Genomic DNA, 55,516 nt, shown 5'->3' on the forward strand with positions numbered 1-55,516 from the left:
TCCCGAACCCAAGGCTATGAGCAGTTTCGCCGATGTGTCCACTGATGCCTATTATGCAAAGGCGGTTGCATGGGCGGTAGAAAACGGTATCACCACAGGAACGGGTGATGGCAAATTCAGTCCTGACGCCACCTGCACCCGTGCCCAGAGCGTGACTTTCCTGTTCCGTGCCATTGGTAAGCTGGTCGATAGCAAGGCAGAGTTCAGCGATGTTCTTACCGATAGCTACTATGCAAACGCTGTGGCATGGGCGGTGGAGAACGGAGTCACAAACGGCATTGGTGATGGCCTGTTCGGGCCGGACAATAGCTGCACCCGCGCACAAATCGTTACGTTCCTTTTCAGAGCCTATCAGGGCAAGTAAGAACCCAAGCGGCAGGGAGCCTCTATTGAGGCTCCCTGCCTTTCGCTGTATATCATGGAGCACGATAGCAATCAACTATGAACACATCTCCATGCGCACATTTCTCAATCCGCAAAATACTCGGGCCTGCCAATCGAGGTGAAGCCGCTTTTCCCCGTCACCACCACATTATTCTCGCTGCTGGCGCAGTGGATGATGAGCACATTTCCGTTGCCGTCAAATCCGCAGACGATGCCGACATGGCTGTCTCCCGGATAGAACACAAGGTCTCCCGGCTGGGCATCGCTCCATGAAATATCGGTGCAATAGCTGTGCTGACTGGACGCTCCACCGCCATGACCGATGACATAACTGCCGTCTGTGACATTGTAAAATACCCAATCCACCATTCCCGAACAATCCAGTCCGAAGGGCCGCACGGTGCCAGTGGTGGAACTGCCCTCGGCTGTAACTTTCATCGGTATTCCCCAGCGGCTGTCCCAGCCAATAATCAATGACTTTCCTCCCCAGAAATAGTTGACCTTGCCCAAAAGTTGATACGCCGTCAGCACCACCTGTTTGCGCTCCTCGCTGAGATCGGCGGGGAGCTTTTTGATGATCTCTTGGATCTCCTCCGGAGACAGGTCGATATCCTGATAACTGCCGGTGAGCCGCATGAAGAGTTCCTCATACTCCGGCTGCATCAGTTCCTCCAGCAGCTTTTTCTGCTCAGTCGTGAAGTGATATGCCTCCGCCATTTGCAGATGATCTTTCACCGCAACCCGGATGTGCAGGATCACGGTATCCTCCTCATCCTCACCGCCGGAGATCGTCTCCAGCCAATAGGAAATCTCATTCATGTCCCAGAAAATCTGCCGCAGAATATCCAGTTTTTCTTCCGTCAGCGTCGCCACCTCGTCCGGCGACGATGCATCTGTCGTTGTCCGCACAGCATAAACAGCCAGCACATCCCGCCAGTTGGAGATCATGGCGGCGCTGCCAGCGTTGTCCATGTCCAGTGCATCGTAGGGGTTCTCTGCCTTGATCTGCTCGATGCGGTCTGTAAACTCTGTATTCAGCATGGTCACAGCCTCCGGCATCGTATATCCGGTGCCGCTGTCCTCACCGGAAAAGAAAATTCCAAACGGCGACGCGATCAGGAGCCCAATCAGGCAGATGACTAACACCATTGAGAGGACCGTGCTGCCGCCCGCCATCATCGCCGCCGCAAGGCTTCTGGCGGCGGACAGGATGGCCCGCAGCGCCCGTCCTGCCGCCTGGGATGCTTTCTGCGCGGTGGCCTGCGCCGCTTTCGCGGCTTGCTGATACCGCGCTGTCTGCACCGCTGCTTCCCGTGCGGTGCGGGCGCTGCTTTGCAGCATAACCGCCTGCTTCTGTGCGGACTCCAAAGTTTTCGCTGTATCAGCTATCTTCTTAGAACGCGGCGAAACAGAGACGATGTCACGCTCCATCGGCAAGTGCTTTTTCCTCGCTGGTTTGGGCAAGCTGGTTTCAGCCCGTTCTTTGATGTGCGGTATCTGCTCCGAACGCATTCTGTCCGGCATGGCGCTGCCGCCCCTGTCTGAATGTAAGGTTTGCGCCGTCTTGATTCGGCGGCGCGATACGGCTCGCTTTTGCTCTGCCTGCCATCGGGCAGCTTTGCGCCCGCGTTCCTCCATGAATACTCTCTGCCCCTGCCGTTGCGGTTCCGCTGCCACTGTGACCTGTGTCTCTGTCTGTGCGCCGATATAGGTATCTTTTGTCTTGACCTTGGCGGCCTTTTGCGCGGCGTTCTGGCGCGCCTGCTGCCGTCCACGCTCCGCAGCGCTCTGCGGCTGCGGCCCGGCAGAAGTGGTATCTTTTCCCTTGATAGCAGAAGGCTTTTGCTCTGTGGCATCGGCAGCAGGAGCGCCGCCCTTCGGCGGCTGCTCCTGCGGTTTCTTCTTCCGCTGCCGGGTGAGTTCCTTTTCTGCCCGACGCAGGCCGCGGGCGGCGGTATCCTCAATGGTGTCGCCGCCGTACTCGTCTGCCTGCCCGTGCTGGGCCGTATCCCGCAGCTGCGTCCGCAGCCGCTCAGAGCCGTCGTCTAAGCCTTTGCGTAGCAGTTCTCTGGGTGTCGATACCGCCTTTTCCTTGATGCATTCAGAGAGCGTGGGTTTTTCTTTGATTTTTTTCATAGCACATCACGCGATAAGGTCGGAGGGGCGGGTCGTCATCATCTGATACAGCCTGGTGTGGCGGGGAAAGCTGTCCACGAAAGGCACGATGGCACTGCCGCATTTGATGAGCCCACGCCCGGAGTCCACATTGGTGATGTAGGAGAGCTGATTATCCGAGATGTTCAGCAGGCGCGCCAGTTCCTCCCGATCCGTGGCCGCCTGATTCAGCATGATGAGGAATTCACTGTTTGCCAGCATGGTGCGGGCCGTGTGGGACTGCAGCAGGTCCTCGATATTCTGGCTGATCCCCGTGCCGCAAGCCTGGTATTTTCGCATTCGTTTCCACAGGGTGAACAGGAAATTGGCGCTGTACTCATGCTGGAACAGCAGGTAGATCTCATCAATATAGATCCAGGTGTTGCGCTTCAGCCCACGGTTGCGGATGATGCGGTTGAAGATGCTGTCCAGCACCACCAGCATTCCTACCGGCAGAAGCTGCTTGCCAAGGTCCCGGATATCGTAGCAGAGGATACGGGCATTGGTGTCCACATTGGTGGGTTTGGCAAAGGTGTTGAGACTGCCGTCTGTAAACAGCTCAATGGCCAGCGCCACATCCTGCGCTTCCTTTTCCGGCTGGCGGAGCAGCTCCGCGTGGAAGTCCTGCAAGGTGGGGACCGCGCCGTGATAGCCGCTGCGGATATAGTCACGGTACACCTGCGCGGTACAGCGGTCGATGACGGATTTTTCCTTGGCAGACAGCTTGCCTGCCCCAATGAGCTGTTCACAGAGGGAGAGCAGGAACTCGGATTTCAGCACCACGGGGTTCTCTCCGTCCCCATAGCCCTGCTCCATATCCATGGCGTTGATATGGTTGGGTGAGGTGGCGGAGATGTTGATGACCTGGCCGCCCAGTCCTTCGATGAGGGGGCGGTACTCCGATTCCGGATCGATGACGATGATATCGTCCTGCGTGGACAGCGCCAGTGACACCATCTCCTTCTTGGCGCTGAAGGATTTGCCGGAGCCGGAGACGCCCAGAATGAATGCGTTGCCGTTGAGAAGCTGCCTGCGGTCCGCCACGATGAGATTTTTGCTGATGGCGTTCTGCCCGTAGTACACGCCGCCCCGGTCCCAGATCTCCTGGGCCTTAAAGGGCATGAGAACAGCCAGCGCTTCCGTGGTCAGAGTACGCAGAGCATCGATGCGGCGCAGGCCCAGCGGCAGCGCCGTCACCAGCCCGTCCGCCTGCTGCCAGTTCAGTGTCGTGAGCTGACAGAGGTGCTTGCGGGCAATGGACTGGAGCGTTTCCGTATCACTGTCCAGCTCTTCCTTGCTGTCTGCCAGATGCACCAGCGTCACCACGGCAAACATCATCCGCTGGTCGCGGGTGGTGAGATCGTCCAGCATCTCACGGGTCTCCTTGCGCTGCTGCTCCAGATCGTAGGGGACAACGGCAGAAAAGTTATTGTTAGCGTTCTGCCGGCGCTGCCAGTTGGTCACATTGGTCTCCACACCCAGCAGGCGGTTCTGCATCTCTCGTACCGCTTCGTCCGTGGGCACCGGGATGATGTCGATGGACAGCATAAGACTGCGGTTCAGGCTGGTAAGCTCATTGATCATGGAGTCTTTGATATAGCTGGCATACTCCTTCAGAAACAGTACCCGGCCATACTTACCGCCCATGATAAAATGATCCTTTTTGAATTCCATGCTGTCCGGGCAGATGGCGTCCTTGAAGGAACGCCCGTTCTTCATGTTCTCCCGGAGGTCAAAGCGGAACTCGCTTTCCTCACCCACACGGTAGAAATCATGCAGGATGTGGAGGCGGTCTGCCGCATCCATCTCCTCGCAGTGGGAGTCCATGTGGTTCAGACGGGAAGAGGCGTCATGGACCGTGCGGTCAAAAAATGCGCGGGCCTCCTCTACATTTTTCTTGTGGACGGACAGGGTGATGTAGCGCTCCTGCACCACGCTGTTGGATGAGTCCGTCACCTTATCCAGCAGCATGGCGTTGTATTCCTTGCGTCCGCCGTCCAGATCATCTCCCTTGGGCGGGATGAGGATCTCCTGCTCAAAATTGCGCCGGTCCAGGCGCTTATTGTTGATGGTGATCTTCGTGGTAGAGCCGGTGTCCAGCGCGTTCAGCAGCTCGGAATAGCTGAGAAACATGGCTATCTTATCCTCTTTCGAGGCAATGGCATAATTGATGTCGCTAAATCGCAGTGTTTTAGAATACTTGCTGCCAAATTGAAAGACCCCATCCGGCCAGATGCGGCGGATGGGGATGATGTCCTGTACAGATTTCGGAACCGTAAATCTTTCTTTGTCCTGCTTCAGTGTATTTTGCAGAGTTTTAATCAAGTTTGAGAGCCTCCTTTATCGTTGAATTTTCCAGAGCTTTGGCGTATATGTTGTCCGATTTGAACACGAGCCTGCGGGGAAACAGGAATTCCGAGCGGATATACGCGAGCAGAAAGCGTTCCAGCGTCATGCCGTTATACTGAAAAAAGCCGCCCAGGGCAAAGGGAAAGGCTGCAAGCACGCAGACCCAGCCAATCTCCCCATTCCCCAGCACAGGGCGCAGGCCGAAATATACGCCCACTGCCACGGCGACCGCCAGCAGTGCGAACAGCAACTGCCGCAGGGACAGCCCGAAGAATAGACTCTCCTGGTAATTTCGTACTTCTTTGTTGATGCGGACCTCCAATGGATCACCTCCGAGTTTTTTCTGAGTTTTGCTGAACAGACTCTTGTTTTGTCTGTGCAGTCATGGTACTATGCCACAAACCCGATGAAGGAGGTCGTGACATATGATCGCTTTTCTGATGATCGCCGGGCTTGGCGTCCTGGCGCTTCTCTCCCGGCTGGCCGCGCTGACACGGATGACCATCCCGCTTTTGTACACCGTGTCCATGCTGACGGTGTTCCACGGCTGGTATCGCGCCCATACCGTGCTGGCAGACCGCATCCTGTTCGCCCTTGTAGGGCTGGTAGTGCTGTCCTGGCTGCTTTCGCTGATCCGCTTTGTCTGCGATCTTGTTATGCAGGCACGGGATGATGCTGCCGCTATGGAGTATTTCTCCTACCGTGTTCGCAAAGCACGGGAGAACGGCGAAGACACCGTCAGCACAGAGGGCCTGTGGCGCTGAATCAGCCAAGGCCCATCAGCTCTCGGATGATGCGGTCGCTCATCTTGATCGCGCCTACCAGCACCAGCATATTGAAGATCAGCTCACCCACATAGTTCCATACGATGGTGGCTGCCGCCAGCGTATCGTCCGCGATGGCAGGCGGGGACGAGGCAAAGGCAGAGAAGATTACACAGGCCAATACGATGACACAGCCCTCCAGACAGATGGCGGCATAGCTTTTCAAAAAGGCTACGCCGATACTGCTGGAGGGCTGTCCCGCAAAACTGGCCAGCGGGATGGGTGCGATGGCCGTTGCGATATAGAGCTTAAAAAAGCGGCTATATACCGTCAGTATCATGACAAGGGAAAGTACCCAGATAAAGAGCGAGCCCAGCAGCGTCACCGCCCAAAGGGGGATGGAGTCAATAAAGCCCACATCCTCGATGACACTCACCAGTTCATCCGGTAATGTGGTGGCAGACATCGCCGTCAGCCCGGAGGAATCCATGATGGTTGTCACCATGCCCTGGGCAACACGAAACGCGCCGGTCATCAGTTCCATGCCCCAGGTCACTGCCGCCTGCGCCAGCACAAAGCGGATGAAGCATTTGAAGGCCACTTCCGGCTTCTTCATCTCGGTGAAGCTACCGCAGGTCTTGACCACGCCCATTACAAAAAACAGCACCAACAGCGCATATCCCACCGCTTTCAATCCGCCGTTGATGCCGACGATGACATTCCAGATACCGCCGCCCTTGAAATTCTCCGGCGATGTGGTGATGAGCTGCCAGATCTCCTCCAGTCTGCCGTTCCACATCTCCAGCGCAGAGTTCAGGTTGTCAATGATCCAGTTTCCACTTCCCATTCAAAATCACCTCCTACGGGAAGAACAGGGTGAACGGTATCATGCCGTTCACCCTGCCGCGTTTTTCAGCCGGTGATGAGGGAGAGAATCTCCTTGGTGAAGGTAATGACGATGCCGCCTGCCACCGTCAGCATACCGTTGGCGCGCTGGGAGGGGTCATGGCTCTTGAGGGACAGGCCCACCTGCAAAATGCCGAAGCCCAGCAGGATGAGGCCAATGGCGCGGATCAGCGAGAAAATGAAATCAGACAGGTTGTTGACCACCGTCAGCGGGTCATCTGCCGCCAGCGCAGGCACTGCGGTGGCGACCAGAAGCAGAGTAACGCAGGCAAAAACGGAATAGACGCGCTTTGCCTTTCTCTCGAAATTTTTGTTGTTCAAATCATGTTTCATGCTGCAGCATTCTCCTTTTCATTGTCAAAATCAATCTGGAACAGCGGCTCTCCCGTAATAGGAGGCTCCGCCGTCCCGTGGTGGATGTAGGGCGGTCCGCCGCCATCCATCGTATAGCGGATGGCGGGATGCTCCATGAGCTCATACTTTTCGTCCATCACCGGCCGTGTGCCGCGGATGAACAGAATACAATACCGGTTATCCAGCATCCGTACCTCGTCCGGCGTCAGTAGTTCCCGCCCACTGATCTGGAAGTTGGTGGAGTAAGACCCGGACCGCCCTTTGGTCTGCCCGTGGGTCTTGGTGTCGATGGTGGACTTACCCAGTGCCTCGGAAATGTACTTGTGGGTGCTTGCCTCGTTGCCGCCCAGATAGAGCAGCGTGTCCGAGTTGCCGGGGATGGTTTCCCACGAGTCCTTATACAGCTCCTTGATCTGCGCCATGTTCTGGATGATGGTGCTGCAGGAGATGTTGCGTGAGCGCATGGTCGCAAGCTCCCGCGGCAGCCCCGGCAGATTGACCGATGGCGCTTCATCCAAGATGAAATGCACGTGGCAGGGCAAGGCTCCGTGATGGATCTGGTCTGCGCAGTAGTAAAGGGTCTGGAAGATCTGGGAGTACAGAAGACTCACTAAAAAAGTAAAGGTCGTATCATTATCCGGGATGACGGCGTACAGAGCGCACTTTCGCTCTCCCAGCGTGTAGAGATCCATGTCATCATGGTCGGTGACAGCTTTGATCTGCGGCAGATTGAAGGGCGCCAGCCGCACAGCGGCAGACACCAGAATCGATTTTGCCGTCTTGCCCGCCGCCTGCTTGAAAACCTTATATTGCCGCAGGGCAACACTTTCCGGGTTCTCATACTCCATTGCCCGGAACAGCAGATCCAGCGGGGAGACATACTCGTCATCGTCCTCCTTCACTTCGGCATATTCCAGCACACGCAGCACCATTGAAAAATTCTGCTCATATTCCGGCGCTTCCTGGAACAGCATGAGGATGATGGCCTGCAGCAGTGCTGTCTCGGACTTCGACCAGAACGGATCGGACTCGTGACTGCCCTTGGGCGTCGTTGCCTGGATCAGCGTGTTCACCAGTTTCAGCGCGTCCTTTTCATCCCGCAGATAGCGGAACGGGTTATAGCCGTCCGACTGCGACAGATCCACCAGATTCAGCACTCGGATGTCGTATCCCTGCCGTTTCAGATACCCTCCGGTGGCGGTCAGCACCTCCATCTTCGGGTCCGTGATCACATAGTTGCTGTTTGCTTCCAGAATGTTGGGCTTGACATAGCCGCGCGTCTTGGCGGCGCCGCTGCCGCCAATGACCAGCACATTCAGTGAGCGCCGGTGCTTGTGGGTATCCAGCCCCAGCCGCACATGGCGGGTGAGGATCTTGTTCTCCTTTTGACGGAACTGCGCGTTGAGCTGCCGGGGCGAGCCCCATGCGGCGGAGCCGTGTTCCTCTCCGTCCCGTGTCCTGCCCTGTCCGGAAGCATAGAGACACAGCCCCATGAGATATGCGCCGGTGCAGACGAGAATGGACAACAGACTCTTGTCTGTCCATTGGATCTGGAAGGGCTGTTCCAGCGCAGCAGTTAAGTTTGATAGCAGCTCCGGCAGACCGCCGCCAAGGGACTGGGCGATCAGCAGCGCCGCCCATACCACAGGGATATAGAGGAACAGGGCAAGTACCAGATCCGTTGTTTGGGATGTCTTTTTCAGCCGCATCACCTCCTGCATAAAAAAATACGAGGCCGGCAGAGCATTCCACTCTGCCGGCCTTGCTGACGAAACGGCTTTCTTACTTTGTCCTGTCCGGTCGTGCTTTTTGACGGATCTTTTCTCTGGCCGGGGCAGACTTCTGCCGGGTATCCAACTGCGCCTGATACCCTTTCAACCGTTCCAGAACTGAAGTGCGCTCATTCGTCATCGTCCCGGCAGCCGTTTCCCTGCCGCTGGATGAGGTCGATCTGCCTTTGGTATCTGGCAAGTCTGTTCCCGACCGAGATTCTTTTTTTGGCGCCACCTCCTGCCGCTTGCCCACAGGCGGTGTCACAGGCGTTTCCCCCTGCCGGGGGCGTTGCTGCTCGCGCTGCGGCGCCTCCTGTCCCACACGGGCTTCCTGCTCCTTAGAGGGGGCATCCTGCCGCGCCTGCTCCGGCTGCCCGGTATATCGGATGCGCTCAAAGATCATATTGGCGCGGTCGATCTCCGTTACCGGCATGATCACATCCACGACTTTTCCCTTGTTATCCGAATCACGGATGGCAGAGAACAGGATCTTCTGTTTTCCTGCCCGCTGCCTGAATTGCTGATACTGCTCCGGAGACATGGCGAACCGCCGCACATCACGGGTCTCCTTCAGCATCTTTGCCAGATTGACTTTGCCGGAAATGGTCTTGTGTTTTTTCGCCAGCGCCATGGTGAGCGCCAGTACATTTTTAATGGCGGAGCCGCTCAGCCGGACAGCGACCTCGCTGCCGGAGAGCATCATGCGTACCAGCTGGTCCGCCGCTTCACCGCCTCCGATGTTCATGTTCCCGCACCTCCTTCTGGTGTTCTTCTGTTTTCTGGATGTCCTGCTCCATTACAGGCGTCTGCTGGCAGATCTCCCGGCAGAGCTTCAGCTTTTCCCGCTCTGCCCGGATCTTCCGATTCACCTCTGAGAGCTGTTCATACACTTCTGCCTTTTCTTTCTTCAGCACCTCCTGTGGAATGCCGCTGACCTCCAGCAGCTTCACGGCTTTCATGTACTGCTCAAACTCCCGCTCCATGCCGGTGAGCCCTTCCTCGTATAACGCTCTGCTGGGTTCCAGTGCCTCCGCATCTGCCAGCGCCGCGTAGAGCGGCTGGCGTTTCTTCTTCCGCACATTGAGGAGGGTCCGCTGCTTTGTCAATCTGCCCAGCGTTTCCTCTGTGCGATGTTCGAATGCCGCCATGTCAGCAGGCGTTGTGATGTTATTTTCCCGCAGGGACGCGAACTGCGCCTGATACCGCTCGAAGCGCATGACCGCCTGCCGCAGATGCGGCGTCATGCGGGGCGGGTACTGCCGCTTTTCGATCTTGCCCAGCAGATAGAGATAATGGACATAGAGGGCAAGAAAACCGCTGTATCTGGGATGCTTCCGGTACGGCTGATATGCCGGCCGCGCAGGCAAGACAGGCCGCAGTCCCGCTTCGATCTGTTCCAGGTTGCCCTGGATGGCAGCACGGATTCCGTCCTCTGTGAACAACGGATCTCGTCTGCCAGGGTACTGAAATCGCTCCTGCCCCCGCAGGCGGAAGCCGAGCCTGCCGCCATGATGGATCTCATACCCCTTATGCTCCATGAGCAGGAAGAAGTGGCCGAGGTCGTTGGCGTCCCGGATGGCATCCCGCAGATCTGCCTCCAGCAGGGAGCGGAAGGTGGGCTGCCCCCTGAACTGGCGCAGCCACTCAATGTAGCTGACCGATCTGGCAGGCGCGCCCTGCACGATGACGGACAATCCATGCTCCCGGCAGAGCCGGTCTGAAATGGCACGGATCTGCTGGTAGTAGCTTTGCTGCGTGCTGTGATACTTTTCGCCGGTATCTGCATTCACCGAATTAAATACAATATGCGAATGGATATGATGCCGGTCTACATGGGTCCCAATCACAACCTCAAAGCCGTCCAAGTGTTCCTGCGCGAATGCTTTAGCAATTTCTAAAGCAAGTTCAGGTGTGATTTCACCAGGCTTGAACGATTGAATGATGTGATAGCATTGACGCTTATCCAATCGTCCGGTTTCCAGCTTTGTTTTCATCATCTCGCGGTACTCTCTCCCTGGATCGCAATTAAAATGTGCTGTTAAAATATGCCCATCCGTTTTGTCACCGTTCAGAACATAATCAATGGCTTCTTTTAAGCCGCCGTTACGGGGCAGGATTTTCGTAACAGCCATTACTTATTCGCTATCCGGAACATAAGCTCATATACCTGATCCAGAAGATAGAGTCCCCGTTTGGCATCCTCCGGCTTCGCAATTCCGGCATTGACGCTGCGGGCGATCTGGTTGATGTTGTTGCCGATATGATGTATTTCCGTCCGGAGCTCTTTAATTTCTTTTGTTGGGCGGGCTTTGACCGGTCGTCCCTCAATAAGCCGTGCAAGATATGCCCGTTTTGTCAGCCTGCACTCTTTGGCCTGACAGCACAGCAGCTGATACTGCTGTGTTGTCAGTACGATGTGCAGATGGTGTTCTTTCTTGTTCTCATCCACATTTTTCTCCTTCCTGCGGCGTATAGCCGCAAGTTTTTCCGCCAGCAGGCGGCATAGGGGACCGGGGTATCCTCGGCAAGCTGTGCAAATGTACATTTGCGCGATGCTTGCGCCAGCGCCGCCCACGGCGGCGTTGGCTGTTCCCCGCCGTCGGCGGGGCGTTTTTTGAGAGGTAGGTTGATTCCAATACAGGCGGACACAGTCCGCACCTTTTCCAGAAAAAAGAAATGTCTGGCAGCAGCGCCAGACATCCGGTTTCGCAGGGTCCTTCCGCACAGGGTGTCAATGTAACACCCAAAATAGAAACGGCAGGGTGTCATCAAGACACCCTGCCCGTTCAAATATTGAATCAACGCTCGATCTCTTCCGTTTTCTGCCTGCTGTTTCGTGCAGTAGTTCGAGCTGCGTCGAAGGGAAGGACGAATCCTTCTACCTGTTGATAATAGCTCGTCTGTTCCTCTACAAAGAATGCCACAAGAGGCGCATAGCAAGTGCTGTTGCCACACAGCACAGGCTCAGGCGGCGCACGCCAGTTCCTTCCGAATACGTTCCCGTGCCAGCTCCGCATAGGTGTCTGTGACTTCGATGCCGGTGGCGGTATAGCCCTCCTGCACAGCCGCCAGCACCGTGGTGCCGCTGCCGGCAAAGGGGTCCAGAATATGCCCGCCCGGTTCCGTGATCTTCACGATGTCCCGCATAAGCTGCAGCGGCTTCTCCGTCAGATGGATGCGGCTCTGGGGATTGCCGTATTTGAACACCCCCGGCAGACACGGGACCGGGCGGCTGATAGGCATATCGCCGTTGGAGCCCCAGACGATATATTCCGCCTGCTGGCGGAAGCGCCCCTTCTGGGGGCGGCTGTTGCCCTTATCCCAGACAGCGGTACCCCGCCAGATCCAACCGGCCCACTGGAGAGCGTCTGTCGCCGCGGGAAGCTGCCGCCAGTCGATGAACATACATACCGGCGCACCGCTCTTGCATACCTTTCGCGCTTCATACAACCACTCCGCCGCCCAACGGGTCCAGGAGCGCTGGTCCTTGGCATCCCCATCGAAAGGGGGCGGTGCGTTCTCGCCCATGCTGGAATACTTCCTGGCGGTGGATTTGTTTTTTTCCGCCTGGGTGCGCCCACCGGACGCATAGGGCGGATCGGTGATGACAGCGTCAAAGGTGTTGGGGGCAAAGGTCCCCAGCACCTTCAGGGCATCCCCCTGGAGGATGCTCCATTTCTGATTATCGCTCATGCTCATGCTTCTCCTTCTTTTTCGTTCGATTTTCGCGGGGCGGAGACAGCTCCGTCTCCACATATTCGCTGATGATTCCCAGTGCTTCCTCATAGCTGTGGCACGCTCCGCCCATGATGCGGGTCTGCATTTCCTTTGCTTCTGCCGCCATGCCATTCTGCCGAAGAACTCTGGCGGCAATACCCATCAGATGGAAGATGTTGCCGTCCTGCCCCAGCAGAGGGCAGAGAGGGCGGGGGTTCTCCTGCCGGGCGGAGCGAAACCCGCCCAGCCTGTTGGGAACATAGTCAGACAGCCATGTGCCGCCGAATGCGCCGTGGGTCTGCAAACGCCACATCGCCAGCTTCCCCATATCCACCTGAATGTTCTCGAAGGGGAACAGCAGATTGTTGAGTCCATCGTGCTGAAAAACCTTGACCGTCTCAAAGCGGCTGCCATTCTGCAGGATGCCGTCCTGCGTCAGCAGGTCATTGATGCCATCCAGCCACTCCTGCGCCTCTCCGCCGCAGCCCTGCAGCACCAGTCCCTCCTGATGCTCCATATCCCGCAGATCGTCCGCGGTGATCTTTTCAATCGGCATTTATCGCTCCTTTCTGCCGAGGCGTCTTGCAGGCGGTGTCCGGCCAATGGTTTTCTGATCCGTCAACACGGGGATGCCCAGCTCACCGGCTTTATAGATCTCCTGCCACATCCCATCCGTCCAGACCGGACCGTACACATTCATCTGCTGGCAGGATTCCAGCAGGCGCAGTCCCATCGCCCTGGCTTTTTCATCCTGGGCGGGATCGTCGGGATCTGCGACAGGCGGGAACAGCAGGTGCGGACAGATAGGGATATTTCCCTCCGCAAACACCTCCTGCGCTTTCTGCCGCGCAAACTCCACATTGTTTGTCACATCGCCCCGCAGCGGAGCACAGATATAGACCAGCTTGGGGCCGCTCCGTTCCAGCTCCGGCGTGCGCTCCCGGAATGCGGACAGATACTGACCGACGGCATCCCGCAGAGCGGCATAGTCCGCGGCAGTGGGATGATAGGCGTACCATTCCACTTTTCCGTAGTCATCCCACAGGTGGGGAATGACGCCGCTGCGGAAGTTGGGATTGTTCGGCACCTGCTTTTTACCCCAGACATCCTGAAAGCGCAGCAGCGTCCGGTCCACCACGCCCTCCGTGCGGTTGAGCACCGTGAGGCGGATGGCGTCATATTGGCTGGAGATATGGGTAGAGAGAAACTCCGCCCGTACACGCAGGTCCTTTCCGAGATCTCCCACGCACACACGCCCGGAGAATTGAGGCCGATCCACGAGATCGCTGTGTTCAAACAGCTTTCGCAGCTCCTGCTCATACACGGTCATCGCTCCACACCTCGTTTCTTTGGCGTTTTTGTTTTCATGGGACTTACTTCTTTTTGCAGAGGTTTCAAGGTCTCACGCCCGATGCCGCGGATCACGCTGCGGCTCTTGCCGCTCAGGACAAAGGTATCCTTTGTATCGTTGCGGACTTCCTCGCAAGGCAGGATCACGGCAGAACCGGTGATGCGGATATCCCCCTGCACCGTGCCATACACCTTGCAGTTGCCGGACAGGATGGGAGTCCCCATCGTATGGGGATCGTGAATGATCTGCGCGTTTCCGGAAGCCAGCGCTTTTCCGGTCATGGAGGCCCCGCGGAGATAGGCGTTGTCCTCGGCGCGGCTGTGGCCGCTCATCACGCTGCCTTTGGAAACATAGGCGCTGCCACAGGCAATGGCGTCGCCCCGCAGACAGGCATCCCGATCCACATAGGCGTCACCCGCTGCAATGGCATCATCGAAGATCCACGCGCAGTCTCCCGGCTCCGCGGACAGGTTGCTTTCGCTTTCCACGAAGCCACCTATGTCGCCTGCGCAAATCTCACCGCAGATGTCCCGCAGCGCGCGGATGCGGTGCAGGAACGGATATTCCTCATGGGCAATGTCTGTGATCTCATATTTCTGATTGCTGATGGTTCTCATCTCCTTTTCCTTTTTTATGCCGCTTTTTGGCACAGGGCATCTTCTTTTCGGAATGCCGCATCGATGTCGGAAAAGCGCTCCGTGCGGTTGAATTTCTCGGACACCTTTCCCGGCATGGCCTGCAGCTCCAGCATTTTCGCCCACAGCTCCGGATGGTGGTCATAAAGGTGCCGCAGCTCCTTCCGCTTGGCATTCGGGCAGAACCAGCAGCCGCCACGGTCTGTGAACGCATAGACAGGTGAAAGCAGCCCTGCCGTTTGACAGAGCTGCTTTGCATCCTCTTCGGTGTAGTGATATTTTTCCAGCAGGGACACCTGATTTTTCTGCAAGCGGCGCAAGCGCACCGGCTCATCGCTGGCGATGCCCACATACTGCACAGTATCCGGCGTCAGAGTCCTGTTATACCGGCGGATGGGACGGAGCTTACAGTCCCGCTGAACGTAGCAATGCCCGCACAGAGGGAATCCGCGTCGAAGTCCTTTTTTCGGACCGCGGGTAATGACTCCGGCAAACAGGTCCAGATAGGTCTTATCCGAACGCAGCACACGAACCGGGATGCCCAACCGTTCCAGTCTGGGCATCGCAGTCTCATAGATGAATGCCCGATGCTCCGGCACCTCGCCGGAGATCCTTTTATCGAACATCACCTCACAGTAGGCCGCTTCATCCAGCGGTTCCCCGTGCTCCAGCGCCAACAGGATCGAGGCAAGGCTGTCTTTGCCGAAGGAGCAGGACGCAATATGCAGGGTGTTCTTCTTTTCTTTTGAAATCATGATCATCCTCTCTGATTCTGTTTTGCTGGCAGTATTGTCAGCAGGTGGGGAGTCTGCTATAATAGCGCATATCATTTCCAGTCATTTTAGATATGAAGGAGACGAAATACGATGAATAAAACAGAACTGATCACCGCCATGGCGGAAGCCAGCGGCCTGACCAAGAAGGACTGCGACACCGCTCTGAATGCGTTTGTCGACACGCTGCAGACTGCGTTGAAGTCCGGCGACAAGGTACAGTTGCTGGGCTTTGGCACCTTCGAGGTGAAGGAGCGCGCCGCCCGCACCGGCAAAAATCCCGCCACCGGAGCCACCATTGAAATCCCCGCTTCCAAAGCGCCGGCTTTCAAGCCCGGCAAGGCATTCAAGGATTCCGTGCAGTGATAACACGCCCGCGAGAGACCATCTCTCGCGGGCCTTTTCTGTTATCGGTGCGATACGCCCATGTCCTTGGCACGACAGGCACATTCCAGCACCTCTGTCATATCCGTGCGCTCCCAGGGCGCGTCCGCATGGGTGAAGTGTCCGTAATTGCAGAACTTTTGGAACATAGGCTGATCCAGTCCCAGCGTTCCGATCATGCCGTCCGGCGTCAGGTTGAATACCGTGCGGACAGCCTGTTCCAGCACATCATCGGAATAGATGCCGGTATGCTCCGTATCCACTGTCACCGCCACAGGCTGTGCCTTGCCGATGGCATAGGCAAGGCTGATGGTGCAGCGCTTGGCCAGTCCTGCCGCTACGATATTCTTGGCAATGTAACGGGCCATGTACGCGCCGCTGCGGTCCACCTTTGTTCCATCCTTGCCGGACAGCGCGCCGCCGCCATGAGGGGCGAGGCCGCCGTAGGTATCCACCATCAGCTTGCGTCCGGTGAGTCCGGTGTCCGCTTCAAAACCACCCTGGACAAATCGACCGGAGGGATTGACCAGCACTTCGGTATGCTCGTCCAGCGGAAGTTCCTGCATGGCGGGTCGGATCACATGGCGCAGGATGTCCCGGCGCAGTTCCGGCAGGGGCAGTTCCTCCTCATGCTGGCAGGATACCACCACTGCGGCAACGCGGTACGGGACTCCAGAGCGGTATTCCACAGACACCTGCGCCTTGCCGTCCGGACGCAGGCCGGGGATGATGCCCTGCCTGCGGGTATCGGTCAACAGGCGGGTCAGTCGATGGGCCAGCACCACAGGCAGAGGCAGCAGCTCCTTTGTTTCATCGCAGGCAAAGCCGTACAGGATTCCCTGATCTCCTGCGCCGGTCTCCGTGCCGCCACACACAGCTTCCGCAATGTTGGGACTCTGTTCATGGGTGATGACCTCCACCTCATAGTCGCTGCCGCCGTATCCGGCTTCCCGCACCGTCCTGCAAATAATGGCAGGGATATCCGGAATCTTCGCTGCCGTGATCTCGCCTGCGGCGATGATCTTTCCGGCTGTGGCCATGACCTCGCAGGCAACGCGGGCAGCGGCGTCCTGCGTAAGACAGGCATCTACCACCGCGTCCGCGATGGTGTCGCAGAGCTTGTCGGGATGTCCCTCAGTGACTGACTCAGCAGTCAGAATGCAGTTATCTTTCATATTCATGCTTCTCCTTTTTCATCGGTTTCTTATGTGCCTCCGGCTGTTTCGGAACAGAGAGGATCATTTCGTTGCTGTATTTGTCCTTGTACTTTTCGATCTGCTGATCCGTCAGCGAGGCAAAATCATCCTCTTTAAGACCGGCAACAAAAAATGTGCCGCAGACAATGTCATACGGCACACCGTGATCATCGGTCAGGGCGCGGTTCCACGGCAGGCCCAGCAGCTTGCCCTCGTCATTACAGACGAGCGCCACCGGGTCATCGAAGGGGTAAACTGCCTGAATGGTGCCGCCTACCAGTTCCTGCATGGCAGAAAGGGTGTGGTCGATCTCCTGCACCGCAGGCAGTTCCATGGGGCGCACCACAAGGACTTTCATTTTTTCTGTGCTGATATGGGTTCCTCCTTCCCAAAAGAAAAGCGGCAGCAGCAGATTCCTCTGCCGTTGCCGCAAATGGTGATTCTTATTCTTTTTTGGATGCCAGCGTCCGGGTCTTCAGCAGGGCATTTTCCAACGCCCGATGATCTTCATGCTCCTGCCACCATTGGGGGCGCAGGAATCCCAGTGCTGCAGCCGCCCATTCATAATCGGCCCGTTCCAGTGCGCCGCCCAGCAGCCCCTGCCGGAATTTCCGGTGCCGTTCCCGCACGGCCGGGTCCACGCTGTCCCGTTCCAGATACAGTTCCAGAAAGCCGCCGAGGACAGCAGCTTCCTCCGTTGTATAAAACATATCCGCCCCCCTTTCACAAACAGGGGTTATTGTAACACAGACTGTGGAAAATGAACACCTCTTTTTCACTCCGACCGTCTGTTGCGCGGATACCGCGCCTGTGATACACTGTGCTTACGAACAAAAATATGAGGAGGCGGCTGTGATGATATGGTTTTGGGAGCTTTCATGGCTGTGGAAGATGCTTGGCGCCTCGTTACTGGTTTCCGCGGTATGCGTCGCCGCGGCCGCGCTGATCGGCAAGGCGGCAAAAATCCGCCCCGGCAAAAAGGTTTTCCTGCTCGTTGGGATCTTGGCCTTTGTGATCTCTATTCTGGTGCTCTTCTTTCTTGCACAGACGCCGGCGCTGCTCTGAGTTACCGCTCCGGCCCTCTGTTTCGCTCAGGCGCTCTCTTTGGCTTGTCGATCCTGCCGCTCCACACCTCGTCAATGGTCCTGCTCCACGCATCCCGAAGGGAGTCCACCGGCAGGCCGTTGGCTTCAAAGCCTCGCTGGATCACGCGGTAATAATACGGGGACGGCAGTGCAGGCTGGCGGCAATACGGCTCCGCCATGATATAGACCATGACTGGGATCTCTGCACCGGCCGCGTCTTTAACAGTCACGGTTTCTTTCGTGTAGTGGCGGGGATACCCCTCATACCGATCCAGAGACTGTTCACAGTTTGGCGTGATCTTCCACACCAGTCCGTGGACAGTACTGCCTTTTTTCGGTGCAACGGTAGCGAAGCCGCTGCCGCGGAAGCGCAGTTCGTAGTTTTCAAGCCTGACCGGTCCCACGATCTCGGCATCCGGACAGCGCTGCGCCATCTGCTCCAGATCAAGGTTGCTGCCGTAGGCGAAATACAGGTTTTCCTCCACGTCACACCTCCAGCATCGTCAGAGCGCCAAAGCGGTCCAGATGACGGAGCAGGGCTGCCGCCTGTGTCTCCGCATCGCCATCCGGAAGGGGACAGTCCATTCCCGCGGTGCGGATGACATTATTCTGTACAAACCAGATGTAGGTCTCCACATCCGGGAACTCTGTGGGATCAAAGCTGAGATCCTGAAGCTGTTCCATGATCCCGGCTGCGGTCCCTTCGTACACGGTATCTTCAATTTGAATCTTCAAAGGCTTCACCTCTCCATTTCTCTGGATTTTTTCTTCTTTTGATTGACTGTATAGCTGTCCTTATCGAAACGCCACGCCCGATCACCGTCCAGATTTGCCAACAGGTGGTCACGGGTATGCTTGAATTCCTCGCCGTTGAGCCCCAACCGCACCAACCAGACCCGGAAGGTGAACAGTTCATTGTCACTGTGGGTCTTGCGCATGACCGTGCTGCGCTGGGCGATAGCCTGGGCGGAGATGGCAAGGCACAGATTCACATAGGCAGCAACTTTTCCCGCGTGGAGTGTGGAATTGAAACAGCGCCATTCCACCGTCCCCCGGTAAAAGACCGAATGCAGATTCAGTGCGTAATAGCGGGTCCAGTTATAATGGTCTGCGCTGCCGTTATCTCCCTCATACCAGATATTCTCCAGCTGCGTCAGATCCCTTGTCTCATCCGACGAGAGCCTGCGTGCCTGCTTCAGCATGGGTTCCCGCACCTTCTGACACCAGCGGGACGCCCGGCTTTCATTGACCTGCAGCGATTTGAACAGGATATCCTCCTTGGAGTACATGATGCCGATGAGATTTTTCAGACTCTGCCTGTTATGATTGGCTGCGTCCACATGGACATGGATGCCGCAGGAGCTGTTGGCCTTGGCTCCTGCGTGGCGTACCTGCCGGACACACTCCTGCAGCTTGGGCAGTTCCGCATAGGTGAGCTTTGGCGTTACCATCTCCACGCGGTATCTGTAGTCACCCGTTGCACGATAGCCGCTGCCGATCTTCTGCTCCCCGTGGATGCTGGAGTCACTCATGACCGTCCACTCTTTGCCGTCCCGATCCGTCACACACCATTTATCGTAAGCGCCGCCCACATAGCGGGCGTCCGTTGCAAAATACGCGGCCAGCGCTGTTGCCGCCTGCTCACGGGTGATGCCGGTCATTTCAACTTCCACGCCGAAGCACTGGTCCTTCAGCCCGATCATGCGGCAGCACCGGCTTTCAGTTCCGCATCCACCTCCCGGATACGGCGTCCGATGGCTTCAATGACATTGGCGGTGACGCTGTTGCCTGCCTGCTTATACGCCTGTGCATCAGACTGGATGGCGAGGATGCGGTCGATCTGCCACTCATCGAAGCCCTGCAGCCGCAGACACTCCCGCGGCATCAGACGCCGGATGCGTCCGCCACGTTCCACGATGCCCTGGATGCAGCTCGTCTCCAATGTATGGGCGATATCCTGTCCCACACGACCACGGCGGGTATTGCTCCCGGAAAAGCCGAGATCGACACTGTCACCGGGATTCGCCTCTTTATAGCCTTTTTTCGTGGCTTCCTTGATGAGCAGAACGCCGGAACGTTCTGCTCTATGATTGGACAGCGTTGTCTGTCCATAACGGGCAGTGAGGCAGCGGGCAGCCTCCGTTTGTCTCGCCTCCCCGGCACATAGATCCACAAAGGGTCTGTCCTGCGGAATGATATACAATCCTGTTTTGCCGCCCACACCTCCAGCGCCGGCAGTCTGCGTGCAGGCTATTCCGTCTGCGTCGTAGACACGGGAGCCTTGCGAGCCTCCGAGGACTTGTATAAGAGCTTTTCCACCTGTGCCGAAGACAGGAAATATTTTTCCGGCGCATCGGGGATCAAGATAGCAGATAAGGAACAGCCGCCTTCTGGATTGCGGGACTCCAAAATGTTTGCTGTTAAGCACCATCCATTCCACGCGGTACCCCAGGTCATTAAGCGTGGCGAGGATGACAGAAAACGTCCGGCCTTTGTCATGCGACAGCAGTCCCGGAACGTTTTCGAGCAGAAGATACGAAGGTCGTTTGGATTGAGCCAATCGGGCAATTTCAAAGAAGAGAGTGCCGCGGGTGTCGTCAAAGCCCTTTCTTCTGCCAGCGATTGAAAATGTCTGACAAGGGAATCCTCCGCACAGAAGGTCAAAGTCCGGCAGGTCTGCGGGGTCGATTTTTGTGGCATCGTGATAATATCGTTCCTCCTTTCCCGGCTCATAAATGGCCTCATAGCTGGCATTGGCGTATTTGTCGATCTCGCAGTGTCCTACACACCGGAAACCGCCCGCGCGGGTCAATCCCGTGCGGAAGCCGCCGATGCCGGCGAACATATCAAAATATCGGATCAGGTCATCTCATCTCCTTCCTGCAGGGCAAGCAAAAAGCCGAGGACGCTTTCATCTACATCCCCGGCTCTGACGCTATCCTGCGCTTCTTCTTTGGTGAGCTGCACTCCCCGCAGTTCCTGCCGGATGGTCTGGCGAACGGCATCCAGCAATTCCTGCTGCCCTTTATACTCACAGACCATGCGGCAGACCGCGGCGGTACGCTGTCCTGCGGGGATCTCCGTCAGCTTCTTCCACGCCCTGCGCTGTATGGGCGAGGACATGGAAAAGGACAGATTGATCCGCTTTTTGTTACTGCTCATCGTTCTTTGTGAGCCGCTCTGCCAGCCGCTCATAGCCTTTGGCGTTGAGGGACACATCGTCAAGGATGACTGGACGGCAAAGGCCGTCTGCGGCGGATACATTCCGCTTCAGCATCGCCGCACCACCGCCCAGAAAAACAGCAGGCATGGCACGGGTATCCAGTCCGCTCTCCGTAATGGCGGAGAGCAGGCGATGGACATAGGCGTCTGCCTGCCGGTCAATAATTTTTCTGGCATCCTCGTTGATATGGACAGCATCGCCGCGCAGCACGCTTTCCATCTGTGCCGCCGTCATAGACAGGCCCAGCGTGCGGCGGATCTGCTCACCGATCTCATCCAGACAGCGGATCATGCCAAGTTCCAGACTGCGGCAGGTCGATGCATTGGGAATACGGTTGTCCAGGCGCATCAGATCCACCGTCCAGCCACCGATATCCGCCACGATCACAGAAGGCTCATCCAGCAGGATGCTCTGGGTCAAGACTGCGGCATAGCCCTGCGGGAACAGGGACACCTTGCGGATGGCGATGGAGTATTCCTGTCCCTCATAGCGGAAATTTACCGTTTTCCCATCCCGGAGCAGATAGTCCCGGAATGCATTTTTCTCCCGTCCAAAGCTGGTGAGGGGCAGTCCGGCCGCCAGATGGATCTCGGCCGCAGGCTCCGCATGACGGAAGGAGAGCTCCTTTGCGATGGCTGCCAGCGTAAGGAGGTAGTAGTCCTCTGTCTGCGTTTTGTTCTTCTGAAGCGCCTGACGCCCGCTGCCCACCACATAGAATTTTCCGCCGTATTCCAGCACGTCCTTCAGCGTATATGGCTCATGCTCATACGCCACCAGACCGGAGGGAAAAGAGAAATGGGACGTTTTCATAGCGGCATAGCCGTGGTCCACGCCGATAATCATGGACTCGCTCATCTTGCTTCACCTCCACGGCTGCGTTTCTTCTTATTTGATGTCTGGTGCCGGTCATAGTCCTTTCCGGCATGGATCAGATCCCGGATCTCCTTCAGCTGCAGATTCCAGCGCGTTTGACCGTCCCACTCCGGATGCTTCGCGCAGAGCCGGGGCAGATATTTCTTCAGATCCGCACCCTCTCTGGGAAACTCGATGCCGTCCTTATAGACGATATCCTGTTCCAGCTTCATCAAAAGCGCTTCATATGCGCTCCAATCTGTCTGATCATAGGCGCTTTTCCCAGTGAGCTGCTCGTAGGCATAGTCCCCGACATAGCTCAACTGCTCAAAGCAGCAATCGCCGTAGGGAACGACATCCGCAAGGCTGTCCGGTTCTGTCAACGCGGCAAAATAGGCTTCGCGCCCCTGTGCGATGAGCCAGGCGCGAAAATCGATAAAACCGTCATCGCTGCAGCCGTATTCCTTCATGATCCCTGCCGCGTCCCACAAGCCGAACTTGTCCGCGAGATCTTCATAGGCGTGGATGATGTCGTGAAAATTCTGCGCCTGCGTGGGGCCCATAGAAACCAGCCGGTCTTTCAGATAGGCCAGCATAGCGTCCATATCCTGCCCGCAGGCGTTTTTTGCCTCATGGATCAGTTCCCAGAAGGATTCTTTGTTGATCTCTGAGATCGGTTCCTTCACATTCTGTGTCTCCTTCCCAATACGTTTTTTGATGTGCGCTGCCGCACCCGCGCAGATCTTTTGATAAAACGCGCGATACTCCGGTGAGGTCTTATCCACTTCACCGAGAATCGCCCGCTCATAGGGCGTGCCGGGGACGATCTCCCATGTAACGGTCCCAAAGTATGCCGCTTCCAGATACCGCAGCAGCGTGTGTCCGTCTGCCAGCTCAAACATTCCCCGGTTATCCTCATAGGGAAATTCTTCATAGACCTTGAGCCCGGTGACTTCTTCCGCGGCGGCATACAGCGAGAATCCGTCTGCGTCCAGCGTCGGCGCAAGCTGCGCGTACTGTTCCTCCGGGGACAGCATTTTGTCATGCTGCTCCATCTGACCGCTCCTTTCTTACCCAGCCCGCAAAACGCTCTAAAAAGTGAACGCGCCCATGCACCTTCCCGGCAGACACATCCAGCCCATTCATCTGCGCCTGAATGCGGCGCTGGATGGCTTTCAACTTCTGCGGGTCATTGCAGCAGTCTACGATGACATACTCGCCGCCGCTGGTGGAGAGGATTTCCCGCTTGCCGTTCTCGTCCCGGATGCCGGACAGGAGACGCTGTCCCAGCCGTTTCCGGTAGGCGTCCTGGAGCGCGTCCATATCTCCGCAGACATCATGCTTTTTCAAGATCTCCGCGATCTCACAGGAAGTGATCTTCGTCTCGGCGGACAGCTTTTGCAAAATCTCCGCCTGCGCGTCAGGCGGGATTCCCGTCCGGCTGGGCATCGTTTTCTTCGCTTTCTGCATCGGCACACCTCCAATCCGCGGGCAGGATATTCTGCTCGATGATATCCGCAATCGTCCGGAACACCTCCGCCAGCTTGCGGGATTCCTTCACGGTATCCCGCATTTCCTCCGGGGTCATCCGCGTCCCGTCCGTCCAGCAGCGGATATTTTCTTCGGACGGCGTCAGCAGGACGGCTTTTTCATACGCTTTGCAGAAAAGCGCCGCGATCTTTCCTTTCCGGTCGATCTCGGCATCCTGCTTTTTCAGTTCTTTTTTCGCTTTTTCGTATTCCAGCGCTTCGGCGGCCGCCTGCTCCCGCTGCTCTTCCGGAAGGTCCTGAAGCTGCCGGGTCAGGTCATAGCCCTTGTTGATGGACAGTTCCTTTTTGTCCAGCGCCTCCTTGATGACCTCCGGGGCATTCTCATCGATCTGCATGACCTTGCCCATGGTGACCTCACCGATACCAACAGCATCCGCCAGTTCTTTACGGGTATTGACAGCAGTTTCTACTGAAGGAAGGTTTGACAATGTTGTCAAACCTTCCTTCGGACGATAATTCTGCCCACCGGCTACCATATTTGCCCTGGCTTTCGCCTCGATCTCCGGCTTCAGCTTCAGCGCGATCTTGCCCAGCTCCCACTTTTCCAGATTGCGACGACCTTTCTGGGTATCCAGCGCCCACTGCTTGGCTTCCAGCAGATCCTCGAAGGAGAATACCGCCATCGTATAGGGCAGGCCATGCTTTTCGCACAGTGCCTGACGGTTATGCCCGTCCACGATCACCATGTCCTCATTGACGATGATAGGGGAGTAACAGCCGTTTCGCAGCAGATCCTCTTCCAGAGCGGCAGACTGCTCCGCGCTCAAAGGCGGGAGCAGTTCGGCCATCTCCGGCAGGATCACAGGACTGCGCTCTGCGCTGGTGTATGTGATCCCGGTGTTTTTCATCAGGCGGCGTCCTCACTGGCGGACATATCCTCCACCGCCTGTGCCGCGTCCGCCGCCTTGCGGGGAGACAGGAATTCCACATCGCTGGCTTTGATGAGGAAACCGGGCTGGCGCTGGGGATCGTCCGCAAAGGTGATGGTCTCGAAATCGCCGGTGGCTGCCAGCTTGCAGCCCTTCCACGCAAACGCCGCACAGCGCTCCGCCAGAGGGCCGCGCACCTTGATGGAGATAAAATCGGTGAGCTTGTTGCCGTCCTTATCCTTATAGCGGCGGTCCGAAGCGATGCGCAGGATAGCGTAGGGCTTGCCGGTGGCCTCGTTCATCTTCAGTTCCACATCGTGGGTCAGATTGCCAATGGCAGTGATTTTCAGCATATTCAGTGCTCCTTTTTTTAATGGTTAGGTTTAGTTAAAAAGTGCGGGTGGTCTGCTCTCAGACCACCCGCAGGGGGATACAATTTACTTGCTCCAGCTTTCGCTCTCGCCCAGAACGGCGGTGTGGGCGTTGGCAGCTTCCATGACGGCGTAATACGCCCAATGCTTGCGGCTGACATCCGGGAAGGTGTTGAGCTTGCGGAGATTGTCCGCGATGTAGTCCTCATCCGCTTCGCGGCCCAGCAGGCGGTTGACAATGGTGACGACCTCGGCGCGGTTGATCTCGCGCTCTGCGTGGAACGAGCCGTCCCCGTAGCCGTTGATCCAGCCGTGGAGCGCGGCGTACTTGATGTATTCTGCCGCCCAATAGCCGGAGGAAACATCGTTGAAACCGCCGAACTGCTCCATGATCTCGGCGTCGCCATCACCGTACACATCAAAGAAACGGACAGCCATCGTGGTAAACTCAGCACGGGTAATGGCATCGTTGGGGGCAAAGATGGTCTTGCTCTTACCGTAGGTAATGCCGTTGTTGCTCAGATACTTCACATAGCCGCTATACCAGGCATGGGCGGGAATATCCGCAAATTTGGTATTTGCCGCCGTGGAAATGGTATCGCCGTTCTTCTCCGCCAGCAGACGGGCGAAGATAGCGGCGGCTTCCGCGCGGGTCATGCTGCGGCTGGGGCCGAAGGTGCCGTCCGTGTAGCCGACGATGTAAACGCCGTGGCGCTCGGTCTGCTCCACTTCGGGGACGGTCAGCTCGCCATTTTTGTCGGTCTTGCCTGCGGCAGACTGGCCGAGATCACCCTTGACCGTAACATTTTTGCCCTGCTGGGGAGCCTTCTTGTGGTCGGTCACGATGACCGTCACCTGATGCTTGGCGTCCAGATCCGTGCCGTCCGGCAGCTTCACTGTGATATTGCCGGTCTTGCCGATGGACACTGCACTGCCGGAGATGGGACGCTTCGTGTCCGTGCGGATGACCTTGACGGTCAGCGTCCAGCGATCGCCGTCCGCATCCTCATGGCCAGTAGTGACCTTGCCGTCCTCGTTGGTCTTACCGCTGCCGGTGGGGACGGTGATCTGACCTGCCTTGTCGGTCTTGCCTGCGGCATAATTGTCATTCTTATCTGCGACGGAAATACCCATATCGGGGACTGCGGACTTGTCCTTGACAAGCTGCACGGTCACGGTCGTCTGGTCTGCGTAGTCCAGCAGGCGGCTATTCGGCAGGCGGATGGAGATGCTGTTGTCCTTATGGAGCGCCACGGCAGCATTGGCAATAGGATTCTTGGTGTCGGTATCGGTGACGGTCACAAGGTAGCCGCCTACAATGGCCTCACCCTTGCTGTCCGTGGTGGCGCTGTTGTAGATCTTTTCAATGGGCTGCGTCTCCAGCTTTTCACCGCACACGGTACACTCCTTGTGCTTGCTGCCCTCGGAATCGGTGGTAGGCTCCTTGTCGATGATCCAGTCGCCGGGTTTATGACCGGCAGGCTCGGTATAGTCGGTCTTGGTAGTGTCGCCACAGCGGGCGCAGGTGTTGGTGGTGTAACCCATCTCGGTGCAGGTGGGTGCGGTCACTTCGGACTTGTAATCGTGTCCCAGGGCCTTTTCCAGCACAGCGCCGCAGCGGGTGCAGAGCTGGGGTTCCGTGCAGGTAGCAGGAGCGCCGGGGATGTGGCCATCCGCGGGGTCGGCATCCAGACGGTGGTAGCCACAGCGGGTGCAGCGGTATTCCATGACGCCCTCGCCGGTGCAGGTGGCGTTGGTGACGAGGGTTCCCTCATCCCAGCTATGACCGAGCGCATCGGTGTAGTCTGTGACGAAGCTGCTGCCGCAGCCATCGCAGCGGTGGATGGTCTTGCCGCCGCCCTCACAGGTCGCGGCGATTACATGGGATTCGTAGTTATGGGGCAGAACGGAAGTGATGTCCTCAATGTGACGATCGCCACAAACGGAGCACTCGCGGACGGTATAACCGGGGCTGGTACAGGTGGCGGCCACGGTATAGACCTCATAGCTGTGTTCGCCCTTGGGCGTGGCGGTCTGCTTCATCTGTCCGCAGCGGGAGCAGAGCTCCAGCAACTTGCCATCCGTTTCGCAGGTAGCGTCGCGGATGACGATGCTCTGCCATGCGTGACCGAGTGAGTCCACATAGTCGCGCTTTTCGATTTTGCCGCACTCCATACAGAGGTAGCGGTCATAGCCAAGGGTGGTGCAGCCAGCCTTGGTGCTGTCCAGCAGAATATACTTGTGATTTTCACCACAGCCCTTGTCGGTGCAGCAATTTCCATTGCAATTCTTGTTCTGGCAGCCGCAGTTGGGATCGCCGCAGCCGCAGGCACAAGAGCCGTCATCCTTGGTGGATTCGTCACGGAGCCATACCTTCGCCACGCCGTTCTCGGTCATTTCCTTGCCCTTGTAGGTGTAGGTGATCTCATAGTAAACCATGTACTGACCTTCCTCTGTGTAGTTGGGCGCGGAGGTCATGGTACAGCTATCCGCACTGTTGCCGTAGCGGATAGAGGTGCGGACACCGGCTTCGGAGAGATCGCTGACCGTGATGGTGTGGGGCTTGCCGTCCACCACGCCGTAATAGTCTGCAATGACCGCCTTTGCCGCCGTGTAGTCATAACGGGCGTAGTCGCACAGGCTGCATTTCTCTACCGTAGCGAAGCGTCCGTTTGCCGGCTGGGGCAGGACTTCCGTCACCATGCTGTGGCGCTCCAGCTTGCGGCTGACCGTATGATTGGTACCGTAGCAGAATGCGCAGTAGGTGCCGCCCTTGGTGGTGACAGTGTGATAGGTATCATCCGTATACTCGTAGGAAACGGTTTCGTCCAGTTCCTGCGTAAATGCGGCGGCACAGTCATACAGCCAGTAGACATTTTTCAGATAGCCGTACTCGCTTTTGCTCATATTTGTGTTGATGCCGCCGCAGGTTTCACAGACGGCTTTGGTGTAGTGATATCCGGTATAGGTGGCGTCCTTGCCGGGGATGCCGTCCATGGTATCACCTTTGCCGACGCCATCTACCATCGTGCCGTCCGAATATTTCACATTGCGGCTGAGTGCCGGCTGGCCATTGCGGGTATATTCGGGAACGCGGAACACCTCAAAAGATGTGGCTTTGCCGCACTCACCGCACTTGAAGGTCTCGCGGGTCACAACACTGTTGGCGTCCAGCTCATTGGTACGGCCGGATGCCTGCATCCAGTGCTCGGCGGGGTCGTGGTAACTGTTCTGCTGGGCGGCAAAAGCGGTGGGGATCATGCCCACGCACATGACCAGCGTCAGCAGCAGTGCCAGCGCCCTGCGGGAATAATGGTTCTTTTTCAGATTCATAGGTCCTCCTTATATTTTTTGTTTTTTATCCGCGTTGAAAACGATGTTCTTTTGGCTATCGCCCCCTTTCCCGGCTGCAAATCTTTCTTTGCAGATACTCGTTCCAATCCTTGCCGCAGCGCGGTTTCTCCACGGTAACGGCATACCCCTGTAACTGATACTTTTCCTGTAATTGCTGGGCGGCTTTCTGCCCAGGCTCGTCCGCGTCCAGACACAGCGCAATACGGCGGATCTCCGGATGCGCCTGCAAATAGGTCTGCAGTGCGCCGTCATAGAGTCCGCACAGAGCAACGGCGTTGGTTGTGTCTCTGTGGAGCGTGAGGTAACTCATCAGATCGATGGGTGCCTCAAAGACAAGCACCAGATCTGACTGCGGATCGCGCGGGAGGGAGAAGCCTGTGTTTTTGTCGCTGCCAGGAGCGTCTCCCTTGAAGCCGGGACCGTTCAGATCATAGGTGCCGCGCAGGCCTGCGTATTTTGCCTGCCCCGCGCTGTTCTTTCCGACGAAGACGCAGTTATGATGTACCGCATCCTCATACAGCAGACCGGCATTCAGAAATTGTCGGATCACCTGGGCAGCGATACCTCGCTTACGGAGATAGGCGAAAACCCTGCGGTCATCCGCATTGCGGGGCGGCAGGGAAAACTCCTGTTTCTGGCTGATCGGCTTTGGCTGCGGAATGGGCGCGTCTCTGGCTTTCCCATGGAAGGTCAGCAGGTACTCCACAGCCTCTGGAAAGCTCTTGCCGCAGAATTGCTGCAAAAAGGTAATGGCATCCCCGCCGGTATTCTGGGAATACCGGAACCAGGTATGCCGGTCCTTGATCCGCAGGCTGTCCATCTCCGCGGTAGTATGGAAGCGTCCCACGCGCTTGACCTGATAGCCGAGGTGGGAGAGCAGCTCCGGCAGGTCCGTTTCTCTGGCGATCTGCATTTCTGTGTCTGTGAAGCGATTTCTGATTTCGCTTGCCATAATGTGTGCCTCCTTTCTGATGAAACGCAAAAAGCCACCCAGGGCATCCGATATATTCGGATGCCCTGGGTGGCTTTCCCTAAATCATGTTCTTTTGTTTTGGCTTTTGTGCGGGCTTACACGGCGTTATCTTCGTCGGGGGTGTCCGTGTTCGCTGGAGCGGTCACGTCGGCCACACGGGGCGCGACAGGGGGCTCAGTGGGGGTGTTCTGCTCTGCGGCGTTCTCAGCGTCCGCTTCGTCCAGTGCCTGCGTGATCAGGTTCAGCACGAAGTCTCGCTGGGTGAGCTTTTTGCCGCTGCGGAGCGTCTCGCGCTCCAAGTGACGCTTGATGCGCTGGAAGAGTTCTTCGGGAATCTGGAATGCCATCGTTCTGCCTTTTTCAGTCATTTGAATGCCGCCTTTCTGATTTTCCATCATGTTGTAATAGTCTTGGATGAGGTTGACGATGTACTCGCTGGTGGTCAGGCCCAGCCGTTCTCGTTCTTCACTGACCCGCTCATGTAGGTCGATGGGAATCTGAGCACACAAGTTTTTAGTGGTTGCCATTCTCGGATACCTCCTCGTTTTTTGTAACGCAAGCATACCCGAAAGGTTCAGTAAAAGCTATTACCAACACCACCAAGGAATGATAGACAAACGAAGCGAAAGCAACATAAGCACCTATGAGTCGAAAAAGGCCGCCGTCCGCTCCCACATAGGGAGCCGAACGGCGGCCTGCCTTCTTATTCTTTATTCTTTTTTAAGCCTCGGTGTTCGAACCACACCAGACCACAAATCTGGCAGGGCGCATCTTCAAAATGTCGCCTCTCGCTGGGCAAAACTGAAATTTTGAAAAATCGAGTTTTTGCAACTTTTTCATTCTAAAAGTGGCACATTATATGTGAAAACGCCGCACTTTCGTGCGGCGTTTTCGGCGTTGCATCTTTCATCAACACATTTTGGTCCGAGTGACTGGATTCGAACCAGCGGCCTCTTGAACCCCATTCAAGCGCGATACCAAACTTCGCCACACCCGGATTTAGTTGTCTCGTCAGACGACTTGTATACTATATCACAGATTATTTTATAATGCAAGTGTTTTTTGCATTTTTATCAAAAATTTTTAAAAAGCGTTTTCTGGCGTGGTCCTATCAAAAAAACGGAAACTGACTCTTTTGAAATGTGCAGGACGCGGTATCATAGAACAAAAGAGGAGGGAAAGCGCGTATGAAAACCAAGTCACAGAACATAAACCTCAAATATATCGTGGTATCCGGGCTTTTTGCAGCCTGCATTACCATGACGACCGCGTATCTGTTCCACATTCCCTTTCCGGGGGGATACATCCATCTGGGCGATGTGCTGATCTATATGGTCGCCTGTCTGCTCCCGACGCCCTACGCGGCGGCGGCTGCCGCCATTGGAGCGGGGCTGGCGGATCTCCTCACGTATCCGGCCTGGTGCCTGCCAACACTGGTAATCAAGAGCTGCCTGGTGTTCTTTTTTACATCCCGTGCGTCCACCTTCCTGTGTAAGCGCAACTATGTAGGGCTGGTCCTTGCCTCGGTCTTTTCGCCGGCTGCGTACGGCCTGTGTGCAGTGGTTCTCTATGGAAGCATACAGAGCTTCTGGCCGCAGTTTGCCGGGACTGCGATCCAGTCTCTGGGAAACGGCGTCATCTTTTTGATCGTGGCCAGAGCAGTCGATATGACACATCTAAAGCAGCAGATGGAAAAGCACGTGCTCACCTGACGAAAGGCATCCCGGCTGGGATGCCTTAGGCATATCCGCGTCTCCCCAGGCATACTGTTAGGACAAACAGAATGCAACCTGAGTGGAAAGGGGGGACCGCGGTATGGAGAACACGACCTATCAGGAATGGGTCAGAAGAAGGGCCGGGCGGTCCGGAAGTATATCGTCGCATCCATCGGCGCGGCAGAAGAAGCGCCGTGGGGTGGAGTTGGGCGCAAAGGAGCGGCGGAGGCTGATCCAACTGGCCGTCTGTACCATGGCATTTGTGGTCATACTGGTGGGGAAGGGTGTCTTCCCGGAGCGTCTGGTTTCCATGCGGGAGGAACTGGCCCAAATGCTCCATGCGGACACCGATTTTACCGCGGCTTTTTCCAATCTGGGAAGGGCGATTGCGGAGGGGGAGACTGTGACGGAGACCCTGGGAGATTTCTGTACCGAAGTCTTTGGAACCTCTTCTGAGGTGCGCGTGAGCACGTCCTCCACGGCGGTGGATGGGATGTTCTGTACCGCGGAGATCCAGCGGCTGGCGGCGGGGGAGAAGCGCCCTCCGGGCGTCTATCTGGGGGTAGAGGAGGCGCAGACAGCCGCCGATCCGCCGGCTCCCTTTGTCTTTACGGCTGCACAGCAGGCCGAACCGGTCCAGCCGGAACCCACACCGGAGGCGGAGCCGGCGGTGGTGCACATGGAGTACAGCGGACCGACTCTGCCCGATAACGCCACGATGGACAAGTACCGGCTGGACATCGGAGAGACTGCGACACCGGTCCTCGGCTGGGTCTCATCCCCCTTTGGCTGGCGGGAGCATCCGGTGGACGGCGGAGAGAAATTCCACAACGGGGTGGATCTGGCGGTCAATCTGGACACGCCGGTCCTGGCCTTTGCAGCCGGAACCATTGACTATATCGGGGAGAGCTCTATTTACGGTCTGTATCTTCAGATCAACCATGGGAACGGCGTCACCAGCTTCTACGCCCACTGTGACCGGCTGGATGTCCAGCAGAGACAGCAGGTCAAGGCGGGGGAGCAGGTGGCGTTGTCCGGGCAGAGCGGGAATGCCACAGGGCCGCACCTGCATTTTGAGGTGAAGCGGAACCAGGTCCGCCTCAACCCACTGTACTATATTCAGACGCAGAGCTCTTGATCCATGAGATGGGGCTGTCTGGAGGTGAGCGGGGGATTTCTCCTGCTGGCCGCATTCCTTTATTATATGGATACCCAGGGCGTGGTGCTCTGGGGCGCTGCCGCCTGCGCCCTCCATGAAGGGGGGCACTATCTGGCCATCCGCCTGCTGGGCGGACGGGTCACCGGGCTCCGTCTGACCTGTGTGGGGGCGGAGATGCGCCTCTCCGCCAGCGCCCCTAACGGGCGCGTGTTCCGCATCCTGACCGCACTGGCCGGCCCGGCCGCCAATCTGGCCGCGGCGGCGGCCATCACCCGCTGGGGCGAGGGCATGGGGGAGGAGCGGTATCTGTTGATCGGGCTGAATCTGAGTTTGGGGCTCTTTAACCTTCTGCCCATCGCAGGCCTGGACGGAGGACGCATCCTGCGCACTCTGCTGGAGGGCGGCGCCTGGAAGAGAAGCTGGGGACAGGGGATCTCCCTGGCCCTGGCGCTGGCCCTCGGAGGGGCCGGGATCTGGCTTTTGCTTCAGCGGGGGAATCCGACGCTGCTCCTGACCGCTGGATGGCTCGGCATCCTCTCTCTGCCTGAGCCGGAGCGGGGCGGCGGGAGAGGGAGATTGCGCAGAAAACCCTTGCAATCCCCAAAGAAGTGTGATATACTTCCAAAGTCTGAATAAAGGGTGTTCCTCTGCTGGCGCGGGACGAAGAAAGAGCCTGCGGCAACAACCCGGCAAGAACACCTATAAATGAGGAGGAAATATCCATGGATCTGATGAAGGCTTTTACCGAGAAGCAGATGAAGGCCGAGGCCCCTGTGGCCAATGTGGGCGACACCGTCCGCGTGCACGTTCACATCAAGGAAGGCAACCGCGAGCGTATCCAGGTGTTCGAGGGCACCGTCATTGCCAAGAAGCATGGCGGCATTGAGGAGAGCATCACCGTCCGCCGTATCTCCTACGGTGTTGGCGTGGAGAAGGTGTTCCCCCTGCACGCTCCCTCTGTGGAGAAGATCGAGCTGGTCCGCAAGGGTAAGGTTCGTCGTGCCAAGCTGTACTACCTGCGTGACCGCGTGGGCAAGGCTGCCAAGGTCAAGGAGCGCATCTAATTTTCAGGCATATTTCAGGAGCGAGCTCCTGGAAATTGGGAAAACAGGACGGGAAACCGTCCTGTTTTTTCGTTTTTCGTGAAAAATTGCCGGTTCTGTCGAAGGGTTCAAAATGGATTTCTGAAATAAAAGTCTTTTTTTCTGACGCTATCTTGTGTATAATGATAGAATCGTGATTATGCAAATATACAAAGGGGCTGAACGCCATGAACATACAGTGGTATCCGGGACATATGACGAAAACGCGGCGTATGATCGCGGAGCATCTGAAATATGTGGATCTGGTGGCCGAGGTGGTGGACGCCCGCATTCCAGTCTCCAGCCGCAACCCGGACATTGACGAGCTGGTGGGGAGCAAGCCGCGCATCATCATCCTCAACCGGGCCGACCAGGCCGACCCCGCCCAGAACCGGGCCTGGGGGGATTGGTTCCGTGCCCAGGGCTTCACCGTGCTGGAGACCAGCGCCAAGGACGGGAAGGGCGTCAATCAGTTTTCCGCCGCCGCCCGCGCTGCACTGAAGGACAAGCTGGAGCAGTGGAAGGCCAAGGGGCAGGTGGGGCGTCCCATCCGCGCTATGATCGTTGGGGTGCCCAACGTGGGCAAGTCCACCTTCATCAACCAGGTGGCCAAGCGCAAATCGGCCAAGGCGGGGGACCGGCCCGGCGTCACCCGGGGCAAGCAGTGGGTGTCGGTGGACGCCTCTCTGGATCTGCTGGACACGCCCGGCATCCTCTGGCCCAAGTTTGAGGACCAGTCCATCGGGCTGAATCTGGCCTTTACCGGCGCGGTGAAGGATGAGATCATGGATGTGGAGACACTGGCCTGCCATTTCATGGACCTGCTCAACCGCCGCTATCCGGAGGCACTGGGACGGTATAAGATCGAGGCCGATCCCGAAGCCCAGGGGTGGGAGCTGCTGGAGCGGGCCGCCCGCAAGCGCGGCTTCCTCATCTCCGGCGGAGAGCCGGACACGGAGCGGATGTCCAAGATCCTGCTGGACGAGTACCGGGGCGGTAAGCTGGGGCGTTTTACCCTGGAGACGCCGGAGGATGTCCGGCGGGAGGAGACCGAAACGGAGGCGCCCCGTGGAGAAGATTGATTTCTGGCAGTATGAGCGGGAGGCGTGGGCGGAAGGCTATGCCGCGGTGTGCGGCTGCGACGAGGCCGGCGCGGGACCGCTGGCCGGTCCGGTCTACGCGGCGGCGGTGATCCTGCCTCCGGGCGTGGAGCTGGACGGGCTCAACGACTCCAAAAAGCTCACGCCGAAAAAGCGGGACATCCTCTTTGATGCGATCCGGGAGCAGGCATCGGCCTGGGCGGTGGCCTGGGTGGATGCCTCGGAGATCGACGAGACCGATATTCTGAGCGCCCGGATGAAGGCCATGCAGATGGCCATTGACCGCCTGGACAGGGCGGCGGACTTTGCCCTCATCGACGGCAACCGGGACAAGGGGAAGAGCGCCGCCATCACCACCCCCCATCGGACCATCGTCCAGGGGGACGGACACAGCGCCAGTATCGCTGCGGCCTCCATTCTGGCCAAGGTCAGCCGGGACCGCTGGATGGAAGAGGCGGCCAAGACCTATCCCCAGTACGAGTTTGAGCGCCACAAGGGGTACGGCACCAAGCGGCACTATGAGCTGCTGCGGCTGTATGGACCCAGTCCCATCCACCGCCGGACCTTTCTGAAGCGCCTGTGAGCGGCAGAAGGGCAGAGGAACGGGGGCGCTGGGGCGAGGAACAGGTGGAGCGGGAGCTGCAGCGGCGCGGATATATCATCCGGGCGCGGCGTTACCGCAGCCGGTATGGGGAGATCGATCTCATCGCGGAGAACGAGGCCTTCCTGGCCTTTGTGGAGGTCAAGTTCCGAAGCTCTTGTGCATATGGCTCCGGTCTGGAGGCGGTGGACGCGCGCAAGCAGTGCCGCCTGCGCCAGACGGCAGAGCTCTACCTGAGCGCCAACCCCGCCGAAAAGCAGCCCCGCTTTGATGTGGCGGAGGTTTGCCCGGCGGAGGAAGCGGGCAGGGTGACCATTACATACATCGAAAATGCGTTTTAAGCGGGGGAACCGCTGAGAGAAGGAGGTAAGCAGAATGGATCTGTTTGACGGACACTGCGATACCATGACCCGGTGCTACCGTTACGGATACGGCATTCGGGAGAATTTTGGAAATCAGGACCTGAAGCGGGCGGAGTATATCGGGAAGTGGGGACAGTTTTTTGCCCTCTTTGCCGATGAAGTCCTCAAGCCGGGGGTCACCCGACGGGACGTGTTCCGGGCCGAGTACGCCATTTTCCAGCGGGAGATGGAGCTCAATCAGGATGTGATCGTCCAGTGCCGGACCGGGGAAGAGGCCAAGGCGGCATTTGCCGCGGGCAAGCGGGCGGCCTTCCTCTCCATCGAGGGGGCGGATCTCATCGACTGCACCCTGGAGGGCCTCCAGGAGGCCTGGGAGATGGGCGTGCGGGCCATCAACCCCGTGTGGAATGCGGCCAACATCCTGTGCGGCACCACCGAGGACGAGACCGACAAGGGGCTCACCCCTGAGGGCAAGGCCTTTGTCAAGCGGATGACCGAGCTGCACATGCTGGTGGATGTGTCCCACATGTCCGATCCGGGCTTCTGGGATGTGGCCGAGATCGTGGAGGGGCCCTTTATGGCCAGCCATTCCTGCGCCCGCGCCCTGTGCGACCAGCCCCGCAACCTCACCGACGACATGTTCCGGGAGATCATGCGGCACAACGGCGTAGCCGGAATCAATATGTACCGCACCTTCCTGGGCGAGCCCACCACCGTGGATACCGTGGTGGAGCACATCGAGCATTTCCTCTCTCTGGGTGGCGAGAAGAACATCTGCATGGGCGGAGATCTGGACGGCTGCTATGACGAGATGCCCGACGGGATCGACGGCATCCAGGACATGGGCAAGATCTATGACCGGATGCTTCAGCGCAACTATAAAGAAGAACTGGTACATGCCATCTTCTTTGACAATATGATGAGGGTCGTGAACGAAGTATGTACTATGTAAGCACACGAAACAAAGGAATGAAAAAGCTGGCCGCAGAGGCCATTGCCCAGGGCCTGTCCCGGGACGGAGGCCTCTTCACCCCGGAGGTCTTCCCCAAGCTCTCGCCCAACGCGCTGGAGACCATGCGGGAGATGTCCTACCAGCAGCGGGCTGTCTATGTGATGAAGCCCTTCCTGGACGACTTCACCGTCTCGGAGCTGACGGCCTATGCCAAGCGGGCCTATGGGGACAATAAGTTCGACGTCAAGGAGGTCGCCCCGGTCCGGCAGGTGGACGACACCACCTACTGCCTGGAGCTGTGGCACGGCCCCACCTGCGCCTTCAAGGACATGGCGCTTCAGATGCTGCCCCACCTGCTCACCGGCTCTCTGAGCAAGAACGCGGAGGACAAGACGGCCTGCATCCTGGTGGCCACCTCGGGCGACACCGGAAAGGCCGCGCTGGAGGGCTTCCGGGATGTGGACAAGACCCGCATCCTGGTGTTCTATCCTAAGGACGGCGTGTCCGACATCCAGGAGCTCCAGATGCTCACCCAGCAGGGAGAGAACGTGGGGATCTGCGCGGTGGAGGGCAACTTTGACGATGCCCAGAGCGGCGTCAAGCGCCTCTTCTCCGATGAGAAGTTGCGGGATGTCCTGGCGGAGCGGGGCTATTTCTTCTCCTCGGCCAACTCCATCAACTGGGGCCGGGTCCTGCCTCAGATCGTCTACTATGTGTCGGCCTACTGCGACCTGCTGCGGGACGAGAAGATCCAGCGGGGGGAGAAGGTCAACGTCTGCGTGCCCACCGGCAACTTCGGCGACATCCTGGCCGCCTACTACGCCCGGGAGATGGGCGTGCCCATCGGCAAGCTGATCTGCGCCTCCAACCAGAACAAGGTGCTCACCGACTTCATCCGCACCGGCATCTATGACCGGAACCGGACCTTCTACAATACCATCTCGCCCTCCATGGACATCCTGATCTCCTCTAATCTGGAGCGGATGATCTTTGAGTTTGCCGAGCGCAGCGACGGGGAAGTGCGCAGCTATATGACCCAGCTGGCCAACCAGGGCCGTTACGAGGTCAGCGACTCGGTCCGCGCCCGGTTCCAGCAGAATTTCGCGGCCGGGTTCTGCGATGACACCCAGACCAAGGAGACCATCGCCAAGCTGTGGAACGAGAACCACTACCTGGTGGATCCCCACAGCGCCGTGGCCTTCCACGTGCTGGAGGAGTACCGCCGTGAGAGCGGGGATGAGACCCCCACCATCGTGGTCTCCACCGCCAGCCCCTTCAAGTTCTGCGCCGATGTGCTGGAAGCTCTGGGGGAGAAGGAGATCGCCCAGGGTATCGCGGTCATCGACCAGCTGACCGAGAAGACGGGCGTTCCGGCCCCTGCGCCTCTGGCTGCCCTGAAGCACTTCAAGCCCCGGGACGCCAAGGTCACGGCCAAGGAGGCCATGGAGACGGCGGTACTGGATTTTCTGAAATAATGCGCCACGGAGCGCTGGAAGGTTGGTGTGCGCGTGGCGCTGTATGCACTGGGAGACACCCATCTGTCTCTCGCTGTCAATAAGCCCATGGACGTATTCGGCGGTGCGTGGAGCGGCTATGTGGAGAAGCTCCGGGAGGGGCTGAGCGTTCTGACGAGCCAGGATACCCTGGTCCTGTGCGGCGATATCTCCTGGGGGATGAGTCTGGAGCAGGCGGAGCGGGACTTTGCCTTTCTGGAGTCCTACCCGGGCCGCAAGCTGATCCTCAAGGGCAACCACGACTACTGGTGGAACACCGCCTCAAAGATGGAGCGGTTCTGGGCCGAGCGGGGATTTCAAAGCCTGCACGTCCTTCACAATAACTGCTACGAGTACGGGCCCTATGCCCTGTGCGGGACCCGGGGATGGTTCTATGAGGAGGACGAGGGAGGACACAACGACAAGGTGTTCCGGCGGGAGCTGATCCGGCTGGAGGCCTCCCTAAAGGCGGCCGGAGAGCGGAAAAAGCTGTGTTTTCTGCACTATCCGCCCCGGTATCATGGCTATCTGTGCGCGGAGATCATCGCCCTTCTGGAGCAGTACGGCGTGGAACAGTGCTTCTACGGGCACCTCCACGGCGGGAGCCACCGACTGGCCATTGAGGGGCCCAGCGGGGGCGTAGACTACCATCTGGTGGCGGCGGATTATCTGCAATTTCGGCCCTACCGCATCTGCGACTGAGATCGATTTGGCGTGAGACGGAAATATTTTTGTAAAAAGTCTGGAAATCCATCTGGTTTTCTGGTACAATTACACGGATAATGCAACAAAGGCTACCGGCGGCCGGTTGATCGGGCCGTTCGGAACCGATAGGAGGAAGTAAACAACATGAATGTCAAGAGCGTTGAAAAGCAGGAAAAGAGCATTGTCGAGCTGGTCATCGAGGTGAGCGGCGAGGAGTTTGAGGCCGCCATCGAGAAGGTCTACAAGAAGCAGCGCAGCAAGATCAGCGTGCCCGGCTTCCGGAAGGGCAAGGCCCCCCGTAAGATCATCGAGGGTATGTACGGCTCCGGCGTGTTCTATGAAGATGCCATCAACGAGATCTATCCCGAGGCTTACAGCCAGGCTGTGGAGCAGGAGAAGCTGGACGTCGTGGCCTGGCCCCAGGTCGAGATCCAGGAAGTGGGCAAGGACGGCTTCACCTTCAAGGCGAAGGTCACCGTGCGTCCCGAGGTCAAGCTGGGCGAGTACAAGGGCCTGACCGCTGAGCGGGAAGAGGTCACTGTCACCGACGAGGACCTGGACAACGAGCTCAAGCCCTACATCAACCGCGCCACCCGCGCCGTGACCGTGGAGCGCGAGGCCAAGCTGGGCGACACCGTGGTCATCGACTTCGAGGGCTTCAAGGACGACGTGGCCTTTGAGGGCGGCAAGGCTGAGGGCTTCAGCCTGGAGCTGGGCTCCGGCACCTTCATCCCCGGCTTCGAGGATCAGCTGGTGGGCACCAAGGCCGGCGACGAGAAGGATCTGAACGTGACCTTCCCCGAGGATTATCAGGCCGAGGAGCTGGCCGGCGCCCCCGTGGTGTTCAAGGTCAAGGTCCACGAGGTCAAGGAGAAGCAGCTCCCCACCGTGGACGACGAGTTCGCCAAGGATGTGTCCGAGTTTGAGACCCTGGCCGATCTGAAGAAGGACCTGGGCGACAAGCTGAAGGCCCGCCGTGAGGATGCCGCTCAGCACGCCTTTGAGAACGCCCTGATCGAGCAGGTCGTGGAGAACATGGAGGTCGAGATCCCCGAGGCCATGGTGGACGCCGAGGCCGAGAAGCTGGTCAACAACTATGCCCAGCGCGTGACCTCTCAGGGCATCCCCTTCGACCAGTACCTGGCCATGATGGGCATGACCATGGAGCAGATGAAGGAGCAGGCTAAGGAGAGCGCCCTCAAGCAGGTCCAGAGCGATCTGGCCCTGGGCGCCATCGTGGACGCTGAGAAGATCGAGGTCACCGACGAGGAGGTCGAGGCCGAGATCAAGCGTCTGGCTGAGCAGTACAACATGACCGAGGAGCAGCTCAAGAAGGTCCTGATCGTGGAGGACCTCAAGCGCGATCTGTGCCGCCAGAAGGCCGCTCATGTCGTGTTCGACAGCGCCAAGACCGGCAAGGCTCCCGCCAAGAAGAAGACCACCAAGAAGAAGGCGGACGCGGAGACCGAGGGCGAGGAGAAGCCCAAGCGTACCCGCAAGACCACCAAGAAGGACGAGGAGAAGTCTGAGGAGAAGACCGAGGGCTAATTCGCTCCGTTCGGGACTCAGGAGGCGGCAGGTTCCGCCTCCTGAACTGCCCCGTTTTTGGTATAATCCGCCAGCGCGCGGGTATACTCTGTGTGTGAGTGCCCGCCGGCCGCGGAGAGGATGGTCGGGCGCGCCCCGACTTGAACAAAAAAGGAGTACCAAAACATGAGTTTAGTTCCCTATGTAGTGGAGCAGACCAACCGTGGCGAGCGGTCGTATGATATTTTTTCCCGTTTGCTGAACGACCGCATCATTTTCCTGGGCGAGGAAGTCAACGCCACAACGGCCAGCCTGGTCGTGGCCCAGATGCTCTATCTGGAGGCCCAGGACCCGGACAAGGATATCCAGTTTTACATCAACAGCCCCGGCGGCTCGGTCACCGACGGCATGGCGATCTATGACACGATGCAGTATGTCAAGTGCGACGTGTCCACCATCTGCATCGGCATGGCCGCCAGCATGGGAGCGTTCCTGCTCTCCTCCGGGGCCAAGGGCAAGCGCTTTGCCCTGCCCAATGCGGAGATCATGATCCACCAGCCTCTCGGCGGCGCCAAGGGGCAGGCTTCGGACATCAAGATCCACGCCGACTGGATCCTGAAGACCCGCGACAAGCTCAACCAGATCCTGGCCCGCAACACGGGCAAGAGTGTGGAGGAGATCGCGCGGGATACCGAGCGGGATAACTTTATGTCTGCCGACGAGGCTCTGGCCTACGGTCTGGTGGACAAAGTGATTACCAACGGCAACAAGTAACGCGGGGGAGCGGGAGATCAAGTCGCCCGCTCCTCTTTCCACATCTTTGAATCGGGCAGAGTTGCCTGTGACTGAGGTAACATTATGGCAAAAAACGACGAACACAAGTCGGTACGCTGTTCCTTCTGCGGCAAGCATCAGGAGCAGGTCAACCGTATTATCGCGGGCCCGGGCGCTTATATCTGCAATGAGTGCGTGCATCTGTGCATGAGTATTCTGGATGACGCCTACGACCCCGAGGAATCCCAGGACGAACAGCTGGATATTCCCGACGTCATTCCCACGCCCCGGGAGATCCGGACGGTCCTGGACCAGTATATCATCGGTCAGGAGGCCGCCAAGGTGGCCCTCTCGGTGGCGGTCTACAACCACTATAAGCGCATCTACTTCGGCGGCGGGGAGGACGTGGAGCTCCAGAAGAGCAACATCCTTCTGATCGGTCCCACCGGCAGCGGCAAGACCCTTTTTGCCCAGACCCTGGCCCGCATCCTGAAGGTGCCCTTCGCCATCGCGGACGCCACCACCCTCACGGAGGCCGGCTATGTGGGCGACGACGTGGAGAACATCCTCCTGCGCCTGGTGCAGGCGGCCGATTTCGACATCGAGCTGGCCGAGCGGGGCATCATCTACGTGGATGAGATCGACAAGATCGCCCGCAAGAGCGAGAACACCTCCATCACCCGGGATGTGTCGGGCGAGGGTGTGCAGCAGGCGCTGCTGAAGATCCTGGAGGGCACGGTGGCCAATGTTCCTCCCCAGGGCGGACGCAAGCACCCCCATCAGGAGTTCATCCAGATCAACACCAAGAACATTCTCTTTATCTGCGGCGGCGCGTTCGACGGCATCGAGAAGATCATCGAGCAGCGGCTGGATAAGAAGAGCATTGGCTTCGGCGCCAAGATCGAGAGCAAGAAGGAGCGGGATACCTCCGCGATCTACAAGGAGATCCAGCCCCACGATCTGCTCAAATTCGGTATCATTCCGGAGTTGGTGGGCCGTCTGCCGGTCATCACGGCGCTCCAGGCCCTGAACAAGGAGCAGCTGGTACAAATCCTGACCGAGCCCAAAAACGCTCTGGTCAAGCAGTATCAGAAGCTGCTGGAGTATGATATGGTGGACCTGGAGTTCCAGCCGGAAGCGCTGGAGGCGGCGGCGGACAAGGCCATTGCCCGCGGCATCGGCGCCCGCGGCCTGCGTGCGGTGCTGGAGGAGGTCATGACCCAGGTCATGTACGACGTGCCGTCCGACCCCACCATCGCAAAGGTGACCATCACCGCCGAGAGTGTGCGGGACCATGTCCCGCCTGCGGTGGAGCATGACCCCGAGCGGACGGAGCGTCCCCGGCTGGGCAGCGCGGAGCTCCGGGCGGAGCAGGGAGGCGCCCCCGCCCACGGAAATGTTTCTTAAACAGACGGACAGCGGGGCGAGGGAGATTCTCTCGCCCCGTTATGCATATTGCTGTCTTCCAGAAAGGAAGTGAATGATCATGAGTGAACAGGAGAAAGAGATTCAGACCGTGACGCTGCCGGCGCTGGCGCTGCGCGGCATGACGGTATTTCCCAATATGATGCTGCACTTTGACGTGGGACGTGAGATCTCCGTCAAGGCGCTGGACGAGTCGATGACCAGCGGAACGCCCATCTTCCTGGTGGCCCAGCGGGACATCGCGGTGGAGTCCCCCAAGGAGAAGGACTTGTGCCGGATTGGCACCATCTGCAATGTCCGGCAGATCCTCCGCCTGCCGGGCGACAACGTCCGTGTCATGGTGGAGGGCGCAGCCCGGGGCCGGATGCACCGGCTGACCCAGCTGACCCCCTATCTGGCCGCGGAGGTGGAGGAGATCGTACCGGAGGAGCCGGTGCGTGGTTCCGCCAAGACCGAGGCCCTGATCCGGCAGACCTATGAGCTCTTCGAGCGCTATGTGGAGCTGGCCCCCAAAATGACCCCCGATCTGCTGCTCAACCTGATCTCCAGCGAGGACCCGGGCTACATCGCCGACTACATCGCACAGAACATCGTCATGCGTACCGGGGACAAGCAGTCCATCCTGGAGGAGCTACGGCCGGTCCGCCGGCTGGAGAAGCTCTTCCGGCAGCTGCGCCAGGAGCTGGAGGTGCTGGAGCTGGAGCTGGACATGCAGAACCGGGTCCGGGAGGGCATGAACCGCAACCAGAGAGACTACTACCTGCGGGAGCAGCTCAAGGTCATCCAGCAGGAGCTGGGCGAGGGCGAGGCCGGAGGAGACAGCGAGATCGCCGAGTACCGCCAGGCCATCGAGAAGGCAAAGCTGCCGGAAGAGGTGAGTCAGAAGCTCCTGAAAGAGGTCAGCCGGCTGGAAAAGCAGCCCTTTGGCTCGGCAGAGGCCACCGTCCTGCGGAACTATCTGGACGTGTGCCTGGAGCTTCCCTGGAACAAAAAGACCAAGGAGCGGGCCGATGTGGAGGCCGTGCGCAAGGCGCTGGACAATGACCACTACGGCCTGGAGAAGGTCAAGGAGCGCATCCTGGAGTTTGTGGCCGTCAAGCAGCTGGCCCCCGATCTGAAAGGGCAGATCATCTGCCTGGTGGGCCCGCCCGGCGTAGGCAAGACCTCCATCGCCATGTCCATGGCCAAGGCTATGAACCGGAAGCTGGCCCGGATCTCTCTGGGCGGCGTCCACGATGAGGCCGAGATCCGGGGACACCGGAAGACGTACATCGGCGCCATGCCCGGGCGCATCATCGCCGGCATCCGGCAGGCGGGCAGCTCCAATCCGCTGCTGCTGCTGGATGAGATCGACAAGCTGGGCTCCGACCACCGGGGTGACCCGGCCGACGCTCTGCTGGAGGTGCTGGACGGGGAGCAGAACAGCACCTTCCGGGACCATTTCCTGGAGGTGCCCTACGACCTGTCCGACGTCCTCTTCATCACCACGGCCAACACACTGGACACCATCCCGCGGCCCCTGCTGGACCGGATGGAAGTGATCGAGCTGTCCAGCTACACCGACGAGGAGAAGCTCCAGATCGCCAAGCGCCACCTGCTGCCCAAGGAGCTCAAGCGCCACGGCCTGAAGAAGAGCCAGCTCAAGCTCACCGACGGCGCCCTGCGGGAGATCATTACCGGCTATACCAAGGAGTCGGGCGTGCGTATCCTGGAGCGGAAGCTGGGCGCTGTGTGCCGAAAGGTCGCAATGCGTGTGGTGTCAGACGGTGTAAAGTCTGTTAGCATTACAGGTGATAACGTGGAGGAGTTCCTGGGTATCCGCCGCTATCACCCGGAGCGCCTGCCCAGAACCGAGCAGGTGGGCGTGGTCAACGGCCTGGCCTGGACCAGTGTGGGCGGCGAGCTGCTGGAGGTGGAGGTCAATGTGGTCCCCGGCTCCGGCAAGCTGGAACTGACCGGCAACCTGGGCGACGTGATGAAGGAGTCGGCCCACGCGGCCTACTCCTACATCCGCAGCCGGGCGGACCGCCTGGGCATCGAGGCCGACTTCTACCAGAAGAAGGACATCCATGTCCACTTCCCGGAGGGGGCGGTACCCAAGGACGGCCCCTCGGCGGGCATTGCCATTACCACTGCTATGGTCTCGGCCCTGACCAACACACCGGTGCGGCGGGAGCTGGCTATGACCGGCGAGGTGACGCTGCGGGGCCGGGTGCTGGCCATCGGCGGCCTGAAGGAGAAGACCATGGCCGCTCTGCGCAACGGCATCCGTACGGTGATCCTGCCGGCGGAGAACGAGAAGGATCTGGAGGAGATCGACCAGACCGTGCGCGCCGCGCTGCACTTCCTGCCGGTCGAGCAGGTGGATGCGGTGCTGGCCTACGCCCTGGGGCTGGACGTCACACAGGGGGCCGGGCAGCTGCCGGAGGCCCCGGCGGAGGCGTCCCCGGCCGCGGGTGGAATCTCCATCCATCAGTAAACAGACGGTTCCCCGCCGGAGCATGCTCCGGCGGGGAACACGAGAAAGGGGCGCGCTATGCCGCTGAATCTGAACAACGCGGAGTTTATCCGCTCGGCCGCAAAGGCGGCTGATTTTCCCCGGGACATGCTGCCCCAGGTGGTATTTGCGGGGCGATCCAATGTAGGGAAGTCCTCGGTGATCAACAAGCTGCTCAATCGCAAGAACTTTGCGCGGGTGGGCTCCGCACCGGGCAAGACCACCCATATCAACTACTTCCTCATCGATAAGAAGCTCTATCTGGTGGACCTGCCCGGCTACGGCTATGCCAAGGTCTCCCAGGCGGAGAAGGCCCGCTGGGGCCGCCTGATTGAGAGCTGGTTTGCCGACCAGACTCTGATGACCCTCGGGGTCCTGATCGTGGACTCCCGCCACAAGCCCACCGCGGATGACTGCGTGATGGCCGACTGGTTCAAGCAGAGCGGCCGCCCCTTCGTGGTGGTGGCAAACAAGCTGGATAAGCTGAAAAAGAGTGAGATCGAGCCCAATCTCCAGCGGGTCCGGGAGACTCTGGAACTGGACGAATCTGTAAAGGTAATTCCCTTTTCGGCTGAGAAGGGAGAAGGGCGGACGGCTCTGCTGGATGCCATTCTGGACCACCAGGAGGGCATGTAAGTGAAGTATGTGCGCATTGACCGCGCCGGGACTCCGGTCTGGGGCGTGCTCCAGGGAGAACTGGTCCGCACGCTGACCGGCGCGCCCTATGAGGGCATCTGCTACGATGGAGAGAGCCTTCCGCTGGCGGACTGCCGCCTGCTGGCCCCCTGCGAACCCACCAAGATCGTGTGCATTGGCAAGAACTACTATGATCATGCCATCGAGATGGGGGAGGGCGTGCCGGAGCGGCCCATCCTGTTCCTGAAAGCGCCCAATACTCTCAATCGCCCGGAGGGGCCCCTCCACGCGCCCGATTTTGTGCAGCGCCTGGAATATGAGGGAGAGCTGGCCGTCGTGATCGGCCGCCGTGCAAAGGATGTAAAGGAAGAAGACTTTGCAGATTATATCCTGGGTTACACCTGTCTGAACGACGTGACCGCCCGGGATATCCAGAAGGGCGACGGGCAGTGGACCCGGGGAAAGAGCATGGACGGCTTTGCTCCGGTGGGCCCCATCGTCACGGACGAGGTGGACGGGAGCGACCTGGCCATCCAGACCCGGCTCAACGGCCGGGTCGTGCAGCAGGGCCGGACTGCCCAGTTCATGCACAAGATTCCGGAGCTGCTGGCTTTCATCACGGCCTCTATGACCCTGGAGCCGGGGGATGTGGTGACCACTGGAACCCCGGCCGGCGTGGGTACCATGCACCCGGGCGATGTGGTGGAGGTCGAGATCGAAGGGATCGGAGTCCTGCGCAACCACGTGGTATAACGCTGCGGGAGCACCGTGCTCCGCAGGAAAACGAGGGGGAGTCTGCCCGAAGAGACGGGCGGGCTCCCCCTTTTGGCGGAGCAGAGGGGCCGCCTTGTGTTTTGCAGGGGGATTTGGTATAATGAGGTCTACGAGACGGTCCGTTCTCCCCACCGGGGGGAAGACAGGACCGGATAGCTGCAGGAGGGCGGATCAGTGGTAAGTTTTTCGGATTTCTTTCATCATCTGGACTGGCAGGGAATGCTGTGGATGCTGGTGCAGATCCTGGCCGTGCTCCTGTGTCTCACCGTCCATGAGACCTGCCACGGACTGGCCGCCTATCTGCTGGGGGACCCCACCGCCAAGCAGATGCACCGGCTGTCCTTCAATCCGCTGCGCCACATCGACCCCTTCGGCGCGCTGATGATGCTGGTGGCCGGATTCGGCTGGGCCAAGCCGGTCCCGGTGGACATGCGCTATTTCAAGCACCCCAAGAGCGGCATGGCCCTGACCGCCCTGGCGGGGCCGGTCTCCAACTTTGTATTGGCCTATCTGGCCCTGTGCCTGCGGGCGCTTCTGATCACGGTGGGATACCAGGTCGAGGCGGAGAGTGTGCTCTTGATCTGGGTCATTGATTTTCTGGCCACCGTCGCCATCCTGAGCGTCGGCCTGGGCCTCTTCAATCTGATTCCTGTTCCGCCGCTGGACGGTTCCAAGGTGCTGGGAGCGCTGCTGCCGGATCGGATCTACTATACCATCCTCCGCTATGAGCGGATTGGAATGCTGCTCCTGGTGGTAGTCCTGTGGAGCGGGGCGCTGGACGGAGGCCTGGTGTGGGCCCGCGACGGGGTGCTGGACTGGCTGGCCCGGGCGGCCAGCGCGCCCTTCCGGATGCTGCTGGGTTAGGGGGCGGACGGCGTGGACAGCCCCATTTACCACCTGGAGGGGGTGGTGAAGTCCCGCTCGGAGGAGCGGGAGGACTTTACCGGCCCTCTGGACCTGATTCTCCATCTGTTGAGCAAGAACCGCATGGAGATCCGGGATATTCAGATCTCCCTCATTCTGGAACAATACCTGGAGTGGATGGAGCGGCGGAAAGAGCTGGATCTGGAGATCGCCAGTGAGTTTGTCCAGATGGCGGCCCAGCTCATTTTCATCAAGACCAGGATGCTCCTTTCCATCCAGGACGAGGAGGCCCTGTCCGAGATGGAGGCGCTGATGGCCTCCCTGGAGGAGCACCAGAGCCATGAGAACTATGCCCGCATCAAAGCAGTCCTGCCCCAGCTGGAGCAAGGGTGGAAGGTGGGGCAGGATTACATGACCAAGCCTCCGGAGCGTCTTCCGGAGGATCGGATGTATCATTACTCCCATAAGAAGGAAGAATTATACCGTGCCCTTCTCCCGGTGCTGAGCCGGAGCGAGCAGAAGCGGACGCCGCCCATGGCGGCCTTTGAGGGCATTGTGGGGCGGGAGCCCTACCCGGTGGCCGACAAGGCCGGAGAATTGCTGCGCCGTCTTCTGCACAGCGGGGTGACCCATTTTCTCGCCCTGTTCCGGGGAAGCCGGAGCCGTTCGGAGGTGGTGGCCACCTTCCTGGCCGTGCTGGAGCTGTGCAAGGCCCGCCGCCTGCTGCTCACCGGGACGGACCGGCGCTGTACCGTCGCCCCCGTCCTGTCCGCGCCCGGGGAAGAAGAAACAAAGGCGCAGCAGGAGCCGTAAACCAAGGAGGTGGCCATGGAACGAAAGGAACTGGAAGCGGCGGTGGAGGCCATCCTCTTTGCCGCCGGAGAGCCGGTGCCGGCGGAGCGGCTCTGTCTGGCTCTGGAGATGAGCCGGGAGCAGATCGACGCCCTGTGCGGAGCGCTGGCCGACCGCTACCGGTATGACCGCTGCGGCCTGCGCCTGGTGCAGCTGGGGGAGAGCTATCAGCTCTGCTCGGCGCCCGAGCATGCGCCGGTCATCCGAAAAGCGCTGGAGGGACGGCGGCCGCCCAAGCTGTCCCAGACGGCCCTGGAGGTGCTCTCCATTGTGGCCTATTTTCAGCCCATCACCCGGGCCTATATCGACCAGATCCGGGGGGTGGACAGCGCCTATACGGTCAGCCAGCTGGCCGACCGGGACCTGATCGAGCCCTGCGGACGTCTGGCCGTTCCCGGGCGTCCCATTCAGTACCGGACGACCCAGACCTTCCTGCGCTCCTTTGGGCTTTCCACGCTGGAGGATCTGCCTGAGCTGCCCCAGGTCTCCACGGAAGAGGGCCAGGCGGCCCGTGCCTTGCAGGAACGGCTTGCGCTTCTGCGCACGCAGGCGGAGAGTGGGGCGATGGAGGATTGAATGGTCTTTGGATCACCGGGGCGGTCGTGTTGGCCCTTTTCCTCCTGGGACAGCTGCGCCTGGGCGGGGAGGTCCGCTATCATCCCGGAGAGGTGGGGATATGGCTGCGTGTGAGCGGCGTGCCCATTCGTCTCTATCCCCGGAAAAAGAAGAAAGAGCCCGACCGGGTTTCGAAAAAAGAACGGAAGGCCCGGCCGAAGAAACCGAAAAAACCGAAGGAGCCCGGGCCGCCCTGGACCGCGGAGCGGGTACTGGATCTGGTAAAGCGGGTGCTGCCCCTCATCGGGGAGGCGGCCGGAAAGCTGCGCCGGCGGATCCGCATCGATGTATTTCATCTGGATGTGCTTCTGGGCGGCGAGGATCCGGGCGATACGGCCATGGCATTTGGACGAGTGAACGCAAGCTGTGGGATAATCCTGCCGGTTTTGGAGCAAAATTTCCGGTGTAAGGACAATCGAGTCCGCACAGCGGTGGACTTTGAGCGGGAGAACACAGAGGTACGGCTGACGCTGGCCCTGTCCATGACCCTGGGCCAGCTGATCGGGTTTGGCCTCTGGTGTGGGTATGCGGCTTGGAAAGTCTGGAAGGAAACAACGGGCGGTTTGATGTCAAACAAGGGCCCTCAACAGAAAGAGGCGGTAAAGTATGGAAACTAAGATCAGCGATTTCATGGGGCAGACCATGCAGAAGATCAAGGAGATGGTGGATGCCAACACCGTGATCGGCACCCCCATTCAGGCGGATGGCGTGACCATCATCCCTGTTTCCCGTATCAGCGTGGGCTTTGCCTCGGGCGGCAGTGAATTTGCCACCAAGCATCAAAAGCCGGAGGGGGAGAATGCCTTCGGGGGCGGCGGCGGTGCCAGCGTCAAGGTGACGCCGGTCTCCTTCCTGATTCTGAAGGGGGACATGGTCAAGCTCCTGCCGGTGGATCCGCCGGCCTCCAACACCGCCGACCGTGTGGTGGAGCTGGTGCCTGAGCTGGTGGACCGTGTCACCACCTTTATTGACCAGCAGAAGGAGAAGAAGGCGGCCGAGCAGGAGACCTTCTAAGGGCCAAGCGGGCACGTATAATGCCCGGACGCGGAGGGCATACTGCCATCATCGATTCAGATGCGAGGTGATGGCAGATATGAAACGGGTCTGGGCGCTGGTATTGTGGCTTGCGGTTTTGGCCGGAGTCTGCCCGGCGGGTGCTGCGACGCCCACACTCTCCGCAAAATCCGCTATATTGATGGATGCGGAATCGGGGCGGATCCTCTATGCCTACCAGGCGGAGGAGGAGCGGCCCATTGCCAGCACCACCAAGCTGATGACCGCGCTGGTGGCGCTGGAGTCCACGCCGGATCTGGAGACCGTGATCAAAGTGCAGCCGGAGTGGACCACTGCGGGAGGTTCTTCCATGTATCTCCGGGCCGGGGAGGAGCTCACCCTGCGGGAGCTGCTCTACGGCCTGATGCTCTCCTCGGGCAACGACGCCGCGCTGGCCGTTGCGGGGGGCTGCGCCGGGGACGTGGAGACCTTTGTGGAGTGGATGAACCGGAGGGCCCGGGATCTGGGCATGGAACATACTCATTTCTCCAACCCAAACGGGCTGGAGGACGAGGGAAACTACTCCACCGCCCGGGATATGGCGCGGCTGGCCCAGGTGTGCCTTGCCAATGAGAAGCTGCGGGAGATCGTCTCCACCAAGACCATCACGGTGGGGGAGCGGAGCCTGGTCAACCACAACAAGCTCCTCTGGCGCTATGAGGGCTGCATCGGCCTGAAAACGGGATATACCGATCTGGCCGGACGAACGCTGGTGTCCGCGGCCGAGCGGGACGGACAGACCCTCATCGCGGTGACCCTCTTTGACCGCAATGACTGGGAGGACCACGCGGCCCTCTTCGACTATGGATTTGAGACCTATCCGAGACAACTTCTGGCCCGCGCGGGCAAGGAGTTTACCCGTATCCCGGTGGAGGGGAGCCTGAAGCGGTATGTGCCGGTGGTGACCTATGGTGAGGTCTCCTACCCGCTGACCCAGGCCGAGCGGGTCAAGGTCCGTATCGTGCTCCCGGACACGGTGGAGGCGCCGGTAGAGCAGGGGGCCATTGCCGGAGAGCTCTGCTTCTCCCTGGACGGGGAGCCCATTGGAAGCACCTATCTGGTCTATGGCCAGAGCGTGGAGGACGATCGGGCGGGAAGCGGAGGTCTCTTCTCCCGCCTTCAGGATCTGTGGAAGGGGGAGACGGCCTCGGCGCCCATTCCCGAGCCGGAGATCTGGATGGAGCGGGTACTCTTTTAAAGTGTACCCCTCCTGTGGGTCCCGCAGGCATCTGCCTGCGGGACCGTCCTTTGCACAAATGCAACAGAGAACAGGGGATGAGTGAGTTTGGAAGAACGCCTGCAAAAGATCCTGTCCGCCTCCGGAGTGGTATCCCGGCGGGGGGCGGAGGCATACATACAGGCCGGACGGGTGACCGTGAACGGCAGAAAAGCACAGCTGGGGGAGAAGGCCGACCCGGAGCGGGATGACATCCGCGTGGACGGGCGTCCCCTGCGCGCGCCGGAGGAGCGGACCTATCTGATGCTGTACAAGCCCCGGGGATTTGTGACCACCCTGTCGGACGAGAAGGGGCGCAGGACGGTGGCCGATCTGGTCAAGGGGTGCGGGGCCCGGGTTTGGCCCGTGGGCCGACTGGATCTGGATTCGGAGGGGCTGCTGCTTCTGACGGATGACGGCGCGCTCACCCATCAGCTCCTGCATCCCAGCCATGAGGTGGAAAAAGAGTACCACGTCTGGGTGACGGGGGATGTGGAGCGGGGGATCCCGGTACTGCGGGGCCCGCTGGAGCTGGACGGGGTGCCCCTCCATCCGGCCCAGGTGCGGTTCCTCCGCCGGGAAAAGGAGGAGAGTGTGCTCTCCGTGACCATCCACGAGGGGCGCAACCGGCAGGTGCGGCGGATGTGCGCCCTGGCCGGGCTGGAAGTGCGCCGCCTCTGCCGGGTACGGGAGGGAGAGGTACTCCTGGGCGACCTGCTCCCGGGCCGGTGGAGAAAGCTGACCCCCGGCGAGCTGGATGCGCTGCGCCGCGGCGGAGCGGATTTGCAAGAATGAAGTGAAAACTTGCAGAACGGGTCTTGCAATTCCAGAGACTTCCCGGTATGATTATAGGATAAAAGGAAACGCAGCCCCCGCCTGGGCGGCAGATCGGGAGGATACGCTCTCATGTCAAAAGATATCTTGTCCATCATCCAGACAAATATGAATACCTTCTCCAAGGGCCAGAAGCTGATCGGGCGCTTTATTCTGGACTCCTATGACAAAGCGGCTTTCATGACGGCCAGCAAGCTGGGAAAGACGGTCAACGTCAGTGAGTCCACGGTGGTCCGCTTTGCCGCCGAGCTGGGCTATGACGGTTATCCCGCCATGCAGAAGGCTCTTCAGGAGATGATCCGCAATAAACTTACCTCCATCCAGCGCATCGAGGTGTCCAACGACCGCATCGGAAACCAGGACATCCTCTCCATGGTCATGCAGTCCGATGTGGAGAAGATCCGCATGACGCTGGAGGAGGTGGACCGGGACAGCTTTGACCGGGCAGTGGACGCCATTGTGTCCGCACGGCGCATCTACATCCTCGGCGTCCGCTCGGCGTCGGCCATTGCCAGCTTCCTGGCCTTCTACTTCAACCTGATCTTCGAGGACGTGGTCCATATCCACAGTACCTCGGTCAGTGAGGTCTTTGAGCAGCTGCTGCGCATCGGGCCCCGGGATGTGATCATCGGGATCAGCTTCCCCCGCTACTCCAGACGCACCGTCAAGGCCATGGAATTTGCCCGGGACCGGGGGGCCCAGGTGGTGACCATCACGGACAGCGAGACCTCGCCCCTCACCGCCATTGCGACCCACACCCTGATGGCCAAGAGCGATATGGCCTCCTTTGTAGACTCGCTGGTGGCCCCCCTGAGTCTGGTCAACGCCCTCATCGTGGCGCTGGGCCGGAGAAAGAACAGCGATCTCTCGGAGACCTTTGGAGTCCTGGAGAAGATCTGGGACGAGTACGAGGTATATGAAAAGGTGGAGGATTCCTTTTGACCAGTGATATGATTGTAATCGGCGGCGGCGCGGCAGGCATGATGGCCGCGCTGGCCGCCGCGGACCGAGGGTGTTCCGTGCTCCTGCTGGAGCGCAACGCCAAAGTCGGCCGCAAGCTGTACATCACCGGGAAGGGGCGGTGCAACGTAGCCAATGACTGCTCGGTCCCGGAGGTTCTTCAGCACGTGCCCCGCAATCCCAAATTTCTCATGAGCGCCGTCACACGCTTCCCGCCGGAGGCCGTGAAGGCGTTTTTTGAGGGATTGGGCGTCCCGCTCAAGACCGAGCGGGGGAACCGGATCTTTCCCCAGAGCGACCGGGCCGCAGACATCATCGACGCGCTCTTTCAGGCGCTGCGGCGGAAGCGGGTGAGCCTGGTGGAGGACCGGGCCGTCCGCCTGCTGACCGATGAGGAAGGACGGATCTCCGGGGTCAAGGGGGAGCACGGATCCTACTCCGCCCGGGCGGTGATTCTGGCCACCGGGGGAGCCTCCTATCCGCTCACCGGTTCCAGCGGGGACGGCTATGAGATGGCCGCAGCGGTGGGGCACACCATCGTGCCGCCCAAGCCCTCGCTGGTCCCGCTGGTGGCGGAGGGGGAGGACTGCCGCCGGATGCAGGGCCTCTCCCTGCGCAATGTGGCGGTCAAGGTCAAAAACCAGAAGAAAAAAGTGATCTATGCCGAGCAGGGGGAGCTGCTGTTCACCCACTTCGGGCTCTCCGGCCCGCTGATCCTCAGCGCAAGCGCCCATATGCGGGACTTTGAAAAGGACCACTACCAGGTGATTATCGACCTCAAGCCGGCCCTGGACGAGGAAAAGCTGGAGCAGCGGCTGCTGCGGGATTTCACCGAGCGGGCCAATCAGGACTTTCACAATGTTCTGGAGGGGCTGCTGCCCCGCCTGATGGTGCCGGTGATGGTGGAGCGGTCCGGGATCCCCGGCGACACCAAGGCCCACTCCATCACGAAGGCCCAGCGCCGGCGGCTGCTGGAGGAGCTCAAGGGCTTCCGGATCGACATTGCCGGGCCGCGGCCGCTGGCGGAGGCCATCATCACCTCCGGCGGCGTGAAGGTGTCGGAGGTGGACCCCCACACCATGGCCTCCAAACGCCTGCCGGGCCTCTACCTGGCGGGGGAGCTGCTGGATGTGGACGCCTACACGGGCGGCTTCAACCTTCAAATCGCCTGGTCTACCGGTCGAGCCGCGGGAGAAGGGGCGGCTCAGTTTTTGGAAGAAGGAGCAGAATAAGTATGGGATACAAAAGCATTGCCATCGACGGTCCCTCCGGTGCGGGAAAGAGCACCCTGGCCCGGCGGTTGGCTGAGGCCATGGGCTATCTCTATGTGGATACCGGGGCAATCTACCGCACGCTGGGGCTGGCGGCCCTGCGCCATGGCGTGGATGCCGAGGACAGCAGCGGCGTGATCGCGCTGCTGGGGCAGGTCGCCATCGACCTGCGGCACGGGGAGGACGGCTTACAGCACATGTACCTGGACGGGGAGGATGTGAGCTCGGCCATCCGAGAGCCTAGCGTCTCCCGGTATGCCTCGGGCGTGTCCGCCATCCCGGAGGTGCGGGCCTTCCTGATGGACATGCAGCGGGATCTGGCCCGCCGTCAGAATGTGATCATGGACGGACGGGATATCGGTACCGTGGTGCTGCCCGACGCGGACGTGAAGATCTTCCTCACCGCCACGGCGGAGGACCGCGCCCGGCGGCGGTATGCCGAGCTGACTGAGCGGGGGACCGACACCGACTTTGACACCGTGCTGCGGGACATCATCGCCCGGGACGAAAAAGACACCCAGCGTGCGGCGGCTCCTCTGCGCCAGGCGGAGGACGCCATTGCGGTGGATACCACTGGCAACACCCTGGAGGAGAGCTTCCGGCAGCTCCTGGGCGTGGTGAGAGCGGGGGTGGGTCTGTGAGAGGCTGGTATACCTTTCTCTATTGTCTCGTCTATCCCGTATTCAATCTGGTCCACCCCGGAAAGGTGATCGGACGGGAGAACATCCCCGACGGCGCGGTTATGATCTGCTGCAATCACACCAGTGACAGTGATCCGCTCTTCCTCTGCTACGCTTTCCGTCTCAAGCACCAGATCCGGGCCATGGCAAAGATCGAGCTGATCCGGATCCCCGTGATCGGATGGCTGCTGAGCAAGGCGGGCATCTTCGGCGTGGACCGGGGAAAGAGCGACATCGGTGCCATCAAGCAGGCCATGAAGTATCTGCGGGAGGGCGAGAAGGTACTGATTTTCCCCGAGGGAACCCGGGTCCGCTCCAGCCGGGGCGACGTGAGCCAGCCCAAGGCGGGCGCCGCCATGCTGGCGGTGCGGTGCGGCGTTCCCATCCTGCCGGTCTACGTGCCGGAGCACAAGCGCTGGTTCCGCCGCACGCCGGTGGTGATCGGGGAGGCCTTCACGCCCACCGTCGCCACCCGCAAGGGAACCCAGGAGGAGTATGAGGCCATCACCGCCGATCTGATGGCGCGGATCCGTGCGCTGGAGGCGCAGGCCAGATGAGCCGGCTGACACTGGCCCGCTCCGCGGGCTTCTGCTATGGCGTGCGCCGGGCGGTGACCATGGCGGAGGAGGCTGCCCAGTCGGGCCGCCCCTGCGTGATGCTGGGCCATATCATCCACAACGGAAGCGTGATCGAGCAGCTGGAGAAGGCCGGCGTGCAGGTCGTCCACAGCGTAGAGGAGGTGCCCACGGGCGCGGCCGTCATCATCCGCTCCCACGGGGAGGGCCGGGCGGTCTATGAACGCTTGCAGGAGCGGGGGGCAGAGATTATTGATACCACCTGCCCCAACGTCTCCCACATCCACCGCCTGGTCTCCCAGGCAGAGGAGGAGGGGCGCATCCCGGTCATCATCGGCACGCCCACCCATCCGGAGGTGGAGGCCATCGCCGGCTGGTGCCGCAATCCGGTGGTGCTCTCCGGTCCGGACGCGCTGGAAAACTGGCTGAGGGAGCATCCGGAGCTGCGTACGCAGCCCATCACCATGGTTTCCCAGACCACCTCGACCCAAAAGAAGTGGAATTTGTGCGTAGAAAAAGCAAAAAAAGAGTGTACAAATTTAAAAATTTTTGATACAATATGTAATGCTACGTGCAAACGGCAGAGTGAGGCCCAGGAGTTGGCGGCCCAAAATGACGCGATGATCGTCATCGGCGGCCGCGATAGCTCCAACACCAGGCGCCTCACGGAGCTTTGTGCGGCACTCTGCCCGACGGTCTGCTGGATCGAGCGGGCGGAGGAACTGGAACCTTCCAACCTGTACGGGAAGGCTTCTATAGGAATCACCGCGGGCGCGTC

62 protein-coding genes and 1 tRNA gene (1 of these 63 only partly in view) are annotated in these 55,516 nt (G+C 59.3%); 32 read left to right on the top strand and 31 right to left on the bottom strand.

Translation table 11 applies throughout. The features are described 5' to 3' along the window. Window positions 1–364 (top strand): S-layer homology domain-containing protein (locus tag GPK94_RS09300; RefSeq protein ID WP_215655629.1); only part of this gene is annotated, 364 nt, incomplete at its 5' end. Between the two features lie 104 nt (window positions 365–468). Here GPK94_RS09300 and GPK94_RS16060 read toward each other — a convergent pair. Genes GPK94_RS16060 through GPK94_RS09315 form a run of 3 tightly spaced genes read right to left on the bottom strand, consistent with a single transcriptional unit; the run spans window position 469 to window position 5,209 of the window. Then, window positions 469–2,520, bottom strand: a complete 2,052-nt coding sequence (locus GPK94_RS16060) for an NlpC/P60 family protein (protein ID WP_252192557.1) — start codon at window positions 2,518–2,520, stop codon at window positions 469–471. A gap of 6 nt (window positions 2,521–2,526) precedes the next feature. Further along, window positions 2,527–4,863, bottom strand: a complete 2,337-nt coding sequence (locus GPK94_RS09310; protein WP_215655630.1) for a DUF87 domain-containing protein — start codon at window positions 4,861–4,863, stop codon at window positions 2,527–2,529. Beyond that, window positions 4,856–5,209, bottom strand: a complete 354-nt coding sequence (locus GPK94_RS09315; protein WP_075704031.1) for a PrgI family protein — start codon at window positions 5,207–5,209, stop codon at window positions 4,856–4,858. The genes GPK94_RS09310 and GPK94_RS09315 overlap by 8 nt, the downstream gene beginning before the upstream one ends. A gap of 103 nt (window positions 5,210–5,312) precedes the next feature. Between GPK94_RS09315 and GPK94_RS09320 the strand changes: the two genes are divergently transcribed. Next, the gene (locus GPK94_RS09320; RefSeq protein WP_215655631.1) at window positions 5,313–5,651 is read left to right on the top strand and encodes a hypothetical protein; all 339 of its coding nucleotides are present in this window, start codon (window positions 5,313–5,315) and stop codon (window positions 5,649–5,651) included. A 1-nt stretch (window position 5,652) separates the two neighbouring features. Here GPK94_RS09320 and GPK94_RS09325 read toward each other — a convergent pair whose 3' ends face one another. The 11 genes from GPK94_RS09325 to GPK94_RS09375 all read right to left on the bottom strand — a co-directional run bounded on the left by GPK94_RS09325 (window position 5,653) and on the right by GPK94_RS09375 (window position 15,141). Beyond that, complete coding sequence (locus GPK94_RS09325) at window positions 5,653–6,498, bottom strand: hypothetical protein (protein ID WP_215655632.1); 846 nt, start codon at window positions 6,496–6,498, stop codon at window positions 5,653–5,655. Window positions 6,499–6,563: 65 nt separating this feature from the next. Further along, entirely contained in the window at window positions 6,564–6,890 is a 327-nt protein-coding gene (locus GPK94_RS09330) for a formate hydrogenlyase (RefSeq protein ID WP_130849862.1), read from the bottom strand. Further along, window positions 6,887–8,620: a type IV secretory system conjugative DNA transfer family protein gene (locus GPK94_RS09335; RefSeq protein ID WP_252192558.1), complete on the bottom strand. Its 1,734-nt coding sequence runs from the start codon at window positions 8,618–8,620 to the stop codon at window positions 6,887–6,889. Before GPK94_RS09335 ends, GPK94_RS09330 begins: the two co-directional genes overlap by 4 nt. 73 nt (window positions 8,621–8,693) lie before the next feature. After that, window positions 8,694–9,428: a DUF3801 domain-containing protein gene (locus GPK94_RS09340; protein WP_215655633.1), complete on the bottom strand. Its 735-nt coding sequence runs from the start codon at window positions 9,426–9,428 to the stop codon at window positions 8,694–8,696. Continuing rightward, window positions 9,409–10,815 (bottom strand): relaxase/mobilization nuclease domain-containing protein, encoded by a 1,407-nt coding sequence (locus GPK94_RS09345; protein ID WP_215655634.1) that lies wholly within the window; start codon window positions 10,813–10,815, stop codon window positions 9,409–9,411. The genes GPK94_RS09340 and GPK94_RS09345 overlap by 20 nt, the downstream gene beginning before the upstream one ends. Then, entirely contained in the window at window positions 10,815–11,132 is a 318-nt protein-coding gene (mobC, locus tag GPK94_RS09350; protein WP_253099298.1) for a plasmid mobilization relaxosome protein MobC, read from the bottom strand. Before mobC ends, GPK94_RS09345 begins: the two co-directional genes overlap by 1 nt. Before the next feature lie 515 nt (window positions 11,133–11,647). Beyond that, window positions 11,648–12,376: a DNA methyltransferase gene (locus GPK94_RS09355; protein ID WP_215655635.1), complete on the bottom strand. Its 729-nt coding sequence runs from the start codon at window positions 12,374–12,376 to the stop codon at window positions 11,648–11,650. Further along, the gene (locus GPK94_RS09360) at window positions 12,366–12,956 is read right to left on the bottom strand and encodes a hypothetical protein (RefSeq protein ID WP_215655636.1); all 591 of its coding nucleotides are present in this window, start codon (window positions 12,954–12,956) and stop codon (window positions 12,366–12,368) included. The genes GPK94_RS09355 and GPK94_RS09360 overlap by 11 nt, the downstream gene beginning before the upstream one ends. Next, the gene (locus GPK94_RS09365; RefSeq protein ID WP_215655637.1) at window positions 12,957–13,730 is read right to left on the bottom strand and encodes a DUF4406 domain-containing protein; all 774 of its coding nucleotides are present in this window, start codon (window positions 13,728–13,730) and stop codon (window positions 12,957–12,959) included. Then, on the bottom strand, window positions 13,727–14,368 hold the full coding sequence (locus GPK94_RS09370; protein ID WP_215655638.1) for a hypothetical protein: 642 nt from the start codon (window positions 14,366–14,368) through the stop codon (window positions 13,727–13,729). The genes GPK94_RS09365 and GPK94_RS09370 overlap by 4 nt, the downstream gene beginning before the upstream one ends. A gap of 14 nt (window positions 14,369–14,382) precedes the next feature. Beyond that, complete coding sequence (locus tag GPK94_RS09375) at window positions 14,383–15,141, bottom strand: phosphoadenosine phosphosulfate reductase (protein ID WP_215655639.1); 759 nt, start codon at window positions 15,139–15,141, stop codon at window positions 14,383–14,385. A gap of 111 nt (window positions 15,142–15,252) precedes the next feature. Here GPK94_RS09375 and GPK94_RS09380 point away from each other — a divergent pair, with 111 nt between their 5' ends. Further along, on the top strand, window positions 15,253–15,525 hold the full coding sequence (locus GPK94_RS09380; RefSeq protein ID WP_116722047.1) for an HU family DNA-binding protein: 273 nt from the start codon (window positions 15,253–15,255) through the stop codon (window positions 15,523–15,525). 41 nt (window positions 15,526–15,566) lie between these two features. Here GPK94_RS09380 and metK read toward each other — a convergent pair whose 3' ends face one another. From metK to GPK94_RS09395, 3 genes are read right to left on the bottom strand one after another with little or no spacing between them, the layout of a single operon-like run. After that, on the bottom strand, window positions 15,567–16,718 hold the full coding sequence (gene metK / locus GPK94_RS09385) for a methionine adenosyltransferase (protein WP_215655640.1): 1,152 nt from the start codon (window positions 16,716–16,718) through the stop codon (window positions 15,567–15,569). Beyond that, window positions 16,708–17,172 (bottom strand): DUF3846 domain-containing protein, encoded by a 465-nt coding sequence (locus tag GPK94_RS09390; RefSeq protein WP_346728009.1) that lies wholly within the window; start codon window positions 17,170–17,172, stop codon window positions 16,708–16,710. The genes metK and GPK94_RS09390 overlap by 11 nt, the downstream gene beginning before the upstream one ends. Window positions 17,173–17,182: 10 nt before the next feature. Further along, on the bottom strand, window positions 17,183–17,449 hold the full coding sequence (locus GPK94_RS09395; protein ID WP_215655641.1) for a hypothetical protein: 267 nt from the start codon (window positions 17,447–17,449) through the stop codon (window positions 17,183–17,185). 145 nt (window positions 17,450–17,594) lie between these two features. On the opposite strand from GPK94_RS09395, the gene GPK94_RS09400 reads away from it, so the two are divergent. After that, a complete protein-coding gene (locus GPK94_RS09400) occupies window positions 17,595–17,804 on the top strand; it encodes a hypothetical protein (RefSeq protein ID WP_215655642.1) in 210 nt (69 codons plus the stop codon). 1 nt (window position 17,805) lies between these two features. Here the strand turns inward: GPK94_RS09400 and GPK94_RS09405 are convergent, their stop codons facing one another. From GPK94_RS09405 to GPK94_RS09470, 14 genes are all read right to left on the bottom strand, one after another. Next, entirely contained in the window at window positions 17,806–18,309 is a 504-nt protein-coding gene (locus GPK94_RS09405) for a gamma-glutamylcyclotransferase family protein (protein WP_215655643.1), read from the bottom strand. A gap of 1 nt (window position 18,310) precedes the next feature. Further along, a complete protein-coding gene (locus GPK94_RS09410) occupies window positions 18,311–18,559 on the bottom strand; it encodes a hypothetical protein (RefSeq protein WP_215655644.1) in 249 nt (82 codons plus the stop codon). Window positions 18,560–18,564: 5 nt separating this feature from the next. Beyond that, the gene (locus tag GPK94_RS09415; protein ID WP_215655645.1) at window positions 18,565–19,527 is read right to left on the bottom strand and encodes an amidoligase family protein; all 963 of its coding nucleotides are present in this window, start codon (window positions 19,525–19,527) and stop codon (window positions 18,565–18,567) included. Continuing rightward, a complete protein-coding gene (gene dcm, locus GPK94_RS09420; protein ID WP_172697362.1) occupies window positions 19,524–20,669 on the bottom strand; it encodes a DNA (cytosine-5-)-methyltransferase in 1,146 nt (381 codons plus the stop codon). The genes GPK94_RS09415 and dcm overlap by 4 nt, the downstream gene beginning before the upstream one ends. Window positions 20,670–20,683: 14 nt before the next feature. Beyond that, the gene (locus tag GPK94_RS16065) at window positions 20,684–20,986 is read right to left on the bottom strand and encodes a hypothetical protein (RefSeq protein WP_235254762.1); all 303 of its coding nucleotides are present in this window, start codon (window positions 20,984–20,986) and stop codon (window positions 20,684–20,686) included. Beyond that, window positions 20,976–21,902: a ParM/StbA family protein gene (locus GPK94_RS09430; RefSeq protein ID WP_215655646.1), complete on the bottom strand. Its 927-nt coding sequence runs from the start codon at window positions 21,900–21,902 to the stop codon at window positions 20,976–20,978. The genes GPK94_RS16065 and GPK94_RS09430 overlap by 11 nt, the downstream gene beginning before the upstream one ends. Then, window positions 21,899–22,954, bottom strand: coding sequence for a DUF4240 domain-containing protein (locus GPK94_RS09435; protein ID WP_252192559.1), 1,056 nt, complete (start codon window positions 22,952–22,954; stop codon window positions 21,899–21,901). The genes GPK94_RS09430 and GPK94_RS09435 overlap by 4 nt, the downstream gene beginning before the upstream one ends. Further along, on the bottom strand, window positions 22,941–23,369 hold the full coding sequence (locus GPK94_RS09440; RefSeq protein ID WP_215655647.1) for a synapsin-1 (Synapsin I): 429 nt from the start codon (window positions 23,367–23,369) through the stop codon (window positions 22,941–22,943). The genes GPK94_RS09435 and GPK94_RS09440 overlap by 14 nt, the downstream gene beginning before the upstream one ends. Next, a complete protein-coding gene (locus tag GPK94_RS09445) occupies window positions 23,320–24,297 on the bottom strand; it encodes a hypothetical protein (protein ID WP_252192560.1) in 978 nt (325 codons plus the stop codon). The genes GPK94_RS09440 and GPK94_RS09445 overlap by 50 nt, the downstream gene beginning before the upstream one ends. Continuing rightward, the gene (locus GPK94_RS09450) at window positions 24,297–24,671 is read right to left on the bottom strand and encodes a single-stranded DNA-binding protein (RefSeq protein WP_215655648.1); all 375 of its coding nucleotides are present in this window, start codon (window positions 24,669–24,671) and stop codon (window positions 24,297–24,299) included. The genes GPK94_RS09445 and GPK94_RS09450 overlap by 1 nt, the downstream gene beginning before the upstream one ends. A gap of 84 nt (window positions 24,672–24,755) precedes the next feature. Beyond that, entirely contained in the window at window positions 24,756–28,022 is a 3,267-nt protein-coding gene (locus GPK94_RS09455) for an S-layer homology domain-containing protein (protein ID WP_215655649.1), read from the bottom strand. 55 nt (window positions 28,023–28,077) lie between these two features. Beyond that, the gene (locus tag GPK94_RS09460) at window positions 28,078–28,995 is read right to left on the bottom strand and encodes a toprim domain-containing protein (RefSeq protein ID WP_252192561.1); all 918 of its coding nucleotides are present in this window, start codon (window positions 28,993–28,995) and stop codon (window positions 28,078–28,080) included. A gap of 116 nt (window positions 28,996–29,111) precedes the next feature. Then, on the bottom strand, window positions 29,112–29,543 hold the full coding sequence (locus GPK94_RS09465) for a translation initiation factor 2 (protein WP_215655650.1): 432 nt from the start codon (window positions 29,541–29,543) through the stop codon (window positions 29,112–29,114). A 393-nt stretch (window positions 29,544–29,936) separates the two neighbouring features. Next, a tRNA-Pro gene (locus GPK94_RS09470) sits at window positions 29,937–30,013 on the bottom strand. A gap of 190 nt (window positions 30,014–30,203) precedes the next feature. Between GPK94_RS09470 and GPK94_RS09475 the strand changes: the two genes are divergently transcribed. The 28 genes from GPK94_RS09475 to GPK94_RS09610 form a co-directional block, all read left to right on the top strand. Further along, the gene (locus GPK94_RS09475; protein WP_215655651.1) at window positions 30,204–30,728 is read left to right on the top strand and encodes a TIGR04002 family protein; all 525 of its coding nucleotides are present in this window, start codon (window positions 30,204–30,206) and stop codon (window positions 30,726–30,728) included. A 103-nt stretch (window positions 30,729–30,831) separates the two neighbouring features. Further along, window positions 30,832–31,869 (top strand): M23 family metallopeptidase, encoded by a 1,038-nt coding sequence (locus GPK94_RS09480; RefSeq protein WP_215655652.1) that lies wholly within the window; start codon window positions 30,832–30,834, stop codon window positions 31,867–31,869. A gap of 3 nt (window positions 31,870–31,872) precedes the next feature. Continuing rightward, window positions 31,873–32,526 (top strand): site-2 protease family protein, encoded by a 654-nt coding sequence (locus GPK94_RS09485; RefSeq protein ID WP_215655653.1) that lies wholly within the window; start codon window positions 31,873–31,875, stop codon window positions 32,524–32,526. 86 nt (window positions 32,527–32,612) lie between these two features. After that, window positions 32,613–32,954 carry a 50S ribosomal protein L19 gene (gene rplS, locus GPK94_RS09490; protein ID WP_101693155.1) on the top strand — a complete coding sequence of 114 codons (342 nt, stop codon included), beginning with the start codon at window positions 32,613–32,615 and terminating at the stop codon, window positions 32,952–32,954. Between the two features lie 206 nt (window positions 32,955–33,160). Continuing rightward, window positions 33,161–34,054, top strand: coding sequence for a ribosome biogenesis GTPase YlqF (ylqF, locus tag GPK94_RS09495; RefSeq protein WP_101693154.1), 894 nt, complete (start codon window positions 33,161–33,163; stop codon window positions 34,052–34,054). Continuing rightward, window positions 34,041–34,655, top strand: a complete 615-nt coding sequence (locus GPK94_RS09500) for a ribonuclease HII (RefSeq protein WP_101693153.1) — start codon at window positions 34,041–34,043, stop codon at window positions 34,653–34,655. Before ylqF ends, GPK94_RS09500 begins: the two co-directional genes overlap by 14 nt. Beyond that, the gene (locus tag GPK94_RS09505; RefSeq protein WP_101693152.1) at window positions 34,652–35,014 is read left to right on the top strand and encodes a YraN family protein; all 363 of its coding nucleotides are present in this window, start codon (window positions 34,652–34,654) and stop codon (window positions 35,012–35,014) included. The genes GPK94_RS09500 and GPK94_RS09505 overlap by 4 nt, the downstream gene beginning before the upstream one ends. Before the next feature lie 34 nt (window positions 35,015–35,048). Further along, the gene (locus tag GPK94_RS09510; protein WP_101693151.1) at window positions 35,049–35,987 is read left to right on the top strand and encodes a membrane dipeptidase; all 939 of its coding nucleotides are present in this window, start codon (window positions 35,049–35,051) and stop codon (window positions 35,985–35,987) included. Next, window positions 35,975–37,462, top strand: coding sequence for a threonine synthase (thrC, locus tag GPK94_RS09515; protein ID WP_215655654.1), 1,488 nt, complete (start codon window positions 35,975–35,977; stop codon window positions 37,460–37,462). Before GPK94_RS09510 ends, thrC begins: the two co-directional genes overlap by 13 nt. 33 nt (window positions 37,463–37,495) lie before the next feature. After that, window positions 37,496–38,182: a metallophosphoesterase gene (locus tag GPK94_RS09520; protein WP_101693986.1), complete on the top strand. Its 687-nt coding sequence runs from the start codon at window positions 37,496–37,498 to the stop codon at window positions 38,180–38,182. A 147-nt stretch (window positions 38,183–38,329) separates the two neighbouring features. Continuing rightward, window positions 38,330–39,733 (top strand): trigger factor, encoded by a 1,404-nt coding sequence (gene tig / locus GPK94_RS09525; RefSeq protein ID WP_101693149.1) that lies wholly within the window; start codon window positions 38,330–38,332, stop codon window positions 39,731–39,733. A gap of 165 nt (window positions 39,734–39,898) precedes the next feature. Continuing rightward, on the top strand, window positions 39,899–40,486 hold the full coding sequence (gene clpP / locus GPK94_RS09530; RefSeq protein WP_186963808.1) for an ATP-dependent Clp endopeptidase proteolytic subunit ClpP: 588 nt from the start codon (window positions 39,899–39,901) through the stop codon (window positions 40,484–40,486). Window positions 40,487–40,570: 84 nt separating this feature from the next. After that, window positions 40,571–41,893, top strand: coding sequence for an ATP-dependent Clp protease ATP-binding subunit ClpX (gene clpX / locus GPK94_RS09535; protein WP_186963809.1), 1,323 nt, complete (start codon window positions 40,571–40,573; stop codon window positions 41,891–41,893). 79 nt (window positions 41,894–41,972) lie between these two features. Beyond that, window positions 41,973–44,390 (top strand): endopeptidase La, encoded by a 2,418-nt coding sequence (gene lon / locus GPK94_RS09540; RefSeq protein ID WP_193536803.1) that lies wholly within the window; start codon window positions 41,973–41,975, stop codon window positions 44,388–44,390. A gap of 57 nt (window positions 44,391–44,447) precedes the next feature. Next, window positions 44,448–45,044, top strand: coding sequence for a ribosome biogenesis GTP-binding protein YihA/YsxC (gene yihA / locus GPK94_RS09545; protein WP_101693145.1), 597 nt, complete (start codon window positions 44,448–44,450; stop codon window positions 45,042–45,044). Further along, a complete protein-coding gene (locus GPK94_RS09550; RefSeq protein ID WP_101693144.1) occupies window positions 45,045–45,797 on the top strand; it encodes a fumarylacetoacetate hydrolase family protein in 753 nt (250 codons plus the stop codon). A 195-nt stretch (window positions 45,798–45,992) separates the two neighbouring features. After that, window positions 45,993–46,682, top strand: a complete 690-nt coding sequence (locus GPK94_RS09555; protein ID WP_346728010.1) for a site-2 protease family protein — start codon at window positions 45,993–45,995, stop codon at window positions 46,680–46,682. Window positions 46,683–46,694: 12 nt separating this feature from the next. Beyond that, window positions 46,695–47,495: a segregation/condensation protein A gene (locus GPK94_RS09560; protein ID WP_328821030.1), complete on the top strand. Its 801-nt coding sequence runs from the start codon at window positions 46,695–46,697 to the stop codon at window positions 47,493–47,495. Between the two features lie 15 nt (window positions 47,496–47,510). After that, complete coding sequence (scpB, locus tag GPK94_RS09565) at window positions 47,511–48,110, top strand: SMC-Scp complex subunit ScpB (RefSeq protein WP_193536801.1); 600 nt, start codon at window positions 47,511–47,513, stop codon at window positions 48,108–48,110. Beyond that, window positions 48,107–48,766, top strand: a complete 660-nt coding sequence (locus tag GPK94_RS09570) for a DUF2953 domain-containing protein (protein WP_215655655.1) — start codon at window positions 48,107–48,109, stop codon at window positions 48,764–48,766. Before scpB ends, GPK94_RS09570 begins: the two co-directional genes overlap by 4 nt. Beyond that, the gene (ytfJ, locus tag GPK94_RS09575; RefSeq protein WP_101693141.1) at window positions 48,756–49,163 is read left to right on the top strand and encodes a GerW family sporulation protein; all 408 of its coding nucleotides are present in this window, start codon (window positions 48,756–48,758) and stop codon (window positions 49,161–49,163) included. The genes GPK94_RS09570 and ytfJ overlap by 11 nt, the downstream gene beginning before the upstream one ends. A 79-nt stretch (window positions 49,164–49,242) precedes the next feature. Beyond that, on the top strand, window positions 49,243–50,400 hold the full coding sequence (locus tag GPK94_RS09580; protein WP_215655656.1) for a D-alanyl-D-alanine carboxypeptidase family protein: 1,158 nt from the start codon (window positions 49,243–49,245) through the stop codon (window positions 50,398–50,400). Between the two features lie 87 nt (window positions 50,401–50,487). Continuing rightward, the gene (locus GPK94_RS09585; RefSeq protein ID WP_193536793.1) at window positions 50,488–51,213 is read left to right on the top strand and encodes a pseudouridine synthase; all 726 of its coding nucleotides are present in this window, start codon (window positions 50,488–50,490) and stop codon (window positions 51,211–51,213) included. Between the two features lie 111 nt (window positions 51,214–51,324). Next, on the top strand, window positions 51,325–52,194 hold the full coding sequence (locus GPK94_RS09590; protein ID WP_195278595.1) for a MurR/RpiR family transcriptional regulator: 870 nt from the start codon (window positions 51,325–51,327) through the stop codon (window positions 52,192–52,194). Window positions 52,195–52,202: 8 nt separating this feature from the next. Beyond that, window positions 52,203–53,444 (top strand): NAD(P)/FAD-dependent oxidoreductase, encoded by a 1,242-nt coding sequence (locus GPK94_RS09595; protein WP_195278733.1) that lies wholly within the window; start codon window positions 52,203–52,205, stop codon window positions 53,442–53,444. 2 nt (window positions 53,445–53,446) lie between these two features. Further along, window positions 53,447–54,124 carry a (d)CMP kinase gene (cmk, locus tag GPK94_RS09600; RefSeq protein WP_215655657.1) on the top strand — a complete coding sequence of 226 codons (678 nt, stop codon included), beginning with the start codon at window positions 53,447–53,449 and terminating at the stop codon, window positions 54,122–54,124. Beyond that, complete coding sequence (locus tag GPK94_RS09605; protein WP_101693136.1) at window positions 54,121–54,720, top strand: lysophospholipid acyltransferase family protein; 600 nt, start codon at window positions 54,121–54,123, stop codon at window positions 54,718–54,720. Before cmk ends, GPK94_RS09605 begins: the two co-directional genes overlap by 4 nt. Continuing rightward, window positions 54,717–55,516, top strand: the start of a protein-coding gene (locus tag GPK94_RS09610) for a bifunctional 4-hydroxy-3-methylbut-2-enyl diphosphate reductase/30S ribosomal protein S1 (RefSeq protein WP_101693135.1). Its footprint extends 1,156 nt past the window's final position; only the first 800 of its 1,956 coding nucleotides appear in the window; it begins with the start codon at window positions 54,717–54,719; its stop codon lies beyond the right edge, outside the window. The genes GPK94_RS09605 and GPK94_RS09610 overlap by 4 nt, the downstream gene beginning before the upstream one ends.

Origin of the sequence: Pseudoflavonifractor sp. MCC625, assembly GCF_018784545.1 — a bacterium.
In the GTDB taxonomy this organism is placed as follows: Bacteria; Bacillota; Clostridia; order Oscillospirales; family Oscillospiraceae; genus Pseudoflavonifractor_A; species Pseudoflavonifractor_A gallinarum.

What these genes read in the sequence shown, in the direction of transcription:
- GPK94_RS09510 (WP_101693151.1), top strand. Translation starts at nt 35,049, where the DNA reads ATGGATCTGTTTGACGGACACTGCGATACCATGACCCGGTGCTACCGT.
- GPK94_RS09320 (WP_215655631.1), top strand. Translation starts at nt 5,313, where the DNA reads ATGATCGCTTTTCTGATGATCGCCGGGCTTGGCGTCCTGGCGCTTCTC.
- GPK94_RS09445 (WP_252192560.1), bottom strand. Translation starts at nt 24,297, where the DNA reads ATGAAAAACACCGGGATCACATACACCAGCGCAGAGCGCAGTCCTGTG.
- tig (WP_101693149.1), top strand. Translation starts at nt 38,330, where the DNA reads ATGAATGTCAAGAGCGTTGAAAAGCAGGAAAAGAGCATTGTCGAGCTG.
- GPK94_RS09335 (WP_252192558.1), bottom strand. Translation starts at nt 8,620, where the DNA reads ATGCGGCTGAAAAAGACATCCCAAACAACGGATCTGGTACTTGCCCTG.
- dcm (WP_172697362.1), bottom strand. Translation starts at nt 20,669, where the DNA reads ATGTTCGCCGGCATCGGCGGCTTCCGCACGGGATTGACCCGCGCGGGC.
- GPK94_RS09435 (WP_252192559.1), bottom strand. Translation starts at nt 22,954, where the DNA reads ATGGAGCAGCATGACAAAATGCTGTCCCCGGAGGAACAGTACGCGCAG.
- lon (WP_193536803.1), top strand. Translation starts at nt 41,973, where the DNA reads ATGAGTGAACAGGAGAAAGAGATTCAGACCGTGACGCTGCCGGCGCTG.
- cmk (WP_215655657.1), top strand. Translation starts at nt 53,447, where the DNA reads ATGGGATACAAAAGCATTGCCATCGACGGTCCCTCCGGTGCGGGAAAG.
- GPK94_RS09460 (WP_252192561.1), bottom strand. Translation starts at nt 28,995, where the DNA reads ATGGCAAGCGAAATCAGAAATCGCTTCACAGACACAGAAATGCAGATC.
- scpB (WP_193536801.1), top strand. Translation starts at nt 47,511, where the DNA reads ATGGAACGAAAGGAACTGGAAGCGGCGGTGGAGGCCATCCTCTTTGCC.
- GPK94_RS09395 (WP_215655641.1), bottom strand. Translation starts at nt 17,449, where the DNA reads ATGTTTTATACAACGGAGGAAGCTGCTGTCCTCGGCGGCTTTCTGGAA.
- GPK94_RS09580 (WP_215655656.1), top strand. Translation starts at nt 49,243, where the DNA reads ATGAAACGGGTCTGGGCGCTGGTATTGTGGCTTGCGGTTTTGGCCGGA.
- clpP (WP_186963808.1), top strand. Translation starts at nt 39,899, where the DNA reads ATGAGTTTAGTTCCCTATGTAGTGGAGCAGACCAACCGTGGCGAGCGG.
- GPK94_RS09345 (WP_215655634.1), bottom strand. Translation starts at nt 10,815, where the DNA reads ATGGCTGTTACGAAAATCCTGCCCCGTAACGGCGGCTTAAAAGAAGCC.
- GPK94_RS09450 (WP_215655648.1), bottom strand. Translation starts at nt 24,671, where the DNA reads ATGCTGAAAATCACTGCCATTGGCAATCTGACCCACGATGTGGAACTG.
- GPK94_RS09485 (WP_215655653.1), top strand. Translation starts at nt 31,873, where the DNA reads ATGAGATGGGGCTGTCTGGAGGTGAGCGGGGGATTTCTCCTGCTGGCC.
- GPK94_RS09365 (WP_215655637.1), bottom strand. Translation starts at nt 13,730, where the DNA reads ATGACCGTGTATGAGCAGGAGCTGCGAAAGCTGTTTGAACACAGCGAT.
- yihA (WP_101693145.1), top strand. Translation starts at nt 44,448, where the DNA reads ATGCCGCTGAATCTGAACAACGCGGAGTTTATCCGCTCGGCCGCAAAG.
- GPK94_RS09400 (WP_215655642.1), top strand. Translation starts at nt 17,595, where the DNA reads ATGATATGGTTTTGGGAGCTTTCATGGCTGTGGAAGATGCTTGGCGCC.
- GPK94_RS09415 (WP_215655645.1), bottom strand. Translation starts at nt 19,527, where the DNA reads ATGATCGGGCTGAAGGACCAGTGCTTCGGCGTGGAAGTTGAAATGACC.
- GPK94_RS09430 (WP_215655646.1), bottom strand. Translation starts at nt 21,902, where the DNA reads ATGAGCGAGTCCATGATTATCGGCGTGGACCACGGCTATGCCGCTATG.
- GPK94_RS09375 (WP_215655639.1), bottom strand. Translation starts at nt 15,141, where the DNA reads ATGATTTCAAAAGAAAAGAAGAACACCCTGCATATTGCGTCCTGCTCC.
- metK (WP_215655640.1), bottom strand. Translation starts at nt 16,718, where the DNA reads ATGAAAGATAACTGCATTCTGACTGCTGAGTCAGTCACTGAGGGACAT.
- GPK94_RS09340 (WP_215655633.1), bottom strand. Translation starts at nt 9,428, where the DNA reads ATGAACATCGGAGGCGGTGAAGCGGCGGACCAGCTGGTACGCATGATG.
- GPK94_RS09360 (WP_215655636.1), bottom strand. Translation starts at nt 12,956, where the DNA reads ATGCCGATTGAAAAGATCACCGCGGACGATCTGCGGGATATGGAGCAT.
- GPK94_RS09370 (WP_215655638.1), bottom strand. Translation starts at nt 14,368, where the DNA reads ATGAGAACCATCAGCAATCAGAAATATGAGATCACAGACATTGCCCAT.
- GPK94_RS09440 (WP_215655647.1), bottom strand. Translation starts at nt 23,369, where the DNA reads ATGCAGAAAGCGAAGAAAACGATGCCCAGCCGGACGGGAATCCCGCCT.
- GPK94_RS09480 (WP_215655652.1), top strand. Translation starts at nt 30,832, where the DNA reads ATGGAGAACACGACCTATCAGGAATGGGTCAGAAGAAGGGCCGGGCGG.
- GPK94_RS09355 (WP_215655635.1), bottom strand. Translation starts at nt 12,376, where the DNA reads ATGAGCGATAATCAGAAATGGAGCATCCTCCAGGGGGATGCCCTGAAG.
- thrC (WP_215655654.1), top strand. Translation starts at nt 35,975, where the DNA reads ATGTACTATGTAAGCACACGAAACAAAGGAATGAAAAAGCTGGCCGCA.
- clpX (WP_186963809.1), top strand. Translation starts at nt 40,571, where the DNA reads ATGGCAAAAAACGACGAACACAAGTCGGTACGCTGTTCCTTCTGCGGC.
- ytfJ (WP_101693141.1), top strand. Translation starts at nt 48,756, where the DNA reads ATGGAAACTAAGATCAGCGATTTCATGGGGCAGACCATGCAGAAGATC.
- GPK94_RS09380 (WP_116722047.1), top strand. Translation starts at nt 15,253, where the DNA reads ATGAATAAAACAGAACTGATCACCGCCATGGCGGAAGCCAGCGGCCTG.
- GPK94_RS09330 (WP_130849862.1), bottom strand. Translation starts at nt 6,890, where the DNA reads ATGAAACATGATTTGAACAACAAAAATTTCGAGAGAAAGGCAAAGCGC.
- GPK94_RS09595 (WP_195278733.1), top strand. Translation starts at nt 52,203, where the DNA reads ATGATTGTAATCGGCGGCGGCGCGGCAGGCATGATGGCCGCGCTGGCC.
- GPK94_RS09465 (WP_215655650.1), bottom strand. Translation starts at nt 29,543, where the DNA reads ATGGCAACCACTAAAAACTTGTGTGCTCAGATTCCCATCGACCTACAT.
- GPK94_RS09590 (WP_195278595.1), top strand. Translation starts at nt 51,325, where the DNA reads ATGTCAAAAGATATCTTGTCCATCATCCAGACAAATATGAATACCTTC.
- GPK94_RS09325 (WP_215655632.1), bottom strand. Translation starts at nt 6,498, where the DNA reads ATGGGAAGTGGAAACTGGATCATTGACAACCTGAACTCTGCGCTGGAG.
- ylqF (WP_101693154.1), top strand. Translation starts at nt 33,161, where the DNA reads ATGAACATACAGTGGTATCCGGGACATATGACGAAAACGCGGCGTATG.
- GPK94_RS16060 (WP_252192557.1), bottom strand. Translation starts at nt 2,520, where the DNA reads ATGAAAAAAATCAAAGAAAAACCCACGCTCTCTGAATGCATCAAGGAA.
- GPK94_RS09475 (WP_215655651.1), top strand. Translation starts at nt 30,204, where the DNA reads ATGAAAACCAAGTCACAGAACATAAACCTCAAATATATCGTGGTATCC.
- GPK94_RS09455 (WP_215655649.1), bottom strand. Translation starts at nt 28,022, where the DNA reads ATGAATCTGAAAAAGAACCATTATTCCCGCAGGGCGCTGGCACTGCTG.
- rplS (WP_101693155.1), top strand. Translation starts at nt 32,613, where the DNA reads ATGGATCTGATGAAGGCTTTTACCGAGAAGCAGATGAAGGCCGAGGCC.
- GPK94_RS16065 (WP_235254762.1), bottom strand. Translation starts at nt 20,986, where the DNA reads ATGAGCAGTAACAAAAAGCGGATCAATCTGTCCTTTTCCATGTCCTCG.